This window comes from Amycolatopsis sp. cmx-11-32 (genome assembly GCF_047608695.1).
Classification (GTDB): Bacteria; Actinomycetota; Actinomycetes; order Mycobacteriales; family Pseudonocardiaceae; genus Amycolatopsis.
This window is the reverse complement of the sequence record NZ_JADNQN010000009.1, coordinates 169,032-224,864: the sequence shown is the minus strand read 5'-3', so window position 1 is coordinate 224,864 and position 55,833 is coordinate 169,032. Positions and strand designations below refer to the sequence as shown.

The window sequence follows — 55,833 nt, the reverse complement described above, 5'->3', positions numbered from 1 at the left end:
TGGTCGGCCACGCGGGCATGCTGGACCTCGGGTTCGTCGCGTTCTTCGCGATCGGCGCCTACACCCTCGCCGTGATGGGCACCAAATACGGCTGGAGCTTCTGGGGATGCCTCGTACTCGGCATCTTCCTCGCGGCGATGTCGGGCGTGATCCTCGGTGCGCCGACACTCCGGCTCCGAGGTGACTACCTGGCGATCGTGACGCTCGGTTTCGGTGAGATCGTCCGGATCACGGCGGTCAACACCGACAGCATCGGCGGCTCCCGCGGTATCACCAACGTCCCGCACCCGGAGCCGATGTTCGGTGCCGAGTTCCTGCTCGACCCGGCGCCGTACTACTACCTGGTCCTGGCAGCGATCGTGGTCGCGATCGTCTTCTCGGTGCGGCTGCACCGGAGCCGGGTCGGGCGGGCGTGGGCGGCCATCCGCGAGGACGAGGACGCCGCCGAACTGATGGGCGTCCCGACGTTCAAGTTCAAGCTGCTGGCGTTCGCCATCGGCGCCATGCTTGGCGGCATGGCCGGTGCGGTCTACGCCAGCAAGGCCGTCTTCATCGAGCCGAACAACTTCCCGTTCATCCTGTCGGCGACCATCCTCGCGGCGGTCGTGCTCGGTGGCGCGGGGAACCTGCCCGGCGTGGTCCTCGGTGCCTTCCTGGTCGCCTGGCTCCCGGAGCGGTTCCGGTTCCTATCCGAGTACCGCATCCTGATCTTCGGTTTCGTGCTCGTGCTGATGATGGCGCTGCGGCCGGAGGGTCTGCTGCCGTCGCGGCAGCGCAAGGCGGAACTACATGAAGGAACGGGCGGGATGGGTGCCATGGGCGCCGAAGTCGCGGGTCCGGATTCCGAGGCTTCGGCGGAGGTGACGAAATGAGCGCGCTGCTCGAATTCGACAACGTGACGATGCGCTTCGGCGGTGTCACGGCACTGAAGGAAGTCAACCTCACCATCAACCAGGGTGAGATCTTCGCCCTGATCGGGCCGAACGGCGCGGGCAAGACCACCGTGTTCAACGTGGTCACCGGCGTCTACCAGCCGTCCGAAGGCCACGTGCGCTTCAACGGCGCCAGGGTCGACGGGATGAAGCGGTTCAAGATCAACCAGACCGGAATCGCCCGCACGTTCCAGAACATCCGGCTGTTCCACAACATGTCGGCGCTCGAGAACGTGATGGTCGGTGCCGACTCGCACCACAAGACCGGCGCGATCTCGGCGACGCTGGGCCTGCCCGTGCACCGCAGGGAAGAGAAGCGGGGACGCGAGCTGGCTCGGGAACTGCTCGACTTCGTCGGCATCGGGCGCGTGGAGCACAACACCGCGAAGAACCTCTCCTACGGCGACCAGCGCCGTCTGGAGATCGCGCGTGCGCTCGCGACCGACCCGAAGCTGCTGCTGCTCGACGAGCCCGCCGCCGGCATGAACCCGGCGGAGAAGAACTCGCTGCAGCAGCTGATTCGCAAGATCCGTGACGACGGCCGGACCGTGCTGCTCATCGAGCACGACATGAGCCTGGTCATGCACATCAGCGACCGGCTCGCCGTGCTCGACTTCGGCCAGAAGATCGCAGAAGGGCTTCCCCACGAGGTGCAGAACAACCAAAAGGTGATCGAGGCTTACCTGGGGGTGGCGGAAGATGCTTCTTGAGGTTCAGGACATCAACGTCCACTACGGGAAGATCGCCGCGCTCAAGGGAATGACCATCGAGGTCGGCGAGGGCGAGATCGTGTCGCTCATCGGGGCCAACGGCGCGGGCAAGACCACGACGCTGAAGACGATCTCGGGCCTGCGTCCGCTGACCAGCGGCCGGATCCTCTTCGACGGCAAGGACATCTCGAAGACCCCCGGCCACAAGCGGGTCGAACTCGGGATCGGCCAGTCACCGGAAGGCCGGGGCGTGTTCCCCGGGATGACGGTGCAGGAAAACCTCCTCATGGGTGCCTACACCCGCAAGGACGACCTGAAGGCCGACCTCGACGAGGTCTACGAGCTGTTCCCGCGGCTGAACGAGCGCAAGACCCAGTTCGGCGGCACGATGTCCGGTGGCGAGCAGCAGATGATCGCCATCGGCCGCGCGCTGATGACTAAGCCCAAGGTACTGCTGCTCGACGAGCCGTCCATGGGTCTGGCGCCGATGCTGATCGCGCAGATCTTCGACATCATCCGCGAGATCAACAAGCGCGGGACCACGGTCCTGCTGGTGGAGCAGAACGCGCAGCAGGCGCTGAAGCTCTCCGACCGCGCGTACGTGCTGGAGACCGGTGTAGTGGTCAAAAGCGCTCGTGGCACCGAGCTGCTGGACGACCCGAAGGTGCGGGCCGCCTACCTCGGTGGCGACCTCGGCGTCTGACGCCTTGCAGGGGCCTCGCCGCTTTCCGCGGCGGGGCCCTTTGTCATGCCAGCTTGATGTCGGTGCCGGTGAGGTTCTTCATGTCGGTCAGCGTCGGACCGCCGAAAGCCCGCAGTACCAAGGGTTTCGCCTCCTTGGGGAGGTCGAAGTAGAGGTCGAACTCGACCCGCACACCGCGTCCGAGTTCGAACTTGTCGGGCTGCCGTTTGATCGTCATGGCCTGGTTGTCGACCGCGATCACGGCGCCGGACTCGGTGACGAGTTGCTGTCGCCGGGTGTCGAAGAGGATTCCGGACACGCCTTTTCCGGTCACCACCAGCCGAAGGCGGACGAATTGTCCTTTCGCCTCGAATTCGGTGTGGCTGCCCGTGAGGCTGGGAAGTCCGGCGGCCAAGCCGAGGAGCGAGAACTCGGTCTCCCCGTTGAGCGCCGGTGGCAGGTGCAGGGCGGTCTCGTCCGGGCGGACCTCCCGCGCGGGCAGGTCGTAGACGGGTTTGGCGGGCGGCTGCGTCGGTTCCCCGCCGGAGCAACCGGAGAGCAGGACGGCGACCGCGAGACCCCGAACGATTCCGATGCGCACCCGTCGATTCTGCCTGGTCCGGGGCTACTGTGCGGCTTTGAAGTTCGATAACCGTCCGTGAAGGCCTCCTTGAGGGACCCAGAGTCCCTCAATGAGGCCTTCACGGACCACTAGGTCAGCCAGCTTGCCGGGCCGGCGCCGCGGCCGGATCGGCGTGGGCGGCGACCGGGGAAAGTCCGAGAAGGACTACTGCGGCCAAACAACTCAGCGATTGCGCAACTCTGCTCACTCAAGACACCTTTCGCGCAGAATAAGCAATATGGTCTCGGTATAGCGCACTGTTCGCGCAAAGTCATCCGCCGAAACGGTGCTGCCGGCTTTCGTCGGGTCCCTTCGTGCCGACAGCGACGAAAGGGGCTCCCGCCGGCTGCGAAACCGACAAGAACCCCTTACCTCACAAAGAAAGTCAGACGGCCTGAACCTCGACCCCCGCGGCTTCGAAAGCACGCAGCGTCTTCGGGTCGGCGTTGGAATCAGTGACGAGGGCGTGCACCTGCGGCGTCGCGCAGATCCTCGCGAACGCGCGACGGCCCAGCTTCGAGCCGTCGGCGACCGCGACGACGCGTTCCGCCCGCTCGACCATCAGCCGGTTGATGCTCGCTTCACCCTCGTGGTGCGCGAAAGCGCCTGCCTCGGCGTCGAAGGCGTCGACACCGAGGAACAGCAGGTCGATGGTCAATTCGCTGAGCACGCGCGTGGCCAGCGGGCCGCTCAGTTCGAACGACTGCGGGCGCGCGACCCCGCCGGTGACCACGATCTTCACATGTGGCCGCACGGCGAGTTCGTGCGCGATGTTCAGCGCGTTGGTGACCACCGTCAGCCCCGGCGAATCACGCAGGCCCGCCAGATCCGACCGGGTGGCCAGCGATCGCGCGACCCCGGCCGTCGTCGTCCCGCCGTTGAGGCCGACCACCATGCCCTGCGCCACCAGCGAGGCGGCGGCGACGCTGATCCGCTGCTTCTCGGGCACGTGCCGCGCGGTCTTGTACCGCAGCGGCAGGTCGTAGGCGAGGTCGTTGGCCACCGCGCCGCCACGGGTACGGGTGAGCAACTGCTGTTCCGCGAGGTGGTCGAGGTCGCGCCGGATCGTGGCCGCGGAGACGTTCAACTCCTCGGCCACGTCTTCGACGTCGATCTTTTCCCGCTGCCCCAGCAGGTCCAGCAGGGTGCTCAGCCGTTCGTGCCGGGCCATCCGCGCCACTCCTAGCTCGCTGCGGCCTATCACGCATGACGTTGCGCTGTTGGCCACTGTTTCGAGCAGTATGCTGCATCACGGCTGTCCGCCGCGTGCGGCACGCCGGTCAAGTGGCCCGGCCGTCACTTCATTCGGAAGTCGTACTGTGCCGGCAGCGGTTCGTCCGAAACCGCCGCCCAAGTGTCCGAAAGAGACGTTTCCCCTTCCCTGATGTTCGCGACCTCGAAACCGGTGTCGTACACGGCCTTGGCCCCGGCGATGTCCCCTCGCGCCAGGCGGGTGCGGGCCGTCAGTAAGGCGATCCGCCCCTCCAGGGGAAGGCCGTCCAGCAACTCGGCCGCTTCTCCCGCGCGCCCGGCGGCGAGTTGCGCCGCGATCGCCTCGACCAGGAGAGGACGCAGTGACGGCGCGAGGGCGACCGCTCGCCGGTACAGCCACGCGGCCTCGGGTCCCGCCGTGGCGACCGCGAGATTCCGCAGCGCCCAAGGGTTCTCGGCCGCCGAGACGGACTCGCGCCAGGCACGGACCGCGTCCGAGTGCCGTCCGGCCGCCCAGCGCGCGACGCCGCGGTGATACCAGGTCAGCCAGTTCTTCGGGGCGTACTCCATCAGATCGGCCCAGTACCGGTTCACCAGCGTCGGCGGGGGCACCGCGAGCGGATCCCCGTCCGGCGGCGTTCCGTCGAGCAACGCGAGCCACGGCGCCTGGTCCGGGCCGAGCGAAGCGTCCGGGAACGGCGTGCCGGGCAGGCACATCGGCGCCCGCCGGTTCTCCAGCGCTCCCCAGCCGGAACCGGTGGCCAGGAGGGATTCCGGGGTGACGTCGGCGATCTTCCGCCAGGCGTCGTGGTACTCGTCCAGCACCTCCGCCGTCGGCAGCCCGGCGGAGACGGCCTCGCGAGCCGCCGTCCAGTCGTCCCCGTGCACCGCCGCCGGATCAGCGGCGACCGGACCGTAGGCCTCCAGCCAGTCCCAGCTCTCCCCCGGCGGCAGCCGCAGGTGCTCCAACTGGGTCCGGGCCAGGCCCGCCTGGATCTCCAGGTAGCCGCCCGCACCGGGAGCCAGCCACTCCTGCCAGCGACGCCCACCGTCGGATTCGCCCCACAGGAACAGCTTCCGTCCACGCAACCGATCGGTGGACAGCTGGGCCAGGCCCGTCCCGTCGCTTTCGACGGCCGCGACCCAGGGTCTCCCGGTCACCTCGAAGAAGTAGTCCGCCGCGGCTTCGGCGCGGGCCGGGTAGGTCAACTCACCGGGGACGTCGACGAGATCGAGCCGTCCCGAATAGCCGTAATGCCACGCTTGCGTCGCGGGAGCCAGCACCCGGGTGCCCTCGTTTTGCGGCACCGCGATGTTCGACCACCAGTACACTGGGACGTCGTAGGGATGCGGGTTCCGGAGCCGTACCGCCACGAGCAGATGGTCGGACTCGGCGGGCAGCCAGAAGTCGAGCTGATACGGCAGATCGCGGGTGCGTTCCCATTCCCACAGCCGTAGCACCGGTGTGCCGTCCGGGCCGTCGATCTCCGCGGCGAACATCGGCTCGCAGGTCAGCGTGGTGTGCCCGGTGCTCCCGAGGTTCCATTCGACACCGCCGGCGAACCAGGCGTCCCGCAGGGCGAGGTTCGCGGGCTGGAACACGGGATTGCGGTAGAGCAGTTCGCGTCCGGACGGCTTGTGGACCAGCGAATACAACCGCCCGCCCAGCGACGGCAGCACGGTGGCGCGAAGCCGGTCGTTCTCCAGCACAAGGGCCGGAAGCTCGCGTTCGGTGCGCTCGCGGGTGTAGCCGTCGCGCAGCGGACAGGGCAGCGTGGTGTCCAGGCGGCCGTACCCGACGCCCTCCGCCAGGTCCGGTGGCAGCTCGTCCACCTTGGCCACCTTGGCCACCGCCTCGGGTTTCCGAAGCGGGGGCAACGGGTTCTCCGGCCCCAGCTCGGCGGAGGGGAGCACCAGCCCGGTGCGGTACAGGCGGGTCATGCGTCGGGGAGCCGGTCACCGGTGGTGGCGTCGAACAGGTGCACCGAGCCCGGTCGCGGGGCCAGCGAGATCGGCTCGCCGCGCTGCCACGGGGCCATGCCCGGAGTGCGCACCGTCAGCACGCGGTCGCCGTCCCGGCAGTAGAGGTACTGGTCGCTGCCCAGTTCCTCGACGACCTCGACGACGGCCTCGTAGCCACCGTCCCCGATCGTCCAGCCCTCGGGACGGACCCCGACGACGACGCCGGGGCCGGTCAGGGCGGATCGCTGTGCCGGGGTCAGCGGGAGCCGGGTCCCGCCGACGAGCGCGCCGTCGGTGTCCACAGTGGTCTCCAGCAGGTTCATCGCAGGCGAGCCGATGAACCCGGCGACGAACACGTTGACCGGCCGCGCGAACAGCCCGACCGGCGTGTCGCACTGCTGCAGGATCCCGTCCTTCAGTACGGCGACCCGGTCGCCCATGGTCATCGCCTCGACCTGGTCGTGTGTGACGTACAGCGTCGTGATGCCCAGCCGCCGCTGCAGGGACGCGATCTGGGTCCGGGTCTGCACCCGGAGTTTGGCGTCCAGATTGGACAGTGGTTCGTCCATCAAGAAGACACTCGGTTCCCGTACGATCGCCCGGCCCATCGCGACACGCTGCCGCTGACCGCCGGACAGCTTCGCGGGCTTGCGGTCCAGGTACTCGGTCAGGTCGAGCACGGCCGCGGCCTCGCGCACCTTGTGTTCGCGTTCGGCCTTGGCCATCTTGGCGAGCTTCAGGTGGAAGCCGATGTTCTCCCCCACCGTCATATGCGGGTAGAGCGCGTAGTTCTGGAACACCATCGCGATGTCCCGGTCCTTCGGCGGCAGTTCGGTGACGTCGCGGTCGCCGATGTGGATGGAGCCGTCGTCGACGCCTTCCAGCCCGGCGAGCATCCGCAGCGTGGTCGACTTGCCGCAGCCGGACGGGCCGACCAGGACGAGGAACTCGCCGTCGGTGACCTCGAGGTCGAGGCCGTCGACGGCCGGGCGGTCCACCCCGGCGTAGAACCGCGTGGTGTCGGAGAAGGTCACGGTGGCCATCAGGTCCTACTTTCCGGCGCCGAGGGTCAGGCCGGTGATGATCCGGCGGGCGAGCACGAGGTAGAGCACGAGCATCGGGAGCACGACGATCGCCACCCCGGCGATCAGGCCGCCGTACTCCGACTGGTAGCTCGCGGCTCCGTAGAAGGTGAAGAGCGCGCGGGAGAGCGTGAAATGGGCCTGGTCCTTGAGGAACACGATCGCCAACAGCGTCTCGTTCCACAGGCCGATGGCGTTCAGCGTCAGCGCGGTGATCATGCCGCCGCGCGTCAGCGGCAGCATGACCGAGAAGAACGTCCGCGTCGGCGACGCGCCGTCGAGTGCGGCCGCCTCCTCCAGTTCGTCCGGCAGCGACCGGAAGAAGCCGGTCATCAGGAACACCGTGAACGGGATCGACAGGGCCACGTACAGCACGAACAGGCCGTACTCGTTGTCGAGGTGGATCTTGCTCAGCACCACGAACAGCGGGATGATCACGGTCTGGAACGGCACGCCCATCCCGATCGCGACCGCGTTGGTCATGGGCCCGGAGCCGCGGACGCCCAGCCTGGTCAGGGCGTACGCGCAGGGCGCCGAGACGGCGACCGTCACGACCGTCGCGAGCCCGACCAGTACCACGGTGGTCAGCACGGCGTCGCCGAAACCGGCGTTGTTCCAGGCGTAGCTGAAGTTCCGGAACGGCTTGCCGTTGTGGAACCATTGGTACGGCAAGGCGAACGGCTTCGTGAAGATCTCCACCGGCGTCTTGAACGAGGCGGTGAGCAGCCAGTACAGCACCAGGATGTTGCCGGCGGTGAACAGCCACACGATGGTGGAACCCAGGACACGCAACGGGCTGAACCGTCGCGAGCCGGGCGCCGGGCGCGGTTTGCGCGGCGGCTTGCGCACCGGTTTCGCCGGTGGGCGCGCGGGCGCCTCGACGTCGGTGACGGACATGTCGTCTCCCTCAGAACTGGATCGCGTCACGGCGCATCAAACGGCGGAGCAGGACGACGAGCACGGACACCAGCGCGATCATCGCCACCGCGCAGGCACAGGCGGCGCCGAAGTCCGGGGTGCCGTTCGAGCCGAAGGTCCGGTCGAACACGTAGATCCCCAGCGTCCACGCCTCGTTGGGCGGGGCGTAGGTGCCCGGTCCTGCCAGCACGAACACCAGCTCGAAGATCTTGAGCGCGTTGATCGTCCACAGCACCCCGGCGACGCCGACGACGTCCCAGGTCATCGGCAGCGTGATGTTCCTGAACTTCTGCCACGGCGACGCACCGCCCAGTTCCGCGTCCTCGTAGAGATACGGCGGGATCCGGTCGACCGCGGCCATCAGGATGGTGATGTAGAAACCCGAACTCGCCCAGATCAGCGACGCCGTCACCACACCGGTCACATTGGACGGTGCGAGGAACTTCGCCGCGTCCGCGCCGAGGCTCTCCATCACGTAGTTCGCCAGGCCCTGTTTCCCCGGCTGGTACTTGAAGACGAAGCCGAGGAACATCCCGAGTGCCACGGGCGCCACGATGTTGGGGAAGAACAGGATGGCGCGGACGGTCTTCCCGCCCTTCATGTCCCGCAGCACCATGGTGAACAGGAACGCCAGGGCGAACGTGCCGATCCCGCCGAGGAACACGTAGATCAGCGTGTTGCCGAAGGCGTACTGGAACGAGTCGCTCGCCACCATCTGTGTGTAGTTGGTGACACCGTTGGGTTTCGGTGTGTCCCCCGCCCCGGCCCAGCTGGTGAAGCTCAGCACCACGGTCGCGATCGTCGGCAGCACCAGGAAAACCAGGTACAGCGCCAGCGCGGGTGCGGCGAACGGCCAGAACAGCCGTTTCTTGCGGCCCAGGTGAGCCCCGGCTTTCAACGCCCGTGCCTTCGTCGTGACCGTGGCCATCAGCCCTGGTTCTTCCAGAACTCAGCGCCCTTGACGGCGAGCTGGTCCACGAACTGCTCCGGGGTGAGCTTCCCCTTCAGCAGCGCGATGTCGGCGGGGTCGAAGACGTCGGTCTGCCATTTGCCACCGGCGACGCCGTCGATCCCGTCGTACTGCAGGACGTGCTCCTTCTTCGGGTCGTCCATCGCGGCCTTGACCTGCTTGAGGTCGTCCGGCACGGCGAGGTCGGCGCGCGGCACGAGGTTGTCGGCCACCGCGGGGATCCCGGAAAGCAGGTCCTTGTTGAGGAAGTAGGCGATGAACGCCTTGGCGCCTTCGGCGTGCTTGGCCTTCTTGGTCACCGAGAAGCCGATCGACATCTGCTCGACGGTGTCGTGCGTCGCGCCATCGGGCATCGGGAACTGGAAGGAGCTGTAGTTGATCTTCGTCCCGGCGCCCTGCTTGTCCAGGTACTCACGGGTCTCGCTCGGCGCCCAGCTGCCGACATAGAGGAAGCGGGAGTCACCGTCGGCCCAGCGCTGCTGCACCTGCGGGAACTTCGCCGCGTCCCAGCCGTCGATGAAGTACTTGGGCAGCTTCGCGGTTTCGGTGGCGGCCTTGAGGAAACCGGGCTCGGTCTTCCACGCCTGGCCGGTCTTGTCGGTCGCCGCCTTGTACAGCCCGCCCGCGCCGACGTACCGCTCGGCCAGCTGGGTGTAGAAGTACATGTTGTAGAACGGGATGTCGCCGTCGAGGCTGATCGCGGCCTTGCCGTCGGCCTTGGCCTTGTCGAACAGGCCGATCATCTCGTCCATAGTCTTCGGCTGCTGGATGTCACCGGCGGTGTCCTTGTTGAACCACCAGGCGCTCGACTGGATCGTGTACGGGACCATGAAGTTGTGGCCCTCGCGGTCCTTGTTCTGCAGGAAGTCGTACGAGCTGGGCGCAAGCACGTCCTTGACGGTCTTGTCGCCCTCGCCGACCTTCATCGCGAACACGTCGTCGACGCTCTGCGTGCCGCCCGGCGTCATGATCGCCGCGCCGACCTTGCTGACGTCCTGGTCGAACAGGTCCGGCACCGCGTCGGTGTTCAGCGCGGGCACCAGGTTCTGCGTGTAGGCCTTGCGGCCCAGCCACTGCACGTCGACCTTGACGCCGGTCTTCTCCGTGAAGCACTTGAAGGCCTTTTGCAGGACCTTGCCCTGCGGCTCGTCGGCCGTCCACATGGACCAGTACGTGAACTCCTTGTCCGTCGCGGGTTTCACCGCCGCCTCCGGACAGGGCGCGTTGAGGAACTGGTCGACGCCGGGGAGCGCGTTCTCGCCCGTGCCACCGGCCGTGTCCCCGCCGCCGCATCCCGCGAGCAGGAGCGCCGCCCCTGCCGTCAATGCCGTGAGCTTGCCTACCCGCATCCGCCACCACCTGGATCGAAGATCACACCAGTTCTGCTTGTTATTGCGCAGTTTTGTGAGGTTTCACGCACCTGTCAACAGTCAATCGCGCAAAGTCTGCTCAATCGTCATCTTTTCCGGTTCGGCTATGCCCAGCTTGAGTACTCCCAACAGCCGACGCACCTCGACGGCGACCGCGGCGCGCCCGGCCCCGAGATACTTCCGCGGGTCGACGCGCTCCGGATGCGCACGCCAGTCCTCCGTCGCGGCCGCGGTGAACACCTTGTTGAGCTGGGTGGCGATATTGATCTTCGTCATCCCGGCCCGGACCGCCTCGGCCAGCCCGTCGTCGGGCACGCCCGACGAGCCGTGCAGCACCAGCGGCACCGGCACGCGTTCCCGCAGCCTGGTGATCAGCTCGAAGTCCAGCGCGGCGTCACGGGTGAGCATGGCGTGCGAACTGCCGACCGCCACCGCCAGCGCGTCGACCCCCGTGGCCGCGACGAACTCCGCCGCCTCGTCCGGATCGGTGCGCGCGCCGGGGGCGTGGACGCCGTCCTTTCCCCCGACCTCACCGAGTTCCGCCTCGACCCACACTCCGTGGTCGTGGCAGTACGCGGCGATCTTCTTGGTGGCACGCACATTGTCGGCGTAGTCCAGTTTGGACGCGTCGAACATGACCGAGCCGAAACCGAATGCGACCGCCTCGCGGACCAGGTCCGGCGACTCGGCATGGTCGAGATGCACCGCGACCGGAGCGGCGGCGCCCCTGGCCGCGGCGAGCGCCGCCGTGCCGACGGGAGCCAGTGAGCCGTGGTACTTCACGGCGTTCTGGCTCAGCTGCACGATCACCGGCGCGTCCGCCGCGGCCGCGCCGTCGACGATGGCGGTGATGTGCTCCAGCTGGATCGCGTTGAACGCGCCGCAGCCGTGCCGGGCCGCCGCGGCGGCTCCGACGATCTCCCCGGTTCCCACCAGAGGCATGACGGTTCTCCTAGGATGTGTCTGATGGGCCTGGGCGGGCGCGTACGGCGACCAGCCCCTGTTCGGCTTCGTAGTGCGCGAGGTCGACGTCCCCGGCGAGCGGGCCGAGCACGGCCGCCCCGGACAACGCGACGGCCCTGCGCAGGATGTCCGGCCATGACTCACCCCGGCTCAATCCCAGCGCCAGCGCCGCGACGGCGGCGTCACCCGCACCGGTGCTGTTGCCGCGCAACACTGTGGACGGTGCCGCGTGCCAGGTGCCGGACCCGGTCACCGCCAGCAGCCCCTCGGAGCCGAGCGAGACGACGACCGCTTCCGCCCCGGCCCTCCGGAGTTCGGCCGCGGCGGACACCGGATCGCGCAGACCGGTGACCTCGCGGAGTTCGTCGGCGTTCGGTTTGACGACCGACGGCCGCCCGGCCAGTCCGGCGAGCAGCGCTTCGCCAGAAGTGTCCAAAATGGACGGTGTCCCGTCGAACAGCCCGGCGTATCCCCCGGCACCCGGTGGGAGACTGCCCGAGCAGACGAGCACGTCCGGCTTTCGGGCCCGGACGGCCGCCGCAAACGTTTGCCATTCGTCGTCGGTCAGCCGCGGTCCGGGTTCGTTCAGCAGGGTGATCGAGCCGTCGCCCGCCAAAACCGTGGTGGTACGCCGGGTCTCCCCGCCGATCGGGACGCTGTCGACGGGGATCTTCGCCGCCGCGAGTTCGCCCTCGACGGCGGCTCCCGTCGCACCACCGGCGGTGAAGACCGCGCGGACCTCGGCACCGAGCACGTGCAGCACACGGGCGACGTTGACGCCTTTGCCACCGGCCCGATACCGCACTTCTTTCACCCGGTGCACGTCACCGGGCCGGAGACCGTCCACTGTGTACGTGACGTCCAACGCGGTGTTCGGCGTGACGGTGACGATCACGGTGGCCTCAAGCTCTCAGGTCAGGACGACGGAACGGGTGAGGCTTCGGGGGTTGTCCGGGTCGAGCCCCTTGCGGGCGGCGATGGCACCGGCCACCCGCTGCGCGCGAACCAGGTCCGCGAGCGGGTCCAGGCCACTTTCGACGAACAGGCCACCCGCGCGGGCGACGTCGTCGGCCAGTCCGTCCGGTGCCTGCCCGAACATCCAGGTGACGCGCCCGGGCTCGCTGATGCTGATCGGGCCGTGCCGGTAGTCCCAAGCCGGGTACGACTCCGTCCACAGCAGACAGGCCTCGCGGAACTTGAGCGCGGCCTCGTTCGCGATGCCCACCGACCAGCCGGTGCCGAGGAAAGTGAACTGTTCCGCGGCGACCAGTTCGCCGGGCAGCGGCTCGGCGAGTACGCGTTCGGCCTGATCGGCGGCCACGCTCAGGCCTTCGCCGAGGTGCGCGCGCAGCATCGCCAGCGCCGTGGTGGCGAAGCGCGTCTGCACGACCGAGCGTTCGTCCACAACGGACAGATCGACGATGGTGTCCGCGGCTGCCTCGATCTCACCGGGCACGCCGGTGATCGCGATGGTCGGCGTCTTCCCCCGTAGTTTCGCCAGCAGGGCGTGCACCTCGGTCGTCGTACCCGACCGGGTCAGCGCCACGACGTGGTCGTACTCGCGGGCAGGCGGGAACTCCGACGCCGCGAAAGCGTCGGTCTCGCCGAGCCCGGCGGATTCGCGAAGGACGGCGTACGCCTGGCCGATGAACCACGACGTGCCACAGCCGACGATCGCGACGCGCGCGCCCGGCGGCGGCAGCAGATCACTGTTCGCCGAGGCCAGCGCCGCCGCGTCCCGCCAGCAGCCGGGCTGACTCGCGATCTCCGCCGTCATGAAGGTCCCGCTCATGAACTCCCCATCCGTGCCAGTTGTGCACAATAGCTGTCACGTTAGGTGCAATTTTGTGCAACGTCAATGCTCCGAGAGTGCAGTTTCACGCATTTGACCCGCTCGGACTTGCAGGATTTCCTGGTCCCCTACCGTGAAGGGTGCGGATCGTCTCGCAGGTGCGCGAGCACTACGACGACGAGCAGATCGGCGCCCTGATCGCCCTGGTCGCCACGATCAACGCGTACAACCGGCTGAACGTCATCGCACAGACCCCGGCGGGCGACTACCAGCCCGGCCAGTTCGGCTGACCTTCGCGTTCACCGACAACAGGGCTGCCCCGCAGGACAAGGGTCGCGGCGGTTCCGGCTGCTAAACCTTCGGAGACACTCGATCCGGAGGTTCAGCCCGTGCAACTCGACGTCCGCTTTTTCCCCGTGACCGGCACCCATCGGCTCAGCACCGACCTCGTCGGGCTCCGCGCGAACTTCCATTATGGTTCCGGGAACGTGCTGGAGCAGCACTACGCGGATCGGACGACGATGATCTGGACGGGCGTGTCCGGTGACTTCGCCGGTGTCCGGCAGAAGGAGGCGACGTTGCGCGTCTTCGAAACCGGGCCGGCGCAGTACTTCGTCACCTGGTACGAGACCGGGACCGTCGCGTCGGCCGCGCACGGGAAGGTCTTCGACGGCGGGTATCCGATCGCGGTGATGGCGGACTTCGGTCAGTTGGTGGCGACGGCTGCCTACACGAATCCGCGCGAGGATGGTGGGCAGTACTTTTTGGTCGACCAGGCGACCATCGAGATCCTGGAGCGGCCGCACGGGTGGCCGGCTTTCCCTGCCGCACGCAAATGATCTTGAATGGAAAAGGCGGCTAGTACCGTCGAGACGGTGCTCCACGCGACACGCGACACGCCACACCGCGGGACCGATGCCCCCCATGTGGCATTGGGGACACTGAGCGTCTCCAATGCCACATTGGGGGCGACGACCCGCAGACACGCCACCTTCGCTCTTCCCTCTCTCGGTTTCGGAGCCGGTCGCTGGCGAACAACCGCCGAGCGCGCAAAGGCGAAACTCCTGCCCCCGACCACTTCCTGGCGGCTGGAAGTCGGCGGACAGGGAGCAGCGAATGAGCCGTGACGACACGTCACTCGCCAAGGCTGATCGCTCCCGGGCTGGGCGCGGTGGGTCTCGGACTCATCGTGACGCTGGCCGTCCTCGACTTCCCGACGCTCGCCGGGTCTGGCAACGGCGTCGTCCCGCTTACTGCCGTGGCTGCTCCCGCTCGTCGCGCCGGCCGGGCTCGGCCTCGCCGTCTAGCTGCGGAAGTCCCGTCCCTCGGTGTACGCGGCGCTGGAGTCCGGTCTGGAACGCGAATCGCGCCGTCAGACGTTGTTGGTCAGCGAGAGGTTGAACGAGTAGCGCGAGGCGCGGTAGACGTGCCATCCGTGCTCGACGACCCGGCCGGCGTCGTCGTAGGTGGTGCGGCGCATGGTGAGCAGCGCCGCGCCCGGCTTCTCCTCCAGCAGTTCGGCGTCCTCTTCGGTCGCCTGCCGGGCGCCGACGTTCTGCTGGGCGGCGTGCAGGCGGACACCCGCGGCTCGCAGCAACTGGTAGAGGCCCTTGTCCCGCAGTTCGTCGTCGTCCGGATCGATGATGCCGTCGGGCAGGTAGTTGTTCATGATCGCCAGCGGTTCGCCGCCGGTCGAGCGCACCCGCTTCAGCCGCCGGACGTGGGTCAGGCCCGGCGTCTCGAGCCGCTCGGCCGCGTTTTCGCCGGCGGGCTCGACCCGGTTGACCAGGACAACGGATTCCGGCTTGTCCCCGAGTTCGCTGAGATCGTCGAACAGGCTGCTCAACCGCAGCGGGCGGGCGACCTTGGTGCGGACGACCTGCGTGCCGACACCGCGTTTGCGGACCAGCATCCCCTGATTGACCAGCGTCTGGATCGCCTGGCGGATCGTCGGCCGGGACAGGTGCAGCCGCGCGGCCAGATCCAGCTCGTTGTCCAGTCGCGCGCCGTTCGGCAGCCTGCCGTCCTCGATCGCGGCGTGGAGTTGCCGAGCGACCTGGGAGTACAGCGGCTCCGGACTGTCCGGATCCACCACGATCTCACCGGGAGCCCACGGTTTCATGCGCGGAGCCTACCGCGACGAACCTTTATGACCTTATGTCCATATGTCTTGACAAAGTCCCCGGCGGCTTGCGATGGTCGAAAGACCACGCGAGCCAGGAGGAACAAAGGGTGTCCGACACAGTACGCCGGGTAGTCGCCGCGCGAGTGGGCGTTCCCGAGGCCATAGCGGTGGCCGCGACTGCCCGGATCCGGGCGGAAACACCCTTCAACGACAAGGGTCGCATGATGGTCATCGCCGCGGACCACTCGGCGCGGGGTGCGAACGGCGTCGGTTCGGACCCGCTCGCGATGGCCGACCGCGGCGAACTGCTGGACCGCCTCGGCCTGGCGCTGGAGCGGCCCGGTGTCACGGGGGTGCTGGCGACGCCGGACATCATCGACGACCTGCTGCTCCTCGGCGTCCTCGATGGCAAGACCGTCATCGGCTCGATGAACCGCACCGGCCTCGCCGGATCGAGTTTCGAGATCGACGACCGTTTCGCCTGCTACGACGCCGAAGCGATCGAGCGGATGCGGTTCGACGGCGGCAAGACGCTCACCAGGATCTGCCTGACCGACCCGGCGACGCCCGGCGTCCTGGAGAACACCGCGAAGGCGATCAACGACCTGGCCGACCGGAAACTGATCGCGATGGTCGAGCCGTTCCTCACGGACTGGGTCGACGGGCGCCTCCGCAACGACCTCTCCCCCGAAGCCGTGATCCGCTCCATCACCATCGCCTCCGGCCTCGGCCGCACCTCGGCCTACACCTGGCTCAAACTCCCGGTGGTCGCGGACATGGAGCGCGTGCTGGCCGCGTCGACGTTGCCCGCCGTCCTGTTGGGCGGCGAGGTCAAAGACCCCGAAGCCGCGTTCGCCGCCTGGCAACGGGCGCTCGCACTGCCGACCGTGCAAGGCCTCGTGGTCGGCCGGTCCCTGCTTTACCCGCACGACGGCGACGTCGCCAAGGCCGTCGACACGGCCGTCGGGCTGCTGTGAATCCACTACCGGTGAAAGGCTGTTCCGTGAAGACCATCGACCACTGGATCAACGGCGCCGCGACCACGGCGGGTTCCACGCGCACCGCTCCGGTGCACGACCCGGCGGCGGGACGTCCGCAGGCGGAGGTGCTCCTCGCCGAACCGTCCGATGTGGACATCGCCGTGACGGCCGCGGGCAAGGCGTTCGAGTCGTGGGGCGATTCGTCGCTGTCGCAACGGACCAGGGTGATGTTCACCTTCCGCGAGTTGCTGGTGCGGCACGAGGACGAACTCGCCGGGATCATCTCCAAAGGTCGTCACCACGCGATGGCCGCATACCGCCGCCGGTTTCCACTTCCCGACCTCCAGCTGACTCCCCGCAATTAGTCCTCTAGTTGCGGTCCTTGCGTGTGCAACTACCGCAACTAGAGGACGAATTGCGGGCGGGGGTCAGCGCACCTGCTGTTGCCGTTTCCCGACGATCCGCCAGCCGACCGCCAGCACCACGACCAGCACCGGGATCGAGTAGAACGCGATCTTCTCGGCGCCGTCGGAGAAGCCCATCAGGACCACCACCAGCGCGAGGAAGCCCAGCGTCGCCCAGCCGCTGTAGGGCGCCCACGGCATCCGGTAGGACGGTCGTTCCAGCTCCCCGCGCAGCGCCGCCTGGCGCATCCGCATCTGACAGAAGATCAGCGTCGCCCACGTCGTGATCACCCCGAGCGAAGCGATCGCGATCGCGATGTCGAAAGCGTCCTTCGGCACCAGGTAGTTGAGCACCACGCCGAGCACGTAGGCGCCGGAGGTGAACAGGATGCCGCCGTAGGGCACGTGACGGCCGCTCATCTTGCCGACGAACTTCGGCGCCTCGCCCTTGTCCGCCAGCGCGCGCAGGATGCGGCCGGTCGAATAGAGCCCGGAGTTGCAGCTCGACAGCGCGGCGGTGAGCACGACGGCGTTCATCACGTCGCCGATGCCCGGGATACCGAGCCGCGAGAAGACGGTGACGAACGGGCTCTCACCACCGTTGTAGAACGGCCAGGGCAGCAGCATCGCCAGCATCAGCACGGAACCGACGTAGAACACGCCGATCCGCCAGACCACGCCGTTGATCGCCTTCGGCAGCACCTTGCGGGCGTCCTTGGTCTCGCCCGCCGCGATGCCGACGACCTCGATCGCCGAGTACGCGAAGATGACCGCCTGCAGGGTCATCAGCGCGATGCCGATGCCTGCCGGGAAGAATCCATTGTGTGCGGTCAGGTTGTGCACACCGGCCGTGGTGCCGCCGATGTCGGCGCTGGTGAGCACCAGCCCGATCGCGGTGACCAAGAAGACCACGATGGCGAGCACCTTGACCACCGAGAACCAGAATTCCAGCTCGCCGAACAGTTTCACCGAAAGGAGGTTCACCAGGATCAGGACGCCGAGGGCGACCAGGGCGCTGATCCACTGCGGCACGTCGGGCAGCCATTTGTGCACGTAGATCGCCACCGCGGTGATCTCCGCGATGCCGGTCATCGCCCAGTTCACCCAGTACATCCAGCCGGAGGCGAAACCCGCCCACGGCCCGATGAACTCGCGGGCATAGGTGACGAAACTGCCGGAAGTCGGCTCGTGCAGCACGAGCTCACCGAGCGCGCGCATCACGAAGTAGGCGGCGATGCCGCAGAGCGCGTACGACAGGACCAGCGACGGTCCGACCTGCTGGAGCTTGCCACCGGCACCGAGGAACAGCCCGACACCGATCGCGCCGCCGATGGCGATCATCTGCACTTGACGGTTGCCCAGTGCTTTTGAGTAGCTTTCACCTTTTTCGGTGAGCAGCGAGGGATCCATGGTTGCCAGACGCTAGAGCGTGTGCGGCACGTCACCAACCTAGCTAAGGAAGACTTAAGGTGTGCGGGACGTCACCCTGGCGGTTTTACTGGTATTTCCCTTTTCGATTTGACAATTTCACCCGCGAACCCCGATCTGCGCGCGCGAAGGCGGCCTCCTACGCTACGGCCGTGGACCTCGCAGCGCTGCTGGACCGGATCGCCGACGACGTCGCGCCGGAGATCGGCCGCGGTGCCGTCGCGGACTACATCCCCGCTCTGGCCAGGGTCGAGCCAAGGCAGTTCGGCATGGCGGTGGCCGAAGTGGACGGTGAGGTGCATGGAGTCGGCGACTGGGAAGTGCCGTTCTCCATCCAGAGCATGTCGAAGGTCTTCACCCTCGCGCTCGCGCTCTCCCACGGCGACGGCGTGTGGACGCGGGTGAGCCGCGAGCCGTCCGGCAACCCGTTCAACTCGCTGGTGCAGCTGGAGAACGAGGACGGGATCCCCCGCAATCCCTTCATCAACGCCGGGGCGCTGGTGGTGACCGACGAATTGGCGCACCACGGCGACGCGGCGGAAACCCTGCTTCGGTTCCTCCGTGAGGAAAGCGGTCGCGCGGACATCGGAATCGACGCCGAGGTCGCCGCGTCGGAAGCCGAGCACGCCGACCGCAACCGCGCCCTCGCCTACTTCATGGCGTCATACCGGAACATGCTCCATCCGGTGCCCGCCGTCCTCGACCAGTACGTCCGCCAGTGCTCGATCGCGATGACCTGCGGAGACGTCGCACGCTCGGCGGTGTTCCTCGCCCGCCACGGCGTCCGCAACGACGGCACCCGGCTGCTCGGGCTGAGCGCCGCCAAGCGGATCAACGCGGTGATGCTGACCTGCGGAACCTACGACGCGGCCGGCGAATTCGCCTACCGTGTCGGACTACCCGGCAAGAGCGGGGTCGGCGGCGGCATCGTCGCGATCGTCCCCGGCCGGTGCGCGGTCTGCGTGTGGAGCCCCGGGCTGGACGCGCGCGGCAACTCCGTCGCGGGCGTCGCGGCGCTGGACCGGTTCACCACGCTGACCGGTTGGTCGATCTTCTAGCCGATCCGGTTTCGGATCCCGGCGGGTGGGGAAGCCGCCGATGTGCAGACGTTCCTTCCGTTCGCCGACTTCCGGGCCTCCGCCACCGCGCTCGACCAGCAAAGGCTCGGCAAACAACGCGTCGAGACCATTCAGGTGCTGCGCGCACTGACGGTGCCGGGCTACGGCTGGCGCCACCATCCGGCCGCGGCGATGTGGGCGGGCTACGAGGAGGCGCTCGTCCGGTACGGATTCGACATCTGCGAGGTCTGGTGCGCGACGGGAAGGCAGGACACCTGTCGCGAAACACTGCGGCTCGACCTGCTCCGCGCCACCGGGCTGGATCGGGTCCGCACTCGAGCGGAACTGGCGGACGGACAGGACCTCCCGCCCTGGCTCGGTGACGCCGACTTCCACCGGAGTCATCGCTCCGCCCTGGTCCGTAAGCAACCGGAGCACTACCGCGCACAGTTTCCGGACGTTCCCGACGACCTGCCCTATGTCTGGCCCGCGTCCGATCGTCCACGACGGACACCCGCCGAGAAGGAGTGACGATGACGAAACGCTTTCACAAAGGAGACAAGGTCCGCTGGAACAGTCACGGCGGGCAGGCCGAGGGCGAGGTTCTGAAGGAGATCACCTCCGACACCGAAGCGGGCGGCCGCACGGTACGGGCGTCGAAGGAGGAGCCCCAATACCTCGTCCGCAGCGACAAAAGCGGTGGTGAGGCCGTCCACAAGCCCGACGCGCTGGAACACCTGTAGCCGCCTCTCTTGTCCGGGACTCGCCGTGAAGGCCTCCCCTGACCTCAAGGTGAAGAGGGAGGCCTTGATGGACCTGCCACCCGGCCCTCAGGTGCTGGGCCGCCCCATCTCGTGTCCCGGCCGCCCGTCGGTCCGCCGCCGCCGCTTGATCCGCTCTTCGTGCAGGTGCCGCCGCCCGCCGGCGAGGTCACCGCTGACGTCCCGCGTCAGCTCGCGGAAGGCCGCGTAGTAGCCGTCGTCGTACTCCTCGACCAGCTGGAAGGTCCACCGCTCCGGCAGCACGTTGAGCCCGATCAGCTCGCTCTGGATCCGCTCGGCCCACTCGGAGTGCCCTGCCTTCCGGAGCGCCTCCGCGGCTTCGTCGAGTGCGAAGTCGGCGCTTCCCGTGAGGCGATGGAAGGCGTACAGCTGGCCTCTCGCCTGCTCGACCGTTTCGAACGCGGCGACCAGCTTGCCGACGGCGTCGACGGTCGCTTCGTCGGGTTCAGAAGGTGATTCCGGCATGACCTTTGATTCCCTGGACCGAGCGGTTTCACACCGCCCTCATCGGTGGCTTTCGACGGCGATCCGGGCGAACGAGCGGATCAGCGGGCTCTCCCGCCCGGTCACCCACGCCACGACGAGCGGGCTCGGCGGCATGTCGGCCAACGGCACCCAGGTGAGTCCGTCGGGCAGGGCGTGCCCGAGCGGCGCGATACCCGCCGTGCCGTTCCACAGGACGGCTTGCAGGCATTCGCTGACCGTGCGCACCACCGGGCCGGCCGGCCGCTCCCCGATCGGCGCCGCCCCGTTCCAGTACGCGCGCCACAGCGGGTCCGTCCCGTCCGGCAGCTGGAACCAAGGTCGATCGGCGACGTCGGCCAGCCGGAGTGACTCACGACCGGCGAGCGGATCGCCGGTACGCAGGACGAGCCCGACCGGGTCGGAGCGCAGGACACGGACGCTGATGCCGGTTTCGTCGAACGGCGACCGGGTCAGCGCGACGTCGGCGAGTCCGGCGCGCAAACCGGTGGTGGGGTCGGTGAAATCCGCCTCGCGGAACCGGATCGAGACCTCGGGATGACGTCGCCGGAACGCCGCTGCCAGCCGGGTGCCCGCCTCCCCCGCTCCGTCGGCGAGTGTGCCGACGGTGAGCGTCGCGGGGCCTGCCGCCGCCGTCACGCGAGCGCGGCCCCGCTCGGCCTGGTCCAGCAGGGTACGGGCCTCGGCGTACAGGGTGGTTCCGGCCGCGGTGGGCTCGACGCCGGCGGCCGAGCGGAGCAGCAGGACGACCCCCAGGTCGCTTTCCAGCTGCTGGATGGCCCGGCTCAGCGGCGGCTGGGTCATGTGCAGCCGCGCGGCGGCCCTGCCGAAGTGCCTCTCCTCGGCGACGGCCACGAAGTAGCGCAGCAGGCGGAGTTCCATCACCGGCGATGATACCCAGCCGGTATCGGGCCGGGAAGATCGGACTTGGACGGCGGACGGGTACCGGCGGCACATTCGGATCATGCCCTTCGAACCAGTCACCCACGAACCCGTCGTCAACACCGGCCAGGCCGGCGAAATCGCCCGCGACGTCGTGGTGATCCCGAACCTCGGCGTCGACCTCGTCCCCAATATCGGTGTCATCGGCGGCGAGCACTCGGTACTCGTCGTCGACACAGGACTGGGGCCGCGCAACGCCGAAAAGGTGCTCGCCTTCGCGGCCGAGCACGCCCGCGGCCGCAGGCTGTACCTGACCACCACGCATTTCCACCCCGAGCACGCGTTCGGCGCGCAGACTTTCGCGGAGCACGCGACCTACCTCGTCAACAGCGCGCAGGCGGCGGACCTGATCCACAAAGGACCGGCCTACCTCGAGATGTTCCGTGGCCTCGGCGCCCCGGTCGCGCGGCACCTGGAAGGCGTCGGCCTGGTCGTACCGGACGTGGTCTACGACGACCGGTACGACCTCGATCTCGGTGGACGGGTCGTACGCCAGGAGGCCACCGGACGCGCCCACAGCAAGGGCGATCAGGTGGTGACCGTCCCCGACGCGGGCGTGCTGTTCACCGGGGACCTGATCGAAGCGGGCCAGTTCTCGATCTTCCCGTGGTTCCCGCCGTACGACACCGACGTCTCGGGACCGCGGTGGATCGAAGTGCTGCGACGGCTGGCCGCCGCCAAGCCGGACATCGTCGTCCCCGGCCACGGCGACGTCTCCGGACGCCGGATCCTGACCGACGTCCGCGAGTACCTCGAAGTGCTGCGCGAAGAGACCTGGAAGCGGCGCGACTCGGCTCTCGCCGAGGAGACCATCGCCGCGGAGGTCGAAGCGCTGATGATCGAACGCCACCCCGAGTGGGAAGGCCGGGACTGGATCGCGAAGGGCGTCGGCTGCTTCTGCGCGGAACACTCAGGCCATGAGGCAGCAGGCGCCGGTGAAGCAGCCGAAGGCCCCTCCGCTTGACACGTTCTTCCAGTTGTCGAAGTGATCGATCACGATGTCGACTTCGGTCTGTCCCACCGTGGTGACGTCGAACGCGGAGTCGGCGAAGAAGCGGCGGATATCGTCGGAAACGGCGGTCTGCATTGGATTCTCCCCTGTCGAACCTGCGGTGTTCGGTACCGGAATCGTGCAGGTTCGGCCCCGCCGTCCGACAGTGCGAAGCGCCATGGGCGACGTGTGGTTTTCGTCTGCTCCATTCGGCCGTGGAGGGTTACTTGAAGATGGCGATGGGATGGACGACGAGTTCGCCGCTTTCGGGGTCCCAGTCCTCGACCTTGCCGAGGCATCGGGCCCGGAACGCGCCGGCGGGCACGGTGTCCCGCAGATCGCCGGTCACGCAGGTGAACCGGATCCGCCTGCTCTTCTCCGGGTCGTCCGGATTTCCGTACGGGGCGACGAAAACCGTCTCGCCGTCGGACTGGGATCGTTTCCGGAACAGGCCCTTCACCGAGACGAACGCTTCGACGCCACGCAGCCGTGTCTTGAGCTGGCGGGTGCTCTCGGCACCATCGGACCAGCCGAGTTCCTTGACCAGCGCGCGATTATGGACGAGTTCCTGTTCCGACAGGTCGACGTAGATGATGTCGTGGTGTTTCTCCAGCACCTTCATCACGATGCCGATCACGGTGATCGGTTCGGCCTTGTGGATGTAGCGCCGGAACTCCTCGTTGGTGTCGGTGCGTTCCGATTCTCCTCTGAGCGGACCGAATCCGCCCGATCCCCAGAACCGCCAGCCCCGGCTCCGCCGTTTCTCCACTTCCTGCTCCAGCGCCTCGTTGTAGCGGTGCAACTGGTAGAGGCCCATCACGGATTTCGAGTGCAGGTAGAAGCCGATACCCCGGATCATCCCCTGATCGCCGTCGGACCGCGTGCGGCGCCAGTGCTTCACGAGGATCACGATCGCGACGACGAAGGCGACCAGGGTCAGCACCCAGACGGCCAGCCACATTCCCCAGACGTCCCACCACAGATTATCGGCAGCCACGGATCTCCTTGAACGCGTCGAGCAGGGATGTCGAGTTCGCGTCGACCAGGCGGCCACCAGTGGCCACGGCCGCACGGCCGAGTTCGGCGGGATTCGCCTCGCCGAACCGGATGGTGTACGTGGGCACGCCGGATTCCTTTGGTGTGCGAAGGAAATCTTCGATACCCTGGCCGGCGTTGCTCTCTCCGTCGGTCATCAGCACGATCGAGACGTTCTGGCCGGGTTCGGCCCGGCGATGGGCGCCGGCCTTCGCGTAGGCCTCACCGAGCGCCGACCAGACGGCGGTGTCGCCGTCGAAGTCGTCGGTGGCGATGAAGGCCCGCAGTGCGTCGAGATCCCGCGGCCCGTTGATCGTGAAATCCCGGTCCCCAAGTATTCTCCCGCCGAAACGGAGGACCGTGAGCCGTTCGCCACGGTAGAAGCGATCGAAGCCGCCACCGGAATTGCTCAGCCCCGCGAAGGTCGCCCTGAGCGCGGCGATCCGCGCCCCCTTCATCGAACCGGAGAAATCCAGCACGAAAATCACCCGCCCGGGTTTCCAGCTCGCGGGATCGGCGTAGTCGGCGAGCAGTTCGTCCACCACGGCCGGGTCGTCGGGGAAGTACAGTGAGTTCCCGGTCGAGGCGGGCAACCTCGGATCGAGCCCCACTTCACCGATGACCGGCCGCCGGAGGGTTCTTTCCATCAATTTCTTCTGTGTCGCCGGACTTCTGACCCATGAGACGACCTTGTCGTACACCTCCCGTTTGGCCGGGTCGAGCAGGAGGATCGGGTATTCCGCCTGCACGATGCCATCGCGCGGGTACACCAGTTCCAGCGGCGCCTTGAGCCTGCCGCTGCCGTTCAGGCTGAGCAAAGTGGACTCGTAGCCGATGATCGCGTCGACTTCCTGGCGCTCGGCGAACCGATCGGTCAACGCGGCCGACGTGTCCGCGGTGATCGTGTGCCCAGTGCGGAAACCCTGCAATTTGTCGCACTTCACGTCCTCCAGCCGCAGAGCCGCCCCGGTGCCCGCGGCCGCGGTCGCCACCCCGACGAGAGAAATGAGCCCGCTGGTCGCCGTGGCGGGGTTCGCCATCGCGAACCGGAACGAACCGCTCGCGGCGGCGTCCGCGAGGTCCGCCCAGGACAGTTTGCCGTCCGGTTTGCCGCGGCGGAGTTCCGCCGCCTTCGCCGACGTCATTCCGACGACGACCGGCGAGATCATGGTCTTGGTGGCCAGTGGCCGTTCGCCCTTGTCCGCGGCCCGCCTGAAGTCGAGCTGGAAGAACCGGTCGGTGGAGATCCAGGCGAGATCGTGCGTGGCCCTGCCGGGGATGAGGGCGGTACTCGTGTTGACGGTTCCCTGGAAATCCATCTCCAGGTCGATTCCCGTTTCCCCGCGGAGGTCGTCGAGGATCGGCCCGAGATCGGCGAGTTCGGGACTGGCCAGGACGCGCAGCGTCACCTTCTGTCCACCGCTCGTACACGCGCCCGCCACCAGCAGCAGGCAGCACAGGACCATCAGGAATCGCTTCATGAGCAGTCCCCGACGGTCTTGATCATCTCTTCCAGCACCAGGTTGTCCGGTAATGGCGTGGTGCTGTCGTTGTCCGCGATGTCCGGGGTCGGCAACCCCTGTTCGCGCAGGAAGTCGTACAACCGCGCGCTTTTCGTACTGCCGGCCGGGGTCGCGACACCGAACCCGAGCTCCATCGCGCGGCGCTGCAGATCGGGATCGAAGGTGATCAGTTCGCCCAAGCGTTCCGCTGCCGGCTTCAGGGCGAGGAACTGCGGCTTCGTCAGGATGTTGTCCTTGGGGTACAGCAGGACGCGGTCAAGGTCCGGCCGCCCGCTCTGCGCCTTGGCCCGCAACTGCATGGCGAGGTACTGGTGCTCGTAGATGACGACGATCGGTCTGTCACCCTCCGCCAGATTCGCGTAGGACTCCGACAGGTCGGTCGACGGGAAGCCTTGCGCGGCCACGAGCGGCTTGACCCGGCCTGCCAATTCCTTGGCGCTCGACAGGTTCGGCGGCCCGGCGGGCGCACCGGCCCGTTGCGGATCGACGACCGGGACATGGCGGCCGTTTTCGAGGAACGCCAGGAGAATCAGGTACGTCGCACCGGAATTGGAGTCGCAGATGTTCGAGGTCTGGGCCAGCACCTGGTTCCCGTTCGCCGCGCCGAAGTCGCCGACGCCCAGCGAGTCCCAGGTCGCCTTCCTCCTCATCGCCTGGATGAACTTCTCGGTGTCCAGCGTGTAGTAGAGCGGGTCCTGCCCCGGCGGTTTGAAAGCGATCTCCTTGCGCGCCAGTGTTTCGGCGTAGCGGCGGTACGTGGCGAGGACGATCGGACTGGTGAACGGCTGCCGCGCGCTGCCCGTCCACTGGTTCGCCCTTGACCGCCGGACGAGGCCCGCGGCGGGCTCGCCGGACATGAACACGAAGTCGTACTCGCTGAGGTCGTGGGTGGCGGCGTCCCGTGAGCCCGCCCTGGTCACGTGGACCCGGATGTGACGGCGCATCAGGATCTCCTGGATCTTCGCGTCCTCGAAGAGATCCGATTTGGAGCCCATCTTGCCGCGCAGGACCAGTGTCTGCTGAAAGGGCACCACGACCGTCCCGGTCAGGAGCAGCACGATCAGGCCGCTCACGGCGAGGGCCAGCGCGGGCCCGAAACTGCGCAGGAAACGGCGGCGCAAAAAGAACGCCGAAGGCTTTGGTCGGATGGTGAGCTGGGGTTCTTCACGAAGTGATCTATCGGTGGTCACCGATTTCCTCCCCGAATGTCCGGCGAGGCCCATTTTACCGGGTTGCACCGACGGAAAAGCACGTCTCGATTCGGCTTCCTCCCGCTTCAGGACCCACCCCCACCAGGCCGGGAGGCCGGACGGTTAGGCTCTTCGGTGGCGAAAACAGCCATGCACCACGACGCCGGGAGATCTGAACCGCCATGCTGGACCGAGCAGTCATCGACGCCCTCTTCCCCGCCGACCTGCCCGAACCCGAGCACTGGGAACAGCGTTACCCCGCCCGCGACCTCCCCGAGGGCGCCATGGTCACCCGCTTCGGCCCGTCGCCCACCGGATTCGTCCATATCGGCGGGGTCTACGTCGCCACCATCGACCAGGACGTCGCCCGCCGCAGCGGCGGCCGCTATCTGGTCCGGGTCGAGGACACCGACCGGTCCCGCGAGGTCGAAGGGGCCATCGACCAGTTCGAGCGCGGCTTCGCCTACTTCGGTCTCGCCTCCGACGAGGACATCCACCGCGGCGGCGACTACGGCCCGTACCAGCAGTCCGAGCGCGAGCAGATCTACCTGACCTACGTCCGTCATTTGCTCCGCCTCGGCCGCGCGTACCTCGACTTCGCCACCAAGGACGAACTGGCGGCGATCACCACCCGGCAGCAGGCCACGAAGCTGCCCACCGGCTACTACGGCTCCTGGGCGATCTGGCGTGACGCCGACCCCGCCGACGTCCAGGCCAAGCTCGACGCCGGCGACCCGTACGTCGTGCGGTTCCGCGCGCCGGACGACACCGGCGCCCGCGCCAGGTTTACCGACGCCATCCGCGGCCCGCTCGAAGCCGAGGCCAACCGCAACGACGTCGTCATCCTCAAGAGCTCCGACCAGAGCCCGCGGCTGCCGACCTACCACTTCGCGCACGCCGTCGACGATCACCTGATGCGCGTCAACCTGGTCATCCGCGGCGACGAGTGGATCTCGTCGGTGCCGACGCACCAGCAGCTGTTCGACGCACTCGCCTTCGAGCCGATCACGTACGCGCACATCGCGCCGCTGATGAAGCAGGAAGGCGGCAGCAAGCGCAAGCTGTCGAAGCGCAAGGACCCGGAAGCGAGCGTCGACTTCTACATCGAGTCCGGCTACCCCACGAAGGCCGTCCTCTACTACCTGCGCGGCCTCGCCAACGGCCGTCTCGCCGAGATGCCGCTCGAGCAGGCCCTGACCGAGCCGATCAACCTGGACGAATGCGGCGTCGCCGGCCCGCTGGTCGACCTGGTCAAACTCGACGACATCTCGGCCGACCACATCGCCACGTTGCCCGGCGCCGAGATCCTCAAAGAGGTCAGTACCTGGGCCGAGCGGTTCGACCCCGCGCTGCGGACCGTCCTCGACGCCGAGCCCGACCTCGCTCTCCGGGCGCTGGCCGTCGAGCGTGACGGGGCCGAGAACCCGCGCAAGGACCTGAAGAAGTGGAGCGAGTTCCGCGCCGTCTACGGCTTCTTCTTCCCGCAGCTGCACGCCGCCGTCGAGAGCCCCGGCGACGAGCGCATCGCCGCCCTCGGCGTCGACCGCGACGTCGTCCAGGCCGTGGCGCGCGACTTCGTCGAGAACTACCAGCAACTCGACGACGGCCAGGAGTGGTTCCAGCAGATCCGCGACGTGGCCGCGAAGCACGGCTTCGCGAAGAACGCCAAGGAGCTCAAGAAGGACCCCGAGCGCTACCCGGGTTCCATCCGGGAGGCTTCGCAGATCATCCGGATCGCGATCACCGGCTCGACCCGGAGCCCGGACCTGCACTCCATCACGCAGGCGCTGGGACGCGAGGAGACGCTGGGGCGGTTCGCCGGTCTCATCGGCTAGGTCTCGCGTCTCACGCGCTGAAGGGGACTTTCCCCGCGTGGCATGCGGGGAAAGCGCCCTTCGCGTGGCGAGGTGTGGCGATCCGCCCCCACGCCTGGTCGCGACGTAGTGAAGGCCTCCCTTGCCTTTTCTCAAGGTAGGAAGGAAGCCTTCACGTACTGGGGAGGCGTGTCGTTGTGACTAATGGTGCTGCTGGGACTGCTGGGACGTTCACCTGCGAGTGAGGGGAACTTCAAGAGACCCAGAGTCCCTCAAGGAGTCCTCCACGGACTCAGATAGACGACGGCATCAGCCGCATGAAGAACACGAAGGCCCCCTTCACTCCGCCAGACACAACGAAGGAGGCCTTCACCCACTGCGAAGCGACCTCCCCACCACCCTTGTGACTGATGGGACTGATGGGACTGCTGGGACTGCTGGGACTGCTGGGACTGCTGGGACGATCACCCGCGAGTGAGGGGAACTTCAAGAGACCCAGAGTCCCTCAAGGAGTCCTCCACGGACCTGCGAGCACGGTCTGAGGCAGGAACTGGTCGTAGAACGCCATCTTGACCGCGAAAACCGCCTGTTCGGTTTCGTGGAACCGCTCCCTGGCCTCACGCGAGTCGATCAGCTGCACGAGCCGCAACCCCAGCCGGTCCGAAAGCGGCGACGCGGCGGCGAGCGGGTGGGACGTCGCGTCGTGCATGTGGCGCGGATAGTAGAAGACGGACTTGTCGCCGAGCACCGGGCCGATCCGGCGCCACAGTTCGCCGTACTCGACGGAGGCCAGCACCTCGCCCCAGAGTCGCAGGATCGTCAGCAGTTCGACGTCGGCGTGCGCCGAGTCGCCGGCGGTGGCGATCAGTTCCATGGTGGTGTCGACGCAGGCCGACGTGGCCAGCGACTTCCTGGACCGCACCAGCGTTTCGCGGGGAACGCCGAGCGCGAGGATGTCGGCCATCATGTCCTCGCGGTGCGAAGGTGTGCTGCCGGGAGAGGTGTTGTCCGGGTACTTCTCACGGATGATGACGCGGGCGATCCGGATGGACCGCTCGTCAGTGAGCAGGTCGATCGCCAGGTCGTAAACCATGGTGCACGCCAGCGACAGGAACCGCCGCTGCAGCAGGACGTTCTGCAGCTCCTCCTGCGGGAGATCGGTGACGCCGCGCAGCGCCGGGTGATTCCGGAATTGGTCGATCAGGCCGTCTTCGAACTCGTCAAGGTCGCGCATCTCCACCCCTCTTGTTCGGAAACGGACCGTGTCGATACCTCAGTTTCCCACGATCCAAGAGGCTTCCGTGATCGGGGTCACCGCCTTGCCGCAAGACCATTCCTCCTCCGAAACCCAAGAAAAGAACCGAATCCTGAGCGGAATCCGCAGTGTGAAGGGAAATCCCTGATCGTGACCCAGACCTCACCACCGGGGAGGCGGCTGTTCGCACCCGCACGCGCGGGCCTAACCTGACTTCTCGCATCCCACTCCGATCACGTCAGGTTGCCGCGTGCCCTCATCGTCTTCGCTGTCGTTGTCCCGCATGCGGCCGTCCAGGCCTTCCTGGCTTTCGCCGAAGGTCGCCCGCATCGAGATCCTGGGTGGACTCGTGGTGGCCATGGCGCTGATCCCGGAGGCGATCTCGTTCTCGATCATCGCGGGCGTCGACCCGAGCGTCGGATTGTTCGCGTCGTTCACGATGGCCGTGGTGATCTCGGTCGTCGGCGGCAGGCCCGCGATGATCTCCGCCGCCACCGGCGCGATCGCGCTCGTGGTCGCTCCGATCGCCCGCGAACACGGCCTCGGGCATTTGATCGCCACCGTGATCCTCGGCGGGCTGTTCCAGATCGCGCTCGGTTCCCTCGGCGTGGCCAAGCTGATGCGGTTCGTCCCGCGCAGCGTCATGGTCGGCTTCGTCAACGCGCTCGCCATCCTGATCTTCCTCGCGCAGGTGCCCGAACTCATCGACGTGCCGTGGCCGGTCTATCCGCTGTTCGCCGCCGGCCTGGTGCTGATGGTGCTGTTCCCCCGCTTCACCAAGGTGGTCCCGGCGCCCTTGGTATCGATCGTCGCGCTCACCGCGCTGACCATCGGCGCCGGGATCGCGGTCCCGACCGTGGGCGACAAGGGCGCGCTGCCGTCCTCCCTGCCGGTGCCGGGACTGCCGGACGTCCCGTTCACCATGGGTACGTTCGCCCTGCTCGCCCCGTACGCGCTCGCCTTCGCACTGGTGGGGCTGATGGAATCGTTGATGACGGCGAAACTGGTCGACGACATCACCGACACCCGTTCGAACAAGACCCGCGAGGCGATCGGCCAGGGTGTCGCGAATGTCGTCACCGGCATCTTCGGCGGCATGGGCGGCTGCGCGATGATCGGCCAGACGATGATCAACGTGAAGACCGCCGGTGCCCGAACGCGGCTGTCCACGTTCCTGGCCGGGGCCTTCCTCATGGTCCTGTGCATCGTCTTCGGCCCACTGGTGTCCAGGATCCCGATGGCGGCGCTCGTCGCGGTGATGGTGCTCGTCGCCTTCGGCACCTTCGACTGGCACTCGATCGCCCCGGCGACGCTGAAGCGCCTGCCCGCGGGCGAGATCATCGTCATGGTCGTGACCGTGGCGGTCGTCGTGGCCACCGACAACCTCGCCATCGGTGTCGTCCTCGGCTCGATCGTCGCGATGGTCATCTTCGCGCGCCGCGTCGCGCACCAGGTCGAGGTCACCGCGGTCACCGACCCGGACGGCTCGCAGGTCGTCTACGCGGTCACCGGCGGATTGTTCTTCGCCTCCAGCAACGACCTCGTCCACCGGTTCGACTACGTGAACGACCCGGACTCCGTCGTCATCGATCTCACCGGCGCCCGCATCTGGGACGCCTCCACCGTCGCCGCGCTCGACGCTGTGACCGGCAAGTACCGGGCTCGGGGCAAGACCGTCGAGATCATCGGTCTCGACGAGCACAGCGCCACCCTGCACGGCAAGCTTTCCGGAGAACTCACCGGCGGCCACACAGGGTGAAACGCTCGGGGCCCGACAGACGACTTACTCAGTACGCAAGTACGGAAAGTTGTGGTCGATGAGCGCTGAGCGCGTTGTCCAGCTGCGCTGGGAGTCCAGGCAGGTGGCCGCCGGGCACTCGGCGCTGTCGTATTCCGGTATCGCCGTGGTCCGCCATCACGATGGCGAAGTCGTAGACCGGACCTGGGTGCCGATCGGCGACGAACCGACCTTCGACGACGACGAGGCCCTGATCGCCGCCCTGCACGCCGCTTGGCGATGGAGCAGGCCCGCCGCCTGACCATCCACTTCGGACGGTTTACTCGTCGACGGCCTTGTACCGGCGCCGGAGTTCTTCGTCCTGTTCACGCGGCGACTTTTCCACCCAGCGCCCGTGGACCAGGTCGTTCTCCGTGTAGTCCGCCCGCCGCGAGGCCCAGCTCGGCAGCATGAACTTGCGGGTTCCGCCTCGCCCCCGGTCGCGCAGATCGGTGAGCACGGCGATGCCGATCACCAGGACGAGTACGCCGAGCCCTATCCAGATTCCGACCATGTCCGCTCCCCCGCAGATGAAGTCAGTTTCCGCAAGGGTAGCGCCGAACTGTCCCAGGTCGGCATCCTTTTCCGGGCCGTGACCAATCCGATCGCCGAGCTGCCTCGAAATGGTCGGTCCACGAAGATCCAGCCCCCGCGTCGCGGTGACACCGCGGTGCTCGGGAATCGCCCGGTGATGTGCGGAGCCACCCCGGGCGGGAAGGAGATCGCCCGTGTTTGGCAAGCGCTACGCCGCTTCGATGATCAACCGCAGTGCGGAGAACGCACAGGACCGCCGCCGTTTCTTGCGGGCCGCGGGGGTGACCGGTCTCGGCGTCGTCGGGGCGGGGGCTCTCAGTGGTCTGGCCGGTCCGGCGGCCTCCGCCGTCACCTCGCGCCCGGCCGCCGTGAAAACCGCCGAAGCCGAGGGCGTCAGTGACGGCGCGGTACTCAACTTCGCCCTCAACCTCGAATACCTCGAAGCCGAGTTCTACCTGCACGCGGTCACCGGGAAGGGGCTCGCCGACTCGTCGACCACCGGGACCGGTACCCGCGGCGGGGTCACCGGCGGCCGGGCGGTGAAGTTCAAAACGAAGGCCGCGAAACAGTACGCCCAGGAGATCGCGGGCGACGAGAAGGCGCACGTCGAGTTCCTGCGCTCCGCGCTGGGTTCGGCGGCGGTCAGCCGTCCGGCGATCGATCTGCAGGCCAGCTTCACGGCCGCCGCGCAAGCCGCGGGCCTGGTCAAACGAGGTCAGAGCTTCGACGCGTTCGCCTGCGAGGAGAACTTCCTGCTGGCGGCGTACCTGTTCGAGGACGTCGGCGTCACCGCCTACAAGGGCGCCGCGCCGCTGATCAGCAACAAGACCTACCTCGAAGCCGCGGCCGGGATCCTCGCCGTCGAGGCATACCACGCCGCGAACATCCGCACTGCGCTCTACCAGCACACCGGCGGGCTGCTCGGGCTCGGCCTGCTCGGCAGGGACCTCCGCGAAGCCAGCGTCAAGCTTTCCAACGCGCGTGACAGCCTCGACGGCACCACCGACCTCGACCAGGGAGTCGTCGACAAGAACGGCCGGGCGAACATCGTGCCCACCGACGCCAATGGCATCGCTTTCAGCCGCTCCCCCGGCCAGGTCCTCAACATCGTCTACCTGACGCCCAAGGCCGCCACCTCCGGCGGCTTCTTCCCCAAGGGCGTCAATGGAGAGGTCAACACCAGCGCGGCCAACGGCTGAGCCCCGCTCACCCGATCGCTGCGACCGTTCCGCCGCGTTCCATCCAGGTACGCGGCGGAACGGGGCGGGCGGCCTGTGGCGACGATCGCGAGGAAACCGAGTTCGATCCGGTACGGGGAACCGAGGGCCAGCTCCCCGTTCGGCACCGGAGAGGCGCAGTACGAGCGCGGCCACGGGCAACCCCGGCGCACAGGCCGATCGGCCTCAGCCGGTTGACGATCACGACCTGAGATTCCCGGTGCCCTCCGGGTTACCACAACCTGTTCACCGATCCGGTGAGCATTCCTTTGTGCGCGTTTGGCCTCCGGCAGGAAGGGCATCGGACCGAAGAATACGCCTGATTACCCACTGTCGCGTGGGCATGACGGTAGCCGGTGTCCGCGAAGTCTCGCGGACACCGGCTACCGGGGGCGGTCAGCCCCGGGCGTTCGGGTCGATCGCGTTGCCGGCCAGCCCAGTGGCGGCGTCACCGAAGGCACCGGTGGAGTCGACGGCGCCCTGACCGGCCGCGGTAGCCGAGTCGACGGCGCCCTGACCAGCGGTGGTGGCCTGGTCGACGGCGCCTTGACCAGCGGTGGTGGCGTTCTCGGCGAGGCCCTGTCCGGTCTCGGCCAGGCCTCCGGTGGCCTGAGTGGCCTGGTCGGCGGCACCGGAAAGGTCGACGCCGGTCAGCTCGCTGACCTTGTCACCGGCACCACCCAGCAACTCGGCGGCCTTCTCCTTGAGCGAGTCGAACAGGCTCATCAGGGGTACTCCTCGGATCGGTCGAGCGGGTGCGACTGATGCTCACAGTACAGGACAAATCGGTCACACCGTGCGACGGGCCTTCAACCGTCTACAAGGGACGATGTGCTCACCGGTTCGGATAACCGGCGGTCAAAGGCAAGGCGGCCGATAGCGGTCGATCGCGAGGCCGCGGAAATCGAGCTTGTTCGGCGTCTTGCCGACGAAGACCAGGCCTCGCGCTTCGGCCAGCGCCGAAGCGAAGGAGTACGTGGGCTTACCCAGCTCTGGCAGCGTCGTCCACGCGTCGGGCGCGAAGCTGAAGAACTTCTTCTGGAGCTTCCCACCGGTCGACGGTACCTTCGTGAGCCATTTGTCGCCGCCACTCCAGTGCGAGGCCGGGCGCAGCTGGATGTAGAGATCGTCGGTCGCGCTGTAGGTCATCCAGAAACCGGCGGATTTTGAAAGATCAGCCTGCGCCTCGAACCGATTCCCCAGCCAGACGACGACCACGTGCCATTCTACGTTGAGGAAGGCCACCTTGGCCGCGTAACCGCCGCGCTCACGGACGAGCAGACTGCCGGTCGCCGGAACCGTCGCACCCTCACCGGACGCGAGCCATTGCTGCAACCGGTCGATCGACGGGGTCGCACATTCGCGGCCGTGCCGAGGCGGATGCCCGCCGGACGCGTTCGCGACCGCTCCGGTGCCGATCAGCGAGACCATGAGCACGGACGCGGCCACCGCGAACGTCCGACCGAAAGGAACCCTGGATCCTCCGCGCATTCCGGGAAGCTAGCACAGGGATCGTCGAAAACCCTCGTACGGCGGGAAAGTGGGCCACGGTGCCCCACTCAGCGGAACCGTCCTTTGTGGATGATCAATCTCGGGCGACCCGGCCGCGATCGCGCACCAGTTGCCACGAGGGATGCAGCCTTGACGTTGCCTCACTGCCGGAACAACCTCGCCGCACAACCAGTCGACTAAATACGGTAATCGCGTCAAGCGACCGAACCACTCTTCAGTGGTAAATGTGCCGTTTCGCGGTAACGTAAAATTACGAACACCTGTTCGACAGGATTGCGGTATTATGGTGGGGTGTCCGAGACCCTCCCTGAACTGCCGCAAGAACTGTGACGTGCCGGCAAGCTGGAGCTTGCCCGCGGCGTGCAGCAGTTCCTGCAGGTGATGCGGGTGGCGTCCGCCGGTCTGGGCCAGTATCTGGCGGAGATCGAATCTCGTGGCGTTAAGGACTTGTACGGCCACCGCTACCGCGGCAGCCGAGGGTGCGATCGGGGAAGAACGGATCAAGCAGATCCTGGAGATCTTGCGGAGGATCCCGGCCGAGGTGGCCGTGGAGGATCGGGAGCATGCGGAGAAGACCTTCGCCACGTTGGCTCGGGACGCGGGTCCCCGGCAGGTCTCGAAACTCGGGGACAACCTGCTCGCCTGACTCGACCCTGACGGCAACGAACCCAAGGATCCCGAACCCGCCCAACCCCGCCGCGAACTCACGCTGGAACGCCGCAAGGACGGCTTCTGGACACTGAAAGGCCTCCTCGATGACGAGGCAGGTGCCCGGACCGCGGCGGCACTGGAGGCTTACGCCAAACCCCGCCCGGTGGACGAGTTCGGCCAGGTGGATCTGCGTTCCAAAGCCGAACGCCAGGGTGACGCATGGGTCGACCTGGTGGATTTGGCGGTCGCCTGCTCCGATCAGCCCGGCACCAACGGCTACCGCACCCTCCTCCACATCACCATCGGCCTCGAGGAACTCAAAACCGGACTCGGCACCGCCTGCCTCGACTTCGTCGGCGAGATGACCGCCCGCGAAGCCCGCATGGCCGCCTGCGACTGCCTCATGCTCCCCGTGGTCCTCAACGCCGCAAGCGAACCCCTCGACAGGGGGCGCCTCAGGCGGTTCGTCACCCCAGGCCAACGCCGAGCACTCAACATCCGAGACCGCGGATGCACCTTCCCAGGATGCCACCGCAAACCCAAAAACTGTCACGCCCACCACATTCACCATTGGGTAGACGGCGGACCCACCAACCTGCGCAACCTCACACTGCTCTGCGGTTTCCATCACCGCCTGATCCACCACGGCGACTGGGAAGTCCAGATAGCGGCCAATGGGCTGCCGGAATTCATCCCGCCCCAATACCTGGATCCACTGCGAAAAACCCGACGCAACACCCTGACCTGACCCGAAGAGCCCGCCAGCCACACGGCGACGAGCCCCTCGGCATGCCCGCACGAGACCCGAAGTCTCATTTCCTTCTTGCTGGCTTTTGATCAAAAGCCCTTAAGAAGGACCGGCAACCGCCGACTCGAACGCACGTGCTTCCTCGCCGCCTTCGCGGCCTTGCCCGACCCCACCAGCTGCGCTCACTACCAGTGCAAACGCGACGAAGGCAAGGACCATGAAGCCGCCCTCATCTGCCTCGCCCGACGACGATGCGACGGCTGCGCCGTCATCAACCTATCCATCGGCCACCCAGGCATCCCGTACGAGACCCGCCAAGAGTCACGCAACCCGAAGCCCTCCAGCCAAGAGGTCTTCCAGTTCGGCCGCGAAGAGCACGGCCGGATCGAACCCCATGCCCGCGAAGTGCCCGGCGAGTTCGAGGGACAGGACACCGTGGATCCGGGTCCAAAAAATCAGGGCACGACGGAGCACCGCGGACGACACCGGTTTGCCACCCACCCAGTCACGATGGTCGTCGAGATGGACCTCGAACGGCGTCGCCCGCCCACCCACGGTGCACGCGTCATGGACGTCGAGCAGCACGTCCATGATCTCGTTCGAGATCTTCGTGGTGTCGTCGGGCGCGCGGTAGCCGGGGATGGGCGTGCCGTAGACGAACAGGTATCGCTGAGGGGCCGCCAGCGCCCAAGCCCTTATGGCGTAGGCGACTTCGGCCGCGCCGCCTGACTCCGCGGCGGCTTGGACGGCGTCGGCGAGACTTCGGTAGGCATCGCGGATGAGGTCCGTGATCAAGTCGTCGCGGCTGGCGAAGTACCGGTACAGCGCGGGGCCACTCATGCCCACATGCTTGGCGATCGCGTTGAGGGACAACGCGGACACGCCCGTGGTGGCGAGTTGCTCCCACGCGTACTGCTTGATCTCCGCGCACACCTGAGCCCGGTAGCGCTCACGCGAGGTCTTCGCGTCCGTGTCCATCGACTGCTCCTTCCGGGCCCGCCGCCGTGCTTAGTTAGAGGTTATCACTTTTCCTATTGACACTCACTCTATCTTAGTTATAGCTTCTAATTATCACGAGCGGCACTAACCGGCCGCCCCGGACAAGGAGAAGAACCATGACGGACACCCAGCCCGCCCCCAAGACCCGCCACCGCACCGCCGCCCGTGCCGCCGTGCTCGCTCTCCCGCTGGCCATCGGTCTGCTGGGCGGCGCCGTCACGCCGGCCCAGGCCGCCACCGCCGCCGCCCCGGCCCCGCTGTCGTGCCAGGGCAAGACCATCGACACGAAGGCCCCGATCCACTACCGAACCGAGACCATGATCAAGGCTCCGCTGAGCAAGATCTGGCGGCTGCAGACGGACGTCGAGCGCTGGCCGTCCTGGCAGGAGCCGGTCCTGACCACCAAGCGCCTGGACTGGGGCCCGCTCCGGAAGAACTCCCGGTTCCGCTGGACCACCCCGGCGCCGCCCACCGCCACGACCCCCGCGACCACGCTGTCGATCACCTCGACCGTGCACCAGATCCAGCGCGGGAAATGCATCCGCTGGAGCGGTCCCGCGGTCGGCGAGGGCCTGAGCATCGACAACGGCATCCACGTCTGGAACTTCACCGAGGTCAAGGGCGGCGTCCTCGTCCGCACCGAAGAGAACTGGTCCGGCGCCCAGGTCGAGGCCGACGTGCCCACCGCGACCAAATTCCTCGGCTGGGGTCTCGAAGCCTGGCTGAAGGACCTCAAGGCCACCGCCGAATCCCACTGCTGACCCACACCCACGAACCCCGCCCCGCCTTCAGGAGAAACGATGTCCACCCAGACGCTCGACCGCGAAACCATCGTCCGCCGCGCCCCGCGCTCCGTCATCATCTCGGCCTGGGCCGTCCCGATCATGATCATCGGCCAGTTCGCGATGATCGCCATCGTCCCGGTCGCTCTCGTCCTGATCGGCACTCTTCGCGACACCCGGCTCAAGGCGCTTCGCTGGGGCGCGATCGCCCTCACCGCCGCCTACCTCACGCCCCTGACCCTCTGGGCGATCGGACCAGAACGCGCCCAGAGCCTGTCCAAGGACATGCACCCCGTCTTCGCCGCGATCATCGTGGCCGTCGGCACGGCGTTCGCCGTCGCGTACCACCTCCTTCGCAGGAAGTCCCGCGCCGACGCCGCCTGATTGCCATCGCACGAAAAGCCACAGCAGCAAGTTTGCGCCTAAATGCGCGGCCGTCCGTCCGTGAACGAAGGAATCACGCCGTACGAAGCCTTTCGCGAAGCCCGCCGCAGGGTCGCCAGCACGGCGGGCCCCAGCACCAGGATCGCGACGGTGTTCGTGATCGCCCGCCCGGTGTCCCAGCCCGCCGTCGAGGTCAGCAGCGTGAACACGGCGAACCGGTGCAGGTTCTCCAGCAGCGGAGCGCCGGGAATGTACGAAATGTGCCCGTCGTGGTACGGCACTTGGGCGTCGGTGATGAACGGCCAGAACCACAGGTTCATCAGGAATCCGAACACATACGCGACGAAGATCCCGTAGGCCACCAGCATCGCGATCTCGGCCTTGCCGGTGACCCGGCGCGGCAGCAGTCCCGCGCCCATCCCGATCCACGCCGAGCACATCATCTGGAACGGCAGCCACGGCCCGACTCCAGCGGTCAGCAACGCCGACGCGAACAGTGACGTGCAGCCCAGCACGAAACCGAAGCCGGGACCGAGCACGCGTCCGGCGAGCACCAGCAGGAAGAACACGGTCTCGATGCCCGCGGTCCCCGCCCCCAGTGGCCGCAGCGCCGCGTTCACCGCCGAAAGCACGCCAAGCATCGCGAGGGCCTTCGAATCCATGCCCCCTTCGGACATTTCGGCCAGCACGATGACGATCAGGATCGGGAGGATGCCGATGAACACGAACGGCGCGTCCGGGCCGTGCTGCATCGACTGCGGTTCGACGCGGACCAGCAGCGGCCACACGAACATCATCAGCCCGGCGAGCGACGCGAGCCCGAGAACCGTCGCCGAGCGCGGGCCCAGCCGGACGGCGGGGGCGGTGTTCACCGGACCTCCTGCGGGAGCGCCGAGCGGACGTCGTCGACGGTGAGCCACGGTTCGCCGAGGATCTTGGCGACCTGTGTCGCGAACGACGGCGAGCCACCGAGCACCTCGCCGGTCGGGCCGTCGGAGACGACCTCCCCTTCCGCCATCACGACCACGCGGTGCGCGATCGTCGCGACGAACTCGACGTCGTGCGTGGCGACGACCACCGCCTTGCCTTCGGCCGTCAGCGACGCGATCATCTGCGCCAGCGCGGATTTCGCGGTGTAGTCGAGGCCTCGGGTGGGTTCGTCCAGCAGCATGATCCGCGGTGCGGCGGACAACTGCACCGCGAGCACGAGCGCGAGACGCTGCCCCTCGGACAGGTCGCGGGGATGCGACGTGGGGTCGATACCCGCAGCGAGCCTGTCGAGCAGGCCCCGGCAATAACCCGGTTCCGCGCCCGACTCCTTGTCGGCGGCCTCGCATTCGGCGGCGACGGTCTGCAGGTACAGCAGGTCGCTCGCGGTCTGCGGCACCATGCCGACGAGGGCGCGGGCCGCGGCGCTGCTCAGGGTCTTCGGGTCCTTGCCCTCGACGGTGACCTTGCCGCCCTGCCGCGGGCCGGAGCCCTGCACCGCCCACAGCAGCGACGACTTACCGGAACCGTTGCGGCCCATCATCGCCAGCACCTCGCCGGCACGCAGGGTGAGATCGACCTCCCGCACCGCGACCTTCGGCCCGTACCGCACGACGACTCCGGACGCGGTCAGCAACTTCTCACCAACGGTCACGGTCCGGACCGGCGGGATTCCCAGTGACAGTGAGGAAGCCCGGCGACGAGCGTCGCGCACCGTCATCGGCAGCGGGACCCAGCCCGCAAGCCGTCCCAATTGGACGATCGGCGGCGCGATCGGCATGTCCTTCAGCACCTCGGGTGGCGTACCGTCCACCACTCCCCCGGTGCCGGGGACATAGATCATCCGGTCCGCGAACGGGATCACGCGTTCCATCCGGTGCTCCGCCATGAGCACCGTCGTGCCGAGGTCCTCCACCAGTCTGGCCAGCGTCGCCAGTACCTCTTCGGCCGCCGTCGGATCCAGCGCGGACGTCGGTTCGTCCAGCACGAGCACCTTCGGGTGGGTGGTGAGCACCGAGCCGATCGCCACCCGCTGCTGCTGCCCGCCGGACAGCGTCCGCAAGGCGCGCCTGCGTAGTTCGGCGATACCGAGGAGATCCAGGGTTTCCTCGACGCGGCGCCGCATCACCTGCGGCTCGAGGCCGAGTTGTTCCATGCCGTACGCCAGTTCGTCCTCGACGGTGTCGGTGACGAAGCCCGCGAGCGGGTCCTGGCCGACGACGCCGACCAGGTGTGCGAACTCGCGCGGCGGCCGGGACCTCGTCGTGATGCCGTCGACGGACACCGTGCCGTCCAGATGACCGCCGGTGAAATGCGGGACGAGACCGTTGATCGTGCCGAGCAGCGTCGACTTCCCCGCCCCCGTCCGACCCGCGAAAAGCACGAGTTCGCCTTCACCGATGGACAGCGTCACATCGGACAGCACCGGCTCAGAACGGCCGTGGTAGGTGAAGGAGACCTGATTCAGTTCGATCATGCGTGCGCTTCTTTGTCGTGCGCTGCTTCTTCGAGCGCGGCGTGCGGGGGTTCGGGCACCGGGGTCAGGAAGGCGGGCAGCACGCCGATCAGCACCCCGAGCAGCGGCCCCCACGACAGCAACGGCCAGGACAGGTTGATCAGTGACGGGTTCATGTTCATCGGGTTCACGGCGGATGTCGTGAACAGGACCGCCGCCACGCCGATCCCGCTCGCGGCCACGACGAGTTCGGGCAGATGCCAGCGATCGGGCCGGTAGCGGGTGCGCTGGACCCGTTTGCCCGCGGACCAGAATCCGGCGAGCCCGACCACCACTCCGGCGGAAAGCACCGGCGCGGCGAGATACCGGGGTGTCGAACCGTCCAAAGTGGCGTAAACGCCGACACAGACGCCGATCAGGCCGATGATCATCAGTGTTCCGGTGAGCAGCCGGGCACGCGCTTCGACCATTCCCGCGCGGCCGTAACCGCGTGAGTCCATCGACGCGGCGAGCTGCAGCGAGCGGGAAAGCGCGTCCTCCAGCACCGGGATGAGAACGGTGTGCAGGGCCTTCACCTTCTTCTTGCCCGAACCACCCCGCAGCTTGCGGGCCCGTCTGACCCGCAGCACGCTCTCGGCGAGTTGCGGGAACACCGACAGCGCGACGATCACCGCGGTGCCGACCTCGTACAACGCCGGCGGCATCGCCTTCAGCAGGCGTTTCGGGTTCGCCAACGCGTTGGCCGCACCGAGGCAGATCACCATCGTGGCCAGCCGCATCCCGTCGTAAAGCCCGCCCAGCAACGATTCCGCGGACACGTCACCGAAGAGCCGGATCCCGGCCGCCCATTCGGGCAGCGGGATTTCGGGCAGCCGCAGGATGATCGTGGACCCCTCGGCGCCGCCGAACACGATGCGGAAGAACACGCGGATCGCCACGATGAACGCGCCGAGACAGAGGTAGAGCCGGAACGCCAGCGCCCACGGCGCTTCGGAGCGCCGGGCCACGACGACGTACCCCGCGACGGCCACGATGGTCAGCAGCAGCCACGGGTTCGTCGTCCGGGTCGCGGCGACGGCGAGCCCGAGCGCCCACACCCACCAAGCGGCCGGATGCAGGTCGCGCGGCAGGAAATAGGACGTCATCAGGCTCCCTGCGCGCTTTTCCGTCTGCGTGCCAAGAGGAATCCGGCTACGCACAACGCCAGCACGGCGCCGCCCGCGACCCAGGGTGCCCAGTCATCGGCACCGGACTCGCGTTTGATCACCGCGTTGACGTCCTCGGCGTTCTCGCCGCCGGTGAACGCGACGTTCGTCGACGGATCCTTCGCCTGCGGCCGCGCCGAGGCACTCGGACGCGGCTTGGGCGGCGGAAGCGCACCGGAACTCGGGCCCGCGGCGGGGGTTTCCCCTGGCCCCGCCCCGGCTTCCGCTGTCGACTGCTGTCCGTCGCCCGTCTGCTGCTGCCCGTTGCCGCCCTGCGGTCGCTGCTGCCGCTCGTTGGGGTCGTCGGTGACCGGCTTGGCCTCCTCACGCGGTATACAAGGCTGGCTCTCGGTTCCCGGGCGCACGGCGGAGACCCGTGGGATCGGGTTGGCCTCCGCGGTGGCGTTCAGCGAGAACGACCAGCCTTCGAAACCGCCGGGGATGAAGTCGCGGTTCTTGACACCCCACTGGCTGTAGTCCCACGCGCAGTTGTTCGAGGCGTGCCAGTACGACCAGTAGGCCTGCGCCGGTGGCGTGTCGATGCACAGCTCGCGGTACCTCTCACGGCCGGCGATCGGGACGTTCTCGGCCGCCGACGGGCGGTTCTCGACCCGGCAGACGAAGGCCTCGCCCCACCGCTGCACGCCCGCGATCTGGAAACCCGCGCCCCTGAGCGCGTCCAGCCCGGTACCGCGGGTGGGCTGCGGGTCGCAGCGCACGATGGTCGTGCCCCCGAGTTGCTGGAAGTCGACGACCACGGTGACCCCGGTGGCGTCCTTGCAGAAACCCGGGTGCCCCTTGCTCTGGTCGACCGCGTGGGCGGCTGGGGCCGAGGCGGCGATCAGGAAGATCACCGCCACCACCCCGAAGACCCTCCTCATTGGACAGTGCGAGCCGGATTGGTCGGCGTGACACCGGGCGGCGGGTTGGTCGTGGCCGACTTGTTCAGCGAGAACGACCAGCCCTCGAAACCACCGGGGACGACGTTGCGGTTGAGCGCGCCATAGCTGCTGTAGGTCCAGGTCGACCCGGAACCGTCGGCGTTCCAGTAACCCCAGTACGCGCCGGCGGGCGGGGTGTTGACGCACGGCTCCTTGTAGTTCGGGTTGCTCGAAAGCGGGACGGTCTCCGTCGCGGACGGACGGCCCGCCAGGCGGCATACGAAACTGAGACCCCAGCGAGCGGTGCCCGCGACGGCGATCCCGGCGTCCTGCAACGCCTTGATGCCGGTGCGGTCGGTGCCGGGGTTCGCGTTGGGCGAGCACCGGGTGATCGTCGGCGCGGCGGTGCCGCCGAGCTCGCCCAGTTCCTGGAAGTCGACCACGACGGTGACGCCGGTGAGGGCGTCGTTGCCGGTGCAGATCCCGTTGTACCCCGCGGCCTGTGCGGGCGCGGCCACGGCGGTGGCGAGTCCGGTCAGTCCGATGAGGACGGACGAGACGGCGAGCAGTTTTCTCACGGTGTTGCCCCCTTTGTCTTGATGAAACGGCGAAGCAGGAAGACGAGCACGATCGCGGCGGCAAGCAGGAGCACCGCGATACCGACGAGCCCCCAGGTCATCCACATCGGCTGAGTGGACTGGGCGGCGGCCTGCAACTGGGTGCCGGACGCGGCGTTCGCGGCGTCGACCTCCGAGAGCGGCAGACGGATCGCGGGCGACAGCGGCGAATCCGCGGCGGTGAGCCAGGATCGGCCCGCGACACCCTGCGCGGCGGCCAAACTGGTCGGGAAGTCGGTCTTCCCGTCACTAGCCACGACGGATCCCTTGGCGAAACCGCCGTCGGCCTGCACCAGCTTGCCCAGTGACCGCGCGGTGCCGCTCGCGTCGAGGCCCGCGATCTGCCGTGCGGCCGCGACGGAGGCGCTGAGCGCGACATCCGGCTCACCGGCCTCCCCGGTCACCATGCCGGCGCCGGTCGGCCGGACGCCGAGCGCGCCCACCGCGGAGACGAACGCCGCCACGCGCCGCTCGGACCAGCCGTCCGGCCGTTCGGTCGGCGGTGCCGCGTCGGTGAACGGCCGCACCGCGAGCGCGGTGACCGCGGCGGCGGTCGCACCGAGGTCCCCGGAGCCGCATTCCGCGGTGTCGAGGTGCTTCGGGAAAGTGCCGTCGGCGCATTGGCGCGAGAGCAGCAGTTCGATCGCGGCGCCGGGATCGGCGGCGGTGGCGAGAAGCGCCCAAGCGTGCCGCTCGACCGTCTCGTCGGCGTCGGCGAAGGAACCGGTGTCGGTGAACTTGCCGTCCTGGCCGCGGAGCTCCACCAGATCGGCGCGCAACTGACCGGCGACGTCCGCCTTCGCGAATTCGGCGACGAGCACGAGTTTGGCGAGCGGTTCGGCGTAGGCCGCCCCGCTCTGTTCGTACGGCGCACCGTGGGCGTAGGCCCGCACGGCTTCGGGGGTGAGCAGGAACTTCGACGCGCGAGCGACCGTGTCCGGCCGCTCGTCCAGTGACCTCAGCGCCAGCACGAGATCGGCGGTGGCGTCGTAGTCGACGTAGGTCTTGCCGTCCTCGGTCACCTCGACGTGGTCACCGCCGACGAGCCGGTTCGTCAGGTACGCGCCCAGCCGGGAGGCCGGGATCGCGCCCGTGGCCGGAACCGCCGCGGACGGCGGAACCCGTGCGCCTGTGGAGGCCTTCGGTGTGGCCGCCTTCTTGGGCTTCGGCGTGGTGTTCTTCGGCGCGGGCTTGTTCGCCTCGGGTTTGGCCGCGGGCGGGGTGTTCGTGACGATGACCGTGCTCGGCGCCGGCGGGCTGGTGAAGAGAGAGGAAGACGTTCCCGGTGTCGGCGTCACCGACGTCGTGGTGGTCGTGGTGGTGGTGGTGGTGGTCGTGCTGGTCGGCGCGGGATCGCTCGTGGCCGACGTGGGCAAGCCCGTCGTCTCGGTCGGGGCGGTCGTCGGGCTTTCCGAGACGCTGCTCGTCGGCGGCACGGTTCCCTTCGTCATCGCCGAGAACCCGATCTGCGAGAGGCCGAGTGAGGCCTGGGCGCCGGAGCGGATCCAGGTGTCGAGTCCGCCGATCCCGTTGGCGCGCGCGGCGACGTAGGAATCCGGGTTGTAGGCGATCGCGCCGAGGTCACCGGCGAGCCTGTTGCCCGAGTCGGCCGCGGCGTTCGCCTGCGCGGATTTGAGGAACCGCACGCCCTTGTCCACCGCCGCGTCCGCACCACCGACGTCGGCGAGCGCTTGGAGGATCAGCCCGGTGCTGTTGGTGTTCGGGGCTTCGGTGCCGACGCCGCCACCCCAGCCACCGCCGGGAGTCTGGTTCGCGACCAGCCAGGACACCGTCTTGGCGATCGGGCCGTCGAGCCCCGCGGCACCCGCCTTCCGCGCGGCCAGCATCGCCGACAGCGCGAGACCGGTGGCGTCACCGTCCGAGGGAGACAGGTCGAACGGCTTGCCCTCGTCGCAGGTCGAGACCTTGTAGCCGGTCGGCGTGACGTGATCACCGGTCTCGGTCGTCTTGATGTAGCCGAAGAAGACCCGGAAGTAGCCTTCGGAACACTGCTGCGTCACCAGCTTGCCGATGGCGAGCTGGTCGTTCTCACCCACCGCGGCGAGCCCGATCACGCCGAGCGCCTGGCCGAACATGTTCGCGTTGTTGCTCAGGGAATCGGCGAGGGCGGGGTCTTTCGAGTAGTCGCTGACCCGGCCGATGTCGGGGCCCTTGCGCATGATCGCGGCCTTGGTCTCGGCCACCATGTCGTAGCCGTCGAAGTTCCGGGGATCCCGGCCCGCGACCTCGGCGGCGACCAGGGTCTTGGCCGCGGCGCCGCCGACGATGACCTTGTCGTACCCGGCGCCGGGTACGAGGCCGTCCCAGGTGAAGTAGTCGGTCGCGTGGCCCTGCTCGTCGAGGAACTGCACGATCGGCTCGGCACGCGCGCCCTCGCCCGAGGCGTACATCGCGAACAGCACGTCGAGCATCAGACCGTGGTCGGGCAGCTCGCCGCCGCTGGGGTTCTCGAGGGTGCCGTCCGGCTTCAGCTTCGTCGCGAGCCAACGGGAGTTCGCTTGCGCCGCGTCGCGGTCGCTGGCGGCCGTCGCCGTGCCGGTGAGCAGTGCGGCGACTACGCCGACACTGACGGCGAACGCCGATGCGGCCAGGTACCCGCGGCGCATGACTCCTCCTTGCGGCCGTGACGGAGGACAGGCGCGGGGCGCCGCAGTCACCCCTGTTATCGCGACAGTGGTTCGGACTTCTGGATCGTGCATCCACCCGTGCGGCATCCCGGCTCGCCCTGGTCAAGGGGCCCACGGTTGCGCGACAGCGCCGGATTTCGACCGGCTTCCCCGTCACGGGCGGCGGTGTTGAAGTTGTCGAGCCCGCCGAGGTTAACACCCGATTACCCGAGGCAGGCACCGCTGACCAGGTCGGTCGCCAGGATCACATCGATACTCGCGCCCGGCGGTACCCCGGCGCTTGCCAGGGATGAGAGTCTTCGGATCGTCAATTCAGCGCGGCCGTGGGGGAAGTCCGGTGAGAGTCCGGCGCTGTCCCGCAACGGTATGCCTCCAGGCGAGCCCGGTCACCCACGTCGCGCGGTGTCACCGACTCCTGTCGTGGACGTGCGGGAAAGGGTTCTCATGAGACGTTTGGTCCTCACTGTCGCCATGCTGTGCGGCATCGGACTGGTCGCCGCTCCGGCGGCGACCGCGGCCACCCACAACAAGGCGGACGCCGCCGCGGGATGGCTCGCCAGGCAGATGACCGACGGGGAAAGGTTCGAGGCCGATTTCGGCGGCCAGAAGTTTCCCGACCAGGGCTTGACCATCGACGCCATCTTCGCGTTCGCTGCGGCGGGCGTGTCGAACACGAACGCGGGCAAGGCGATCACCTGGCTGGCGAAGCCGGAGATCACCACGGGGTACGTCGGCAGCGGCACCGAGGCCTACGCGGGCGCGCACGCCAAGCTGATGCTGGCCGCGCAGATCCGGGGCAAGAACCCGGCGTCGTTCGGCGCCGTCGACCTGAAGGCGGGGCTGCTCTCGCTGCTCGTGCCGTCCGGCCGGTTCTCCGACCGGTCCGAGTACGGCGACTACTCCAACGCCTTGTCGCAGTCGCTCGCCCTGCTGGCGCTGGACCGCACGCCGTCGGGCGCTCCCGCGTCGGCCGTGACGTTCCTCGCGGGCACCCAGTGCGCGGACGGCGGTTTCCCGCTGAACTTCGGCGAAGCGACGTGCGTGAGTGACGTCGACTCGACCGCGACGGTCGTGCAGGCCTTGCGCGCCACCGGTGACGCGGTGAACGCCGGCGAAGGCACCTCCTGGCTGGTCACCAAGCAGCACGCTAACGGTGGCTTCGGCGTCGGCGCGAACGCCCCGAACTCCAACAGCACCGGCCTCGCCGCGGAAGCGCTGGCCGGTCACCGTCCCGCCGCCGCGGTCAAGGCGCGGGAATTCCTGCGGTCGCTGCAGACCGGCTGTACCGGTGCCGTGGCGGACCGCGGTGCGATCGCCTACGACGCCACCGGCCTGAACCCGGCGACCGCTCCGCGCGCGACCGCGCAGGCGATCCTCGGCCTGGCAAGGGTTCCGTTGAGCGACCTGCACGGCGGTGGCCGTCCGCAGGCCCCGGTGCTCGCCTGCCCGTGACGTCACCTCGTGAGCGGTGAGGACGGTTTTATCGAGGGGTAAGGGCAACTGTCTCGTGTTCGTGGGCGGGTCGCCGAAGGCTCCCTTCGCCGTTTCGTGGCGACGCGGTCCGGGGCTTCTTCATGAAGGAATCGGGACCTTGAGCGTCCCGATTCCTTCATGAACGCGGATGGCGCTGGAGAGCCCGGCGCAGGTAGGCGAATACCGATCCGCCTCTACGCTATTCACCCACTCACGAGCCTTGGACGCGGAGCGGCTCGACGGTCTTCGCCAGCTCGTCGAGGTGTGCCAGTGTCTCGGCCTCCGGCAGCGTCGGCAGCATGAGGGAGACTTCGTCGACCCCGGCGTCGGCGAGTCGTCGCAGCAACTCGGGATCGGCCGGGGCGCCGAACACGCTGATCCGGACGTCTTCGCGGCCCTGGTCGGCGAGCCAGGACCGGACCCGGCGCAACTCCTCCGCCGGCGTCACGAAATACGGCGGCCAGCCGTCGGCGTGCTCGGCGAGCCGGTTGAGCCCGGCCGGGCCCTGACCGGCGACGTAGATCGGCGGATGCGGTTTCCGCACCGGCTTCGGCCAGGCGTAAACCGGGTCGGCGTCGACGTGCTTCCCGTGGAACTCGGCCTCGTCCTCGGTCCAGATCTCCTTGAGCGCCTGGAGTTGTTCGGTCAGCAGCGCGCCTCGCGTCCGCGGGTCGACGCCGTGGTTGCGCATTTACTCTGCAACGACTCCCCTGGCCTGCCCGGTATTCCCGCTTACCGCCATTAGAGGACTACTTGCGGCGGTCGGTGTGCCCCAACGACCGCCATTAGAGGACTACTTGCGGCGGTCGGTCACTCCCCGGCGGCGACGCGGCGCGCGAGTTCCACGCGTGACCGGACCCCCAGGGCCGTGAAGATGTTCCGCAGGTGGTGGTCCACGGTCCGGTGGCTGATCACCAGCCGCCGCGCGATCTCCTTGTTCGTCTCCCCCGCCGCCACCAGCCGCGTGATCGCGTCCTGCTGCGGGGTGAGTCCGGCGAGGGACCGGTGCGGCGCGTCGACGGTCTCGCCGGTCGCGCGGAGCCCGGCGCGGGCCCGGTCGGCGAACCGGGTCGCGCCGACGTTTTCGAAGCCGCGCAAGGCATCGCGGAACTGGTCGCGCGCGTCCCTCGTCCGCCGGTGCCGTCGCAGCAGGATGGCGTAGGCGAACCGGGTCCTGGCGAGTTCCACCGCGCCGCCCGCGCGCCGGTGCGCCTCGATGGCCAGCCGGAAGTGCCGCTCGGCCACCATCGGATCCGACGCGGTCAGCGCGTGACAGCGATGGCTGAGGGCGAGCCAACACGGCTCCGCCCCCGCCAAGGTCCAGCGGTCGAACACTTCCAGCGCCGTCCGCGCGCGCTCGGGCCGCCCGGAGTGCACCGCGGCCTCGACCAGTTGCGGCGTGGCGAGCACGCGGATCACCGGCTGGTCACCGGAAACGCCGGACGCGAGATCTTCGAGCCTGCTCAGGGCGTCGTCCGGCCGGTCGTCGGCGAGGTCGAGGCAGGCGTTGGCCCACGCCGCGACGGCGGCGGGCCTGCCGAGACCGCGTTCTGCGATCCCTTCGGTCGCTTCGTCCAGCTCCGGTACGCGGTCCCCGAGGAGCGCGGCGGCGAGCCCGAGCAGTGTCAGGTGTTCCATCCGCAGGTTGTGGGGCGCGCGCGAGCCGTCGCGGGACGCCGCCCGCGCGCACGGGATCCGGTCGAGCGCGATCGCCGAGAGGGAGAGGTAGATCAACGCCCACGGCAGTTCCGCGTGCCGCCTGCCCAGCCGCGCGCGGCTCACTGCCGCGGCCGCGTACTCATGGGCCCGTTCGGCGTGCCCACGGGCGAAGGCCGCTTCGGCGGCCCAGACGGCTCCGGCGACGTCGGCGCCGGACATCCCCCGGCGGACGGCGTCGTCCAGCGGCAGGTCGGCGTCGTCGTGACGTCCGGCGTAAACCGAGGTCATACCGTGGAAGTGCGCGAAGGCGAGGCCTTCTCCGGCCGGAATCGTCCGCGCCAGAGCCCGGTAGCCGCTCAGGTCGCCGCCGAGCCGCCGCGCCTCGCCCGCGAGCAGGAGGGCGGACGCGGGATCCGTCAGCAGTTCCGCCGCCGTGCCGAGTTCGTGGGTGGCGACCGCGGGGTCGCCGTCGCGCAGTTCGATCTCCCCGTGCAGCAACGCCACCGCACCCGGCTCGGCGTCGACCCGCGACAGCAGCAGCCGCGCCCATCCCGGTCTGCCCGCCTGCCAAGCCGCGTCGGCCGCGGCCAGCAGTCGTCTCGCCCGCATCGACGGATCGGCGGTCAGGACGGCGGCGCGTTCGAGTTGCCGCGCCGAGGCGGCGTGATCCACCGCGGAGGCGGCCGCGAGTTCGTCGGCGAGGGGCGCGGACGGCACGGCGGCCGCCATCGCCCGGTGCCAGAGCACGTCCGGTCCCTCCCCCGCGGCGGCCAGATACTCGTGCGCCGCCCGGCGATCCGCCGGTGACGCCGCCGCGTACCAGGTCGCCTGACCCGCCGAAACGTCCATGCAGGTGACGAGAAAGCGCACCCGCTCGGCGGGCGGCATCGCGTCGAGCCGCGCCGTGTACCCGGGCAACCGCTCCCGCAGGATCGGCGAAACCGGCTCCCGGCCCGCCGCCTGCGCGGGAGTCAGCGAAGCGGCCAGCGCGACCAGATCGGCCGGATTACCGCCACCGAGTTCGACCAGTTGCGCCCGGACCCCGGCGGGCACACCTCGGTCGCGCAACAACAGGCCGGCGGCGGAATCGTTCAACGGCGTCAGCTCGACGGTCTCGAACTCGTCCGATCCGGATCGCGACGCGACCACCATCCCGACCGGGGCCCCGGTCAGCCGCCGGGCCGCGAAACCCAGTGCCGAGAGGGATTCCGGGTCGACCCACTGCGCGTCGTCGACCCAGCAGATCGTCGGTGCCGAAAGCGCGCTGAGCCGATCACGCGCCTCCACACCACCGGACACCGGGGCACCGAACATCCGATGCAGGGCGCCATACGGCAACGCGCGTTCGGCCCGCAGGCCCCGCACGCCGACGAGGCGGACACCGAGCGTGGCGCGCAAAGCGGTGAGCAAGGCCGACTTGCCCAGCCCTTCCGCGCCGCGGACCAGCACGGCACACCCGGCGACCGACCGCAGCCCACCGAAGAGGTCGTCCCTGCCCCGCAACGGGTACACGACGTCCCGGACAGGCATCGGCGCCTCCTCGAATCCCCTTCGATGAAACACCAGGCGCAAGTGTTTCACAAGGTCCGGCTGGGTACCCGCCCCTCCACGAGCGCTCCGAGCAGCGTCGACGCCGCGTCGAGGTCGGGTGTCCGTGACGCGAGGACGTCCGAATACAGGAACGCCTCCCCCAAGCGGACGATCGCGTAACAGAGGCTGTCCAGGCCGACCGCGGGCACGAATCCGCCGTCGTCGACGTCGCGGCGCAGCAATCCGACATGCGCCGCGATGACCCTTGGCTGGACGCGTCCGTCCGGGTCGGTGAGCAGCCGGATCGCCAGCACCGGCTCGTCGTCGAGGAAGCGGCGGAACCCGGCACTCGCCGCGAGTACGGAGCGGTACTCGCGCATGATCGCGAGACAGCGCAGTTCACCGGCCGCGTTGCGCACCACGTCGCCCTCTTCGCGCTCCCAGGTGCTCACGGCGGCCGTCAGGGTGCGCTCGGACAGGTAGTAGAGGGCATCACCGAGCAGGTCTTCCCGGTTGCCGACGCGGCGGAACAGGGTGCTGCGTGAGATGCCCAGATAATGGGCGAAGGCGGAGGTGTCGACGCGGACGCCGCGATCGATCCACCGCGCCGCGGTACGGACTATGTCCTCGGCTGAGCGATTCACGATCGCCGATCGTACGGGCGCCCTGCCCGGCTAGTGCGGCCGCGGACGAAGACTGGCGATTTCGCCGATGCGGTCCCTCGCGTTCGTTTGCCACAGTCCATCACCACGGACTGTGTTCAACGGCGAACGGAGAGGGCACCATGCGTTGTACGACCCGGATCCTTTGTGGACTGGCGACCGTCGCGGCACTCGCTATCGCTCCGACGGCCTACGCCGCCGAGAACCCGTACGAACGAGGCCCGGACCCGACGGAGAACAGCATCGAGGCCTCCCGCGGCTCGTTCGCGGTCTCGGAGACGTCGGTGTCGCGGCTGTCCGTCACCGGTTTCGGTGGCGGCACCATCTATTACCCCACCAGTACCTCGCAGGGCACCTTCGGCGCGGTCGCCATCTCACCGGGCTACACCGCGACCCAGTCGAGCATCGCGTGGATCGGCCCGCGGCTGGCGTCGCAGGGCTTCGTGGTGTTCACCATCGACACCAATACGATCTACGACCAGCCCGCCAGTCGCGGTGACCAGCTCCTGGCCGCGCTCGACTACCTGACCCAGCGCAGCACCGTGCGTTCCCGCATCGACACCTCGCGCCTGGCGGTGGCAGGCCACTCGATGGGTGGCGGCGGTTCGCTCGAGGCGGCACAGGACCGGCCGTCGCTGCAGGCCGCGGTGCCGCTCGCGCCATGGAACACGCAGAAGTCGTGGTCCTCGCTGCGAGTGCCGACGTTCGTCATCGGCGGCGAATCCGACGCGGTCGCGCCGGTGGCTTCGCACTCGATCCCGTTCTACACCAGCATTCCCGCCGCCGCGGAGAAGGCATACATGGAACTGGACAACGCGAGCCACTTCTTCCCGAACACGGTGAACACGACCATGGCGAAGTACACGATCTCGTGGCTGAAGCGGTTCGTGGACAACGACACCCGCTTCGAGCAGTTCCTCTGCCCCGCCCCGGACGACCGCGCGATCAGCGACTACCGGGACACCTGCCCGCACGCGTGAGCCCCTCGGGTCCCGGCGCCCTCGCGCCGGGACCCCCTTTCGCCGTTAGGAGTTCTTGCGTGACCCTGTCGACCTTCGAGATGTCCGGCGTTTCGGTGACCTTCGGTGGTCTCGTCGCGCTGTCCAACGTCTCCCTGACCGTCGCCCCAGGCCAGGTGCTCGGGGTGATCGGCCCGAACGGGGCGGGCAAGACCACGCTCTTCAACGTGGCGTGCGGTTTCGTCCGGCCGGACACCGGCACACTGACCTGGCGCGACACCGAACTGCGGCGGCTGCGCCCGCATCACCTCGCCGGCCTCGGTATCACCCGCGGTCTTCAGGAACTCGGCCTCTTCGACCGGATGACGGTGCTGGACAACGTCTTGGTCGGCGCCGACAGGCACGCGCGGAGCGGCTTCTGGTCGTCACTGGTTGGCCGGACGCGGGACGAGAAGGCCCTGACCGAGCGGGCGATGGCGCAACTCGAAGACTTCGACCTCGCCGACGTCGCCCATCGCTATCCCGCCAGTCTTCCTTATCCCGTCCGGAAACGTGTCGCCCTCGCGCGGGCGCTGGTCAGCGAACCGGATCTGCTCCTGCTCGACGAACCGGCGGGAGGCCTGTCGTCGGCCGAGATCGGCGAGCTCGGTGAACTGGTCCGCGGCCTGACCGACCGCATGTCGGTGATGCTCGTGGAGCATCACATGGATCTGGTGATGAGTGTGTGCGACGAGATCGTGGTGCTGGACTTCGGCAAGGTGATCGCCCGCGGCGCCCCGGACGAGATCCGCGCGGACCCGGCGGTGCAGGCGGCTTACCTCGGCGAGGAGGTGGCCGGTGCTGACCGTTGAGCACCTCTCGGCGAGCTACGGCCCGGTCCGCGCGCTCGATTCCGTGAGCCTGTCCGTCGCCGAAGGCGAGATCACGGCCGTCCTCGGCGCGAACGGCGCGGGCAAGACCACCTTGCTGCGCGCCATCTCCGGACTCGTCCGGCCGACAAGCGGCAAGGTTTCCCTCAACGGCGAGGACATCACCAGAGTGCCCACAGAGGACCTACCCGGACTGGGCCTCGCCCATGTCCCCGAGGGCCGTGGTGTACTGGCCGAACTGACGGTCGAGGAGAACCTGCGGCTCGGCGCGCTCGGCTCCGGCAGCCGCGCGACCCCCCGTCGGCTGCGCCGGATCTACGACCTCTTCCCGGTGCTCGCCGAACGAAAAACCGGCCTCGCGCACGTGCTTTCCGGCGGGGAACGGCAAATGCTGGTGATCGGCCGCGCGCTGCTGTCCCGGCCGAAAGTGCTGCTGCTCGACGAGCCGTCGCTGGGCCTCGCCCCGCGGATCGTGGCGCAGATCTTCGACCTGCTGCGCGGTCTCGTCCGCGACGACGGGCTGGCCGTCGTGCTGGTCGAGCAGAACGCGCGCAGCGCGCTGTCCATCGCCGACCACGGCGTCGTGCTCAACCTCGGCGAGGTCGTCGTCCGGCGGGACGCGGCCGCCCTGGTCGCGGACGACGGCCTGCGGCACGCCTACCTCGGATTCTGAAAGGAGCCTCGTGCAGCAACTGCTGACCACCACGCTCACCGGGCTGACCCTCGGCGTGGTCTACGCCGCGTTCGCCCTGGCGCTGGTGCTGATCTGGCGGGCGACGCGGATCGTGAACTTCGCGCAGGCGCCGATGGCGATGATCACCACCTATCTCGCGCTGGTGCTGATCGACGCGGGCTGGTCGTACTGGCTCGGTTTCGCCGTCGCCCTGCTCTCGGGACTGGTGCTCGGCGCGGTGGTGGAACGGTTCGTGGTCCGGTTCGTCTCCGGCAAGGCCGAGATCAACGCCGTGATCCTCACCCTCGGCCTGTTCATCGTGCTGCACGCGCTGGCGGCGCTGGTGTTCGGCTCGCGGTACCGGTCGTTCCCGGCGCCGTTCGGGCTCACCGGTTTCCAGGTCGGCGGCACGACGATCGCGCTGACCGGGTTCGGCGTGTTCACCATCGTCGCGGTCGGCGTGGTGCTGACCGGGCTCGTGTTGTTGTTCCGTGGCACCGATCTCGGCCTGCGGATGCGGGCCGCGGCCTTCGACCAGGAGGTGGCACGCCTGCTGGGAGTGCGGGTCGGGCGGATGCTCACGCTCGGCTGGGCGCTGGCCGCTCTCGCCGGTTCGCTTTCGGGGCTGCTGATCGCCGGTGGCGGGCTCGTCCACCCGTCCTATATGGACGGCGTGGTCGTGTACGGGTTCGTCGCCGCGGTGCTCGGCGGACTGGACAGCCCGGTGGGCGCGGTCGTCGGCGGCGTCTTGCTCGGCCTGTCACTGAGCCTGGTCAGCGGGTACATCGGCTCGGAACTGGTGCCGCTCGCCGCGCTGGCGATCCTCATGGTGGTGCTGCTGCTCAAACCCGGCGGGCTGTTCGCGAGTGTCCGCGAACGGAGGGTCTGACGTGCTGCGCAGACATCTGCTGTTCGCCCTCGCCGCGCTGGTCGTCGTCGTACTCGTGCTCGAGAACACCGGCCCGTTCCTCAACGCGCAGTTCACCGCGATGGCGTACTTCGCGATCGCGGCGGGTGGCCTGACCATCCTGACGGGACTGAATGGCCAACTGTCGCTCGGCCACGGCGCGCTCATGGCTGTCGGCGCGTACTCGACGGCGTTGCTGCTGAAGTCGGCGGATGCCTTGCCGCTGCCGGTGATCTTGCTGCTGGCGGTGATGGTCACCTTGGCCGTCGGAGCGCTCGTAGGTGTCGCCGCGGCCCGGCTGCACGGGCCGTATCTCGCCGGCGCGACACTGGCGCTCGCCGTCGCCATACCTGGGATCCCGTTGTTCTTCGGCGAATCGCTCGGCGGCGAGCAGGGCCTCGCCGTCCGCCTGCCGGAAATCCCCGGCAGGCTCGCGGACGCCGCGTACTTCGTCACCGGCCAGGAACTCACGTCGATCCGTTATCTCGCCTACGTTTCCTGGCTCGCCGTGCTCATCGTGTTCGTGCTGCTGGCGAATCTCTCCGGTAGCCGCGTCGGCCGCAACTGGCGGGCCGTGCGCGATGGCGACGTGGCCGCCGAACTGGCCGGGATCGACCTCGGCCGCACGCGGGTGCAGGCCTTCGTGGTCAGCGCCGGCTGCGCGGGGCTCGCCGGGGCGCTGATGGCGTTGTCCGCGCGGCTCGCCGCGCCGAGCGGGTTCGCGCTGACGTTGTCGCTACTGCTGGTGTCCGCGGTCGTGCTCGGGGGGTTGGGCAGTCTCGTCGGCGCGCTCGCGGGAGCGGCGCTCCTGACCTTCCTGCCGCCGCTGGTGACCGGCGCGGGAACGGATCTCGGCCTGTCCGACGTCCAGGCCGCGCATCTGGCGCCGTTGATCTACGGCCTGGTCACCGTCCTGATCGTGCTGCTCGCACCGGCCGGACTGGCGGGCGGGCTGCGGAAACTCATCCACCGGAGGAAAAGCCCATGAAGCGCTTGACCAAGATCGTGGCCCTCTTCCTCGCCGTCACGGTCACCGCCGCCTGCGGCGCGGGCGGCAGACCCGAGGGTGAGGAGAAGGGCTCGGCCGTCGGCGTCACCGACACCACCGTCAAGATCGGGGCGCACTTCCCGCTCACCGGCGTCGCCGCGCCGGGCTACAGCGAGATCCCCAGCGGGCACCAGGCCTACTACGACTACGTGAACGCGAACGGCGGGATCAACGGCCGCAAGATCGAGTTCGTGGTGAAGGACGACGGGTACAACCCGACCAACACCAGCGCGGTCACCAACGAACTGGTGCTCAAGGAGGAGATCTTCGCGATGGTCGGCGGCCTCGGCACGCCGACGCACAGCGCCGTCGTCGATTTCCTGAACAGCTCGAAGATCCCGGACCTGTTCGTGTCGTCGGGATCGCTGCGCTGGGGTAACGATCCGAAGAAGGCGCCGTTCACCTTCGGCTGGCAGCCGGACTACGAGAG

At 68.3% G+C, this 55,833-nt stretch carries 54 protein-coding genes, 4 pseudogenes and 2 riboswitches (2 of these 60 running past the window's edge); of the genes and pseudogenes, 26 read left to right on the top strand and 32 right to left on the bottom strand.

Translation table 11 applies throughout. The features are described 5' to 3' along the window. The 3 genes in view from ACM6LR_RS26435 to ACM6LR_RS26425 are tightly spaced (each overlapping or abutting the next) and all read left to right on the top strand, a layout consistent with a single transcriptional unit that may run on beyond the window. A protein-coding gene (locus ACM6LR_RS26435; RefSeq protein WP_414938491.1) for a branched-chain amino acid ABC transporter permease crosses the window boundary here: on the top strand, positions 1-872 show its 3' portion. Its footprint begins 259 nt before the window's first position; the window shows 872 of its 1,131 coding nt (coding positions 260-1,131); its start codon lies beyond the left edge, outside the window; it ends in the stop codon at positions 870-872. Further along, positions 869-1,642: an ABC transporter ATP-binding protein gene (locus ACM6LR_RS26430; protein ID WP_414938490.1), complete on the top strand. Its 774-nt coding sequence runs from the start codon at positions 869-871 to the stop codon at positions 1,640-1,642. The genes ACM6LR_RS26435 and ACM6LR_RS26430 overlap by 4 nt, the downstream gene beginning before the upstream one ends. Then, positions 1,632-2,345 (top strand): ABC transporter ATP-binding protein, encoded by a 714-nt coding sequence (locus ACM6LR_RS26425; RefSeq protein ID WP_414938489.1) that lies wholly within the window; start codon positions 1,632-1,634, stop codon positions 2,343-2,345. Before ACM6LR_RS26430 ends, ACM6LR_RS26425 begins: the two co-directional genes overlap by 11 nt. Before the next feature lie 43 nt (positions 2,346-2,388). On the opposite strand, the gene ACM6LR_RS26420 is transcribed toward ACM6LR_RS26425, so the two are convergent. From ACM6LR_RS26420 to ACM6LR_RS26375, 10 genes are all read right to left on the bottom strand, one after another. Next, positions 2,389-2,925 carry a hypothetical protein gene (locus ACM6LR_RS26420; protein WP_414938488.1) on the bottom strand — a complete coding sequence of 179 codons (537 nt, stop codon included), beginning with the start codon at positions 2,923-2,925 and terminating at the stop codon, positions 2,389-2,391. Between the two features lie 406 nt (positions 2,926-3,331). After that, a complete protein-coding gene (locus tag ACM6LR_RS26415; protein WP_414938487.1) occupies positions 3,332-4,117 on the bottom strand; it encodes a DeoR/GlpR family DNA-binding transcription regulator in 786 nt (261 codons plus the stop codon). A gap of 125 nt (positions 4,118-4,242) precedes the next feature. Beyond that, the gene (locus ACM6LR_RS26410) at positions 4,243-6,099 is read right to left on the bottom strand and encodes a DUF5107 domain-containing protein (RefSeq protein WP_414944718.1); all 1,857 of its coding nucleotides are present in this window, start codon (positions 6,097-6,099) and stop codon (positions 4,243-4,245) included. Next, a complete protein-coding gene (locus ACM6LR_RS26405) occupies positions 6,096-7,163 on the bottom strand; it encodes an ABC transporter ATP-binding protein (protein ID WP_414944717.1) in 1,068 nt (355 codons plus the stop codon). Before ACM6LR_RS26405 ends, ACM6LR_RS26410 begins: the two co-directional genes overlap by 4 nt. 6 nt (positions 7,164-7,169) lie before the next feature. Then, entirely contained in the window at positions 7,170-8,099 is a 930-nt protein-coding gene (locus ACM6LR_RS26400) for a carbohydrate ABC transporter permease (RefSeq protein ID WP_414944716.1), read from the bottom strand. Positions 8,100-8,109: 10 nt separating this feature from the next. Beyond that, a complete protein-coding gene (locus ACM6LR_RS26395; protein ID WP_414938483.1) occupies positions 8,110-9,048 on the bottom strand; it encodes a carbohydrate ABC transporter permease in 939 nt (312 codons plus the stop codon). Continuing rightward, positions 9,048-10,439: an ABC transporter substrate-binding protein gene (locus ACM6LR_RS26390; protein ID WP_414944715.1), complete on the bottom strand. Its 1,392-nt coding sequence runs from the start codon at positions 10,437-10,439 to the stop codon at positions 9,048-9,050. Before ACM6LR_RS26390 ends, ACM6LR_RS26395 begins: the two co-directional genes overlap by 1 nt. Positions 10,440-10,520: 81 nt before the next feature. Beyond that, a complete protein-coding gene (locus tag ACM6LR_RS26385; RefSeq protein ID WP_414938481.1) occupies positions 10,521-11,402 on the bottom strand; it encodes a class II fructose-bisphosphate aldolase in 882 nt (293 codons plus the stop codon). A 10-nt stretch (positions 11,403-11,412) separates the two neighbouring features. Then, the gene (locus ACM6LR_RS26380; protein ID WP_414944714.1) at positions 11,413-12,318 is read right to left on the bottom strand and encodes a 1-phosphofructokinase family hexose kinase; all 906 of its coding nucleotides are present in this window, start codon (positions 12,316-12,318) and stop codon (positions 11,413-11,415) included. 15 nt (positions 12,319-12,333) lie between these two features. Next, complete coding sequence (locus ACM6LR_RS26375; RefSeq protein ID WP_414938479.1) at positions 12,334-13,215, bottom strand: SIS domain-containing protein; 882 nt, start codon at positions 13,213-13,215, stop codon at positions 12,334-12,336. 158 nt (positions 13,216-13,373) lie between these two features. On the opposite strand from ACM6LR_RS26375, the pseudogene ACM6LR_RS26370 reads away from it, so the two are divergent. After that, positions 13,374-13,505 (top strand): annotated as a pseudogene (locus tag ACM6LR_RS26370) (carboxymuconolactone decarboxylase family protein); the annotation flags it as partial. Between the two features lie 99 nt (positions 13,506-13,604). Next, on the top strand, positions 13,605-14,054 hold the full coding sequence (locus ACM6LR_RS26365; protein WP_414938478.1) for a MoaF C-terminal domain-containing protein: 450 nt from the start codon (positions 13,605-13,607) through the stop codon (positions 14,052-14,054). Between the two features lie 533 nt (positions 14,055-14,587). On the opposite strand, the gene ACM6LR_RS26360 is transcribed toward ACM6LR_RS26365, so the two are convergent. Beyond that, positions 14,588-15,337 carry a GntR family transcriptional regulator gene (locus ACM6LR_RS26360; protein ID WP_414938477.1) on the bottom strand — a complete coding sequence of 250 codons (750 nt, stop codon included), beginning with the start codon at positions 15,335-15,337 and terminating at the stop codon, positions 14,588-14,590. Positions 15,338-15,447: 110 nt separating this feature from the next. On the opposite strand from ACM6LR_RS26360, the gene ACM6LR_RS26355 reads away from it, so the two are divergent. Together ACM6LR_RS26355 and ACM6LR_RS26350 are read left to right on the top strand one after the other, a co-directional pair. Beyond that, a complete protein-coding gene (locus ACM6LR_RS26355) occupies positions 15,448-16,317 on the top strand; it encodes an aldolase (protein ID WP_414938476.1) in 870 nt (289 codons plus the stop codon). Between the two features lie 26 nt (positions 16,318-16,343). Then, the gene (locus ACM6LR_RS26350; protein ID WP_414944713.1) at positions 16,344-16,685 is read left to right on the top strand and encodes an aldehyde dehydrogenase family protein; all 342 of its coding nucleotides are present in this window, start codon (positions 16,344-16,346) and stop codon (positions 16,683-16,685) included. 63 nt (positions 16,686-16,748) lie between these two features. Here the strand turns inward: ACM6LR_RS26350 and ACM6LR_RS26345 are convergent, their stop codons facing one another. Further along, positions 16,749-18,134, bottom strand: a complete 1,386-nt coding sequence (locus tag ACM6LR_RS26345) for an amino acid permease (RefSeq protein ID WP_414938475.1) — start codon at positions 18,132-18,134, stop codon at positions 16,749-16,751. Positions 18,135-18,304: 170 nt separating this feature from the next. On the opposite strand from ACM6LR_RS26345, the gene ACM6LR_RS26340 reads away from it, so the two are divergent. Genes ACM6LR_RS26340 through ACM6LR_RS26330 form a run of 3 tightly spaced genes read left to right on the top strand, consistent with a single transcriptional unit; the run spans position 18,305 to position 19,953 of the window. Next, the gene (locus ACM6LR_RS26340; RefSeq protein ID WP_414944712.1) at positions 18,305-19,210 is read left to right on the top strand and encodes a glutaminase; all 906 of its coding nucleotides are present in this window, start codon (positions 18,305-18,307) and stop codon (positions 19,208-19,210) included. A gap of 42 nt (positions 19,211-19,252) precedes the next feature. Further along, on the top strand, positions 19,253-19,741 hold the full coding sequence (locus tag ACM6LR_RS26335) for an MSMEG_6728 family protein (RefSeq protein ID WP_414938473.1): 489 nt from the start codon (positions 19,253-19,255) through the stop codon (positions 19,739-19,741). Positions 19,742-19,743: 2 nt separating this feature from the next. Beyond that, the gene (locus tag ACM6LR_RS26330) at positions 19,744-19,953 is read left to right on the top strand and encodes a DUF2945 domain-containing protein (RefSeq protein ID WP_414938472.1); all 210 of its coding nucleotides are present in this window, start codon (positions 19,744-19,746) and stop codon (positions 19,951-19,953) included. Positions 19,954-20,040: 87 nt separating this feature from the next. On the opposite strand, the gene ACM6LR_RS26325 is transcribed toward ACM6LR_RS26330, so the two are convergent. Both ACM6LR_RS26325 and ACM6LR_RS26320 read right to left on the bottom strand, forming a co-directional pair. Beyond that, positions 20,041-20,457, bottom strand: coding sequence for a hypothetical protein (locus tag ACM6LR_RS26325; protein ID WP_414944711.1), 417 nt, complete (start codon positions 20,455-20,457; stop codon positions 20,041-20,043). 39 nt (positions 20,458-20,496) lie between these two features. After that, positions 20,497-21,357, bottom strand: a complete 861-nt coding sequence (locus ACM6LR_RS26320; protein WP_414938470.1) for a LysR family transcriptional regulator — start codon at positions 21,355-21,357, stop codon at positions 20,497-20,499. Between the two features lie 82 nt (positions 21,358-21,439). On the opposite strand from ACM6LR_RS26320, the gene ACM6LR_RS26315 reads away from it, so the two are divergent. Next, complete coding sequence (locus ACM6LR_RS26315; protein WP_414938469.1) at positions 21,440-22,381, top strand: MBL fold metallo-hydrolase; 942 nt, start codon at positions 21,440-21,442, stop codon at positions 22,379-22,381. On the opposite strand, the gene ACM6LR_RS26310 is transcribed toward ACM6LR_RS26315, so the two are convergent. From ACM6LR_RS26310 to ACM6LR_RS26295, 4 genes are all read right to left on the bottom strand, one after another. Then, entirely contained in the window at positions 22,328-22,504 is a 177-nt protein-coding gene (locus tag ACM6LR_RS26310; protein ID WP_414938468.1) for a hypothetical protein, read from the bottom strand. The two genes, ACM6LR_RS26315 and ACM6LR_RS26310, sit on opposite strands and share 54 nt — an antisense overlap. 127 nt (positions 22,505-22,631) lie before the next feature. Continuing rightward, positions 22,632-23,405, bottom strand: a complete 774-nt coding sequence (locus ACM6LR_RS26305) for a hypothetical protein (protein ID WP_414944710.1) — start codon at positions 23,403-23,405, stop codon at positions 22,632-22,634. Next, positions 23,392-24,924, bottom strand: coding sequence for a substrate-binding and vWA domain-containing protein (locus ACM6LR_RS26300; protein ID WP_414944709.1), 1,533 nt, complete (start codon positions 24,922-24,924; stop codon positions 23,392-23,394). The genes ACM6LR_RS26305 and ACM6LR_RS26300 overlap by 14 nt, the downstream gene beginning before the upstream one ends. Continuing rightward, entirely contained in the window at positions 24,921-26,156 is a 1,236-nt protein-coding gene (locus ACM6LR_RS26295) for a hypothetical protein (protein ID WP_414944708.1), read from the bottom strand. The genes ACM6LR_RS26300 and ACM6LR_RS26295 overlap by 4 nt, the downstream gene beginning before the upstream one ends. Before the next feature lie 182 nt (positions 26,157-26,338). Between ACM6LR_RS26295 and ACM6LR_RS26290 the strand changes: the two genes are divergently transcribed. Then, positions 26,339-27,991, top strand: a complete 1,653-nt coding sequence (locus ACM6LR_RS26290; RefSeq protein WP_414938464.1) for a glutamate--tRNA ligase — start codon at positions 26,339-26,341, stop codon at positions 27,989-27,991. Between the two features lie 484 nt (positions 27,992-28,475). Here the strand turns inward: ACM6LR_RS26290 and ACM6LR_RS26285 are convergent, their stop codons facing one another. Next, the gene (locus ACM6LR_RS26285) at positions 28,476-29,204 is read right to left on the bottom strand and encodes a hypothetical protein (RefSeq protein ID WP_414944707.1); all 729 of its coding nucleotides are present in this window, start codon (positions 29,202-29,204) and stop codon (positions 28,476-28,478) included. 304 nt (positions 29,205-29,508) lie between these two features. Between ACM6LR_RS26285 and ACM6LR_RS26280 the strand changes: the two genes are divergently transcribed. Both ACM6LR_RS26280 and ACM6LR_RS26275 read left to right on the top strand, forming a co-directional pair. After that, positions 29,509-30,984, top strand: a complete 1,476-nt coding sequence (locus ACM6LR_RS26280; protein WP_414938585.1) for a SulP family inorganic anion transporter — start codon at positions 29,509-29,511, stop codon at positions 30,982-30,984. Between the two features lie 58 nt (positions 30,985-31,042). Further along, positions 31,043-31,264 carry a hypothetical protein gene (locus ACM6LR_RS26275; RefSeq protein ID WP_414938462.1) on the top strand — a complete coding sequence of 74 codons (222 nt, stop codon included), beginning with the start codon at positions 31,043-31,045 and terminating at the stop codon, positions 31,262-31,264. An 18-nt stretch (positions 31,265-31,282) separates the two neighbouring features. Here the strand turns inward: ACM6LR_RS26275 and ACM6LR_RS26270 are convergent, their stop codons facing one another. Then, positions 31,283-31,516 (bottom strand): hypothetical protein, encoded by a 234-nt coding sequence (locus ACM6LR_RS26270; RefSeq protein ID WP_414938461.1) that lies wholly within the window; start codon positions 31,514-31,516, stop codon positions 31,283-31,285. A 214-nt stretch (positions 31,517-31,730) separates the two neighbouring features. Here ACM6LR_RS26270 and ACM6LR_RS26265 point away from each other — a divergent pair, with 214 nt between their 5' ends. Next, positions 31,731-32,735, top strand: a complete 1,005-nt coding sequence (locus ACM6LR_RS26265) for a ferritin-like domain-containing protein (protein WP_414944706.1) — start codon at positions 31,731-31,733, stop codon at positions 32,733-32,735. Positions 32,736-33,149: 414 nt separating this feature from the next. Here ACM6LR_RS26265 and ACM6LR_RS26260 read toward each other — a convergent pair whose 3' ends face one another. Then, positions 33,150-33,479, bottom strand: a complete 330-nt coding sequence (locus tag ACM6LR_RS26260) for a hypothetical protein (protein WP_414944705.1) — start codon at positions 33,477-33,479, stop codon at positions 33,150-33,152. A gap of 132 nt (positions 33,480-33,611) precedes the next feature. Then, positions 33,612-34,244 carry a hypothetical protein gene (locus ACM6LR_RS26255; RefSeq protein ID WP_414944704.1) on the bottom strand — a complete coding sequence of 211 codons (633 nt, stop codon included), beginning with the start codon at positions 34,242-34,244 and terminating at the stop codon, positions 33,612-33,614. 363 nt (positions 34,245-34,607) lie between these two features. Here ACM6LR_RS26255 and ACM6LR_RS26250 point away from each other — a divergent pair. Continuing rightward, positions 34,608-35,664: pseudogene (locus ACM6LR_RS26250) on the top strand (DUF222 domain-containing protein). Positions 35,665-35,769: 105 nt separating this feature from the next. Then, positions 35,770-35,922, top strand: a pseudogene (locus ACM6LR_RS26245) (IS110 family transposase); the annotation flags it as partial. 63 nt (positions 35,923-35,985) lie between these two features. Here the strand turns inward: ACM6LR_RS26245 and ACM6LR_RS26240 are convergent. Further along, entirely contained in the window at positions 35,986-36,642 is a 657-nt protein-coding gene (locus ACM6LR_RS26240; RefSeq protein WP_414944703.1) for a TetR/AcrR family transcriptional regulator, read from the bottom strand. Positions 36,643-36,779: 137 nt separating this feature from the next. Here ACM6LR_RS26240 and ACM6LR_RS26235 point away from each other — a divergent pair, with 137 nt between their 5' ends. Both ACM6LR_RS26235 and ACM6LR_RS26230 read left to right on the top strand, forming a co-directional pair. Continuing rightward, the gene (locus ACM6LR_RS26235; protein ID WP_414944702.1) at positions 36,780-37,424 is read left to right on the top strand and encodes an SRPBCC family protein; all 645 of its coding nucleotides are present in this window, start codon (positions 36,780-36,782) and stop codon (positions 37,422-37,424) included. 39 nt (positions 37,425-37,463) lie between these two features. After that, positions 37,464-37,829, top strand: a complete 366-nt coding sequence (locus tag ACM6LR_RS26230) for a hypothetical protein (protein ID WP_414938455.1) — start codon at positions 37,464-37,466, stop codon at positions 37,827-37,829. 38 nt (positions 37,830-37,867) lie between these two features. Here ACM6LR_RS26230 and ACM6LR_RS26225 read toward each other — a convergent pair whose 3' ends face one another. From ACM6LR_RS26225 to ACM6LR_RS26200, 6 genes are read right to left on the bottom strand one after another with little or no spacing between them, the layout of a single operon-like run. Next, a complete protein-coding gene (locus ACM6LR_RS26225; RefSeq protein ID WP_414944701.1) occupies positions 37,868-38,701 on the bottom strand; it encodes an ECF transporter S component in 834 nt (277 codons plus the stop codon). Further along, the gene (locus tag ACM6LR_RS26220; protein ID WP_414944700.1) at positions 38,698-40,293 is read right to left on the bottom strand and encodes an ABC transporter ATP-binding protein; all 1,596 of its coding nucleotides are present in this window, start codon (positions 40,291-40,293) and stop codon (positions 38,698-38,700) included. Before ACM6LR_RS26220 ends, ACM6LR_RS26225 begins: the two co-directional genes overlap by 4 nt. Then, positions 40,290-41,417, bottom strand: coding sequence for an energy-coupling factor transporter transmembrane component T (locus ACM6LR_RS26215; protein WP_414938451.1), 1,128 nt, complete (start codon positions 41,415-41,417; stop codon positions 40,290-40,292). Before ACM6LR_RS26215 ends, ACM6LR_RS26220 begins: the two co-directional genes overlap by 4 nt. Beyond that, positions 41,417-42,340 carry an ABC transporter substrate-binding protein gene (locus ACM6LR_RS26210; RefSeq protein WP_414938450.1) on the bottom strand — a complete coding sequence of 308 codons (924 nt, stop codon included), beginning with the start codon at positions 42,338-42,340 and terminating at the stop codon, positions 41,417-41,419. Before ACM6LR_RS26210 ends, ACM6LR_RS26215 begins: the two co-directional genes overlap by 1 nt. A 14-nt stretch (positions 42,341-42,354) precedes the next feature. After that, positions 42,355-42,936 (bottom strand): flagellar hook-length control protein FliK, encoded by a 582-nt coding sequence (locus ACM6LR_RS26205; protein WP_414938449.1) that lies wholly within the window; start codon positions 42,934-42,936, stop codon positions 42,355-42,357. After that, positions 42,933-45,602, bottom strand: a complete 2,670-nt coding sequence (locus ACM6LR_RS26200; protein WP_414944699.1) for a hypothetical protein — start codon at positions 45,600-45,602, stop codon at positions 42,933-42,935. Before ACM6LR_RS26200 ends, ACM6LR_RS26205 begins: the two co-directional genes overlap by 4 nt. Positions 45,603-45,705: 103 nt before the next feature. Further along, a riboswitch (cobalamin riboswitch) is annotated at positions 45,706-45,774 on the bottom strand. Between the two features lie 131 nt (positions 45,775-45,905). Continuing rightward, positions 45,906-46,036: riboswitch (cobalamin riboswitch) on the top strand. 31 nt (positions 46,037-46,067) lie between these two features. On the opposite strand from ACM6LR_RS26200, the gene ACM6LR_RS26195 reads away from it, so the two are divergent. Continuing rightward, entirely contained in the window at positions 46,068-47,075 is a 1,008-nt protein-coding gene (locus tag ACM6LR_RS26195) for a prenyltransferase/squalene oxidase repeat-containing protein (RefSeq protein WP_414938447.1), read from the top strand. A 232-nt stretch (positions 47,076-47,307) separates the two neighbouring features. Here ACM6LR_RS26195 and ACM6LR_RS26190 read toward each other — a convergent pair. The 3 genes and pseudogenes from ACM6LR_RS26190 to ACM6LR_RS26180 form a co-directional block, all read right to left on the bottom strand. After that, positions 47,308-47,787: pseudogene (locus ACM6LR_RS26190) on the bottom strand (LLM class flavin-dependent oxidoreductase); the annotation flags it as partial. A 119-nt stretch (positions 47,788-47,906) separates the two neighbouring features. Beyond that, a complete protein-coding gene (locus ACM6LR_RS26185; RefSeq protein ID WP_414944698.1) occupies positions 47,907-50,285 on the bottom strand; it encodes a LuxR C-terminal-related transcriptional regulator in 2,379 nt (792 codons plus the stop codon). A 47-nt stretch (positions 50,286-50,332) separates the two neighbouring features. Continuing rightward, the gene (locus ACM6LR_RS26180; RefSeq protein WP_414938445.1) at positions 50,333-50,929 is read right to left on the bottom strand and encodes a QsdR family transcriptional regulator; all 597 of its coding nucleotides are present in this window, start codon (positions 50,927-50,929) and stop codon (positions 50,333-50,335) included. Between the two features lie 140 nt (positions 50,930-51,069). On the opposite strand from ACM6LR_RS26180, the gene ACM6LR_RS26175 reads away from it, so the two are divergent. The 6 genes from ACM6LR_RS26175 to ACM6LR_RS26150 form a co-directional block, all read left to right on the top strand. Further along, positions 51,070-51,927, top strand: coding sequence for an alpha/beta hydrolase family protein (locus ACM6LR_RS26175; RefSeq protein ID WP_414938444.1), 858 nt, complete (start codon positions 51,070-51,072; stop codon positions 51,925-51,927). Positions 51,928-52,007: 80 nt separating this feature from the next. Then, on the top strand, positions 52,008-52,757 hold the full coding sequence (locus tag ACM6LR_RS26170) for an ABC transporter ATP-binding protein (protein ID WP_414944747.1): 750 nt from the start codon (positions 52,008-52,010) through the stop codon (positions 52,755-52,757). Then, positions 52,744-53,448: an ABC transporter ATP-binding protein gene (locus ACM6LR_RS26165; protein ID WP_414944697.1), complete on the top strand. Its 705-nt coding sequence runs from the start codon at positions 52,744-52,746 to the stop codon at positions 53,446-53,448. Before ACM6LR_RS26170 ends, ACM6LR_RS26165 begins: the two co-directional genes overlap by 14 nt. A 10-nt stretch (positions 53,449-53,458) precedes the next feature. Next, positions 53,459-54,337 carry a branched-chain amino acid ABC transporter permease gene (locus ACM6LR_RS26160; RefSeq protein WP_414938442.1) on the top strand — a complete coding sequence of 293 codons (879 nt, stop codon included), beginning with the start codon at positions 53,459-53,461 and terminating at the stop codon, positions 54,335-54,337. Between the two features lies 1 nt (position 54,338). After that, positions 54,339-55,343: a branched-chain amino acid ABC transporter permease gene (locus ACM6LR_RS26155; RefSeq protein ID WP_414938441.1), complete on the top strand. Its 1,005-nt coding sequence runs from the start codon at positions 54,339-54,341 to the stop codon at positions 55,341-55,343. Beyond that, positions 55,340-55,833, top strand: the 5' portion of a protein-coding gene (locus tag ACM6LR_RS26150; RefSeq protein ID WP_414938440.1) for an ABC transporter substrate-binding protein. 820 nt of this gene lie beyond the right edge of the window; only the first 494 of its 1,314 coding nucleotides appear in the window; the start codon lies at positions 55,340-55,342; its stop codon lies beyond the right edge, outside the window. Before ACM6LR_RS26155 ends, ACM6LR_RS26150 begins: the two co-directional genes overlap by 4 nt.

Coding starts and splice junctions, on each gene's coding strand:
- ACM6LR_RS26430 (WP_414938490.1), top strand. CDS start 869: ATGAGCGCGCTGCTCGAATTCGACAACGTGACGATGCGCTTCGGCGGT.
- ACM6LR_RS26425 (WP_414938489.1), top strand. CDS start 1,632: ATGCTTCTTGAGGTTCAGGACATCAACGTCCACTACGGGAAGATCGCC.
- ACM6LR_RS26415 (WP_414938487.1), bottom strand. CDS start 4,117: ATGGCCCGGCACGAACGGCTGAGCACCCTGCTGGACCTGCTGGGGCAG.
- ACM6LR_RS26410 (WP_414944718.1), bottom strand. CDS start 6,099: ATGACCCGCCTGTACCGCACCGGGCTGGTGCTCCCCTCCGCCGAGCTG.
- ACM6LR_RS26405 (WP_414944717.1), bottom strand. CDS start 7,163: ATGGCCACCGTGACCTTCTCCGACACCACGCGGTTCTACGCCGGGGTG.
- ACM6LR_RS26400 (WP_414944716.1), bottom strand. CDS start 8,099: ATGTCCGTCACCGACGTCGAGGCGCCCGCGCGCCCACCGGCGAAACCG.
- ACM6LR_RS26395 (WP_414938483.1), bottom strand. CDS start 9,048: ATGGCCACGGTCACGACGAAGGCACGGGCGTTGAAAGCCGGGGCTCAC.
- ACM6LR_RS26390 (WP_414944715.1), bottom strand. CDS start 10,439: ATGCGGGTAGGCAAGCTCACGGCATTGACGGCAGGGGCGGCGCTCCTG.
- ACM6LR_RS26385 (WP_414938481.1), bottom strand. CDS start 11,402: ATGCCTCTGGTGGGAACCGGGGAGATCGTCGGAGCCGCCGCGGCGGCC.
- ACM6LR_RS26375 (WP_414938479.1), bottom strand. CDS start 13,215: ATGAGCGGGACCTTCATGACGGCGGAGATCGCGAGTCAGCCCGGCTGC.
- ACM6LR_RS26360 (WP_414938477.1), bottom strand. CDS start 15,337: ATGAAACCGTGGGCTCCCGGTGAGATCGTGGTGGATCCGGACAGTCCG.
- ACM6LR_RS26345 (WP_414938475.1), bottom strand. CDS start 18,134: ATGGATCCCTCGCTGCTCACCGAAAAAGGTGAAAGCTACTCAAAAGCA.
- ACM6LR_RS26330 (WP_414938472.1), top strand. CDS start 19,744: ATGACGAAACGCTTTCACAAAGGAGACAAGGTCCGCTGGAACAGTCAC.
- ACM6LR_RS26325 (WP_414944711.1), bottom strand. CDS start 20,457: ATGCCGGAATCACCTTCTGAACCCGACGAAGCGACCGTCGACGCCGTC.
- ACM6LR_RS26320 (WP_414938470.1), bottom strand. CDS start 21,357: ATGGAACTCCGCCTGCTGCGCTACTTCGTGGCCGTCGCCGAGGAGAGG.
- ACM6LR_RS26315 (WP_414938469.1), top strand. CDS start 21,440: ATGCCCTTCGAACCAGTCACCCACGAACCCGTCGTCAACACCGGCCAG.
- ACM6LR_RS26310 (WP_414938468.1), bottom strand. CDS start 22,504: ATGCAGACCGCCGTTTCCGACGATATCCGCCGCTTCTTCGCCGACTCC.
- ACM6LR_RS26300 (WP_414944709.1), bottom strand. CDS start 24,924: ATGAAGCGATTCCTGATGGTCCTGTGCTGCCTGCTGCTGGTGGCGGGC.
- ACM6LR_RS26290 (WP_414938464.1), top strand. CDS start 26,339: ATGCTGGACCGAGCAGTCATCGACGCCCTCTTCCCCGCCGACCTGCCC.
- ACM6LR_RS26285 (WP_414944707.1), bottom strand. CDS start 29,204: ATGCGCGACCTTGACGAGTTCGAAGACGGCCTGATCGACCAATTCCGG.
- ACM6LR_RS26280 (WP_414938585.1), top strand. CDS start 29,509: ATGCGGCCGTCCAGGCCTTCCTGGCTTTCGCCGAAGGTCGCCCGCATC.
- ACM6LR_RS26275 (WP_414938462.1), top strand. CDS start 31,043: ATGAGCGCTGAGCGCGTTGTCCAGCTGCGCTGGGAGTCCAGGCAGGTG.
- ACM6LR_RS26270 (WP_414938461.1), bottom strand. CDS start 31,516: ATGGTCGGAATCTGGATAGGGCTCGGCGTACTCGTCCTGGTGATCGGC.
- ACM6LR_RS26260 (WP_414944705.1), bottom strand. CDS start 33,479: ATGAGCCTGTTCGACTCGCTCAAGGAGAAGGCCGCCGAGTTGCTGGGT.
- ACM6LR_RS26255 (WP_414944704.1), bottom strand. CDS start 34,244: ATGCGCGGAGGATCCAGGGTTCCTTTCGGTCGGACGTTCGCGGTGGCC.
- ACM6LR_RS26240 (WP_414944703.1), bottom strand. CDS start 36,642: ATGGACACGGACGCGAAGACCTCGCGTGAGCGCTACCGGGCTCAGGTG.
- ACM6LR_RS26235 (WP_414944702.1), top strand. CDS start 36,780: ATGACGGACACCCAGCCCGCCCCCAAGACCCGCCACCGCACCGCCGCC.
- ACM6LR_RS26230 (WP_414938455.1), top strand. CDS start 37,464: ATGTCCACCCAGACGCTCGACCGCGAAACCATCGTCCGCCGCGCCCCG.
- ACM6LR_RS26220 (WP_414944700.1), bottom strand. CDS start 40,293: ATGATCGAACTGAATCAGGTCTCCTTCACCTACCACGGCCGTTCTGAG.
- ACM6LR_RS26215 (WP_414938451.1), bottom strand. CDS start 41,417: ATGACGTCCTATTTCCTGCCGCGCGACCTGCATCCGGCCGCTTGGTGG.
- ACM6LR_RS26200 (WP_414944699.1), bottom strand. CDS start 45,602: ATGCGCCGCGGGTACCTGGCCGCATCGGCGTTCGCCGTCAGTGTCGGC.
- ACM6LR_RS26195 (WP_414938447.1), top strand. CDS start 46,068: ATGAGACGTTTGGTCCTCACTGTCGCCATGCTGTGCGGCATCGGACTG.
- ACM6LR_RS26185 (WP_414944698.1), bottom strand. CDS start 50,285: ATGCCTGTCCGGGACGTCGTGTACCCGTTGCGGGGCAGGGACGACCTC.
- ACM6LR_RS26175 (WP_414938444.1), top strand. CDS start 51,070: ATGCGTTGTACGACCCGGATCCTTTGTGGACTGGCGACCGTCGCGGCA.
- ACM6LR_RS26170 (WP_414944747.1), top strand. CDS start 52,008: ATGTCCGGCGTTTCGGTGACCTTCGGTGGTCTCGTCGCGCTGTCCAAC.